Here is a 57,671-nt window from a genome sequence, read left to right on the forward strand (position 1 = left end):
TGGCTGAGCCGCCGGTTGCCGCCGGCAGCGTCCCCGCAACCGCCCCTGCAGGCGGCTGATGACGGAGAAGGCGACGCTTACTGCCCGCATCGAACACCTGCGCAGCCAGCTTCGCGAGCATAACTACCGCTATTATATTCTGGATGCGCCGGTCATCAGCGATGCTGAATACGACCGTCTGCTGCGTGAGCTGGAGTCGCTGGAAGCCGAACTGGGCGAGCCGGTACCGGCAGACTCTCCCACCCGAACCGTCGGTGCGCCGCCATCACAGGTGTTCACGACGCGCACGCATGGCGAAGCCCTGCTGTCACTGGCCAATGCCTTCTCCGCAGGTGAGGTGGAGGCTTTTGTTCGCCGTATCGGCGAGACACTGCCGGCCACCACACTCTCTTTTATTGTCGAGCCGAAAGTCGACGGATTGGCGGTCAATCTGCGTTACGAGCAAGGTTCATTGACCATCGCAGCTACGCGTGGCGACGGCACGACCGGTGAGGATGTAACCGACAATGTACGTACGATCGGCGATATCCCGTGGCAATTGAAACAGGTCGACGGTATCGAGCTGCCGACAGTACTGGAGGTGCGCGGCGAGATCTATATGTCCCGCGAGGCTTTTGCTGCACTCAATGCCCGTCAGGATGCCGAAGGGGCACAACCGTTTGCCAATCCCCGTAATGCTGCTGCCGGCTCCCTGCGCCAGCTTGATGCCCGTGTAACCGCCAGTCGCCGTCTGGGATTCTTTGCCTATGGCGCAGGCCTGGGCGGCAGGGCGATTGCTTCGAGTCAGTCACAACTGCTCGAACGCCTGGCCGGATTCGGTTTTGCCGTGCAGAAAACCGCATGTGCAGACGATCTGGAAGGACTGCTGGCGACCTATCAGCAGCTGCAGCAACAACGACCGGATATGCCCTACGAAATTGATGGTGTCGTTTATAAGCTGGATGAGTTTGCCTTACAGGATCGCATGGGGGCTGTTGCCCGCTCTCCACGCTGGGCCATTGCCCACAAGTTTCCCGCCGAGGAAGTTACAACCACGGTAAAGGATATCATCTGGCAGGTGGGACGCACCGGAGTGATCACCCCGGTGGCCGATATGGAGCCGGTAGCCGTTGGCGGCGTAGTGGTCTCGCGCGCCACCTTGCACAATATCGATGAATTGAAACGCAAACAGGTCTATGCCGGCGCCCGCGTGATCGTACGCCGGGCCGGCGATGTGATCCCGGAAGTGGTCAGGGCAGTGGATGTGGATGCTCAGGCGATGATGCCCAAGGCCCCTGCTCAATGTCCCGTGTGTGGTGCATCCCTGTTCCGACTGGAGGGCGAGGTGGCCATTCGCTGCAGCGGCGGCCTCTCCTGCTCGGCACAACTGACAGAGCGGCTGCGCCATTTTGTTTCGCGCGGCGCCATGGATATCGAAGGTATGGGCGACAAACTGATTGCCCGGCTGGTCGATGAAGGCTGTTTGAACGATATCGCCGACCTGTACGAATTTGATTATGCCTCACTGCATGAGTGGCAGGGTATGGGTGAGAAAAAGATCACCAACCTGCAGCTCTCCATAGAGCGGAGCAAACAGCGGCCTCTGGCCCGCTTCCTGCATGCGCTGGGTATACGCCATGTCGGTTCGGCAACGGCCGCAGCACTGGCCACCCACTTCGCGGATCTGGAGCTGTTGATGCAGGCCGATGAGGAAGCGCTGCTGGCTGTACCTGATGTCGGACCGGAGGTCGCCGGCAGTATCCTGAGCTTTTTCCGGGAGCAGCATAACCGTGATGTCATCGACCGCCTGCTGGCAGCAGGCGTCACGCCGGAGGCTCCCCAACAGCAGCAGCATGATCACCCGCTGGCCGGCAAAACCGTGGTGCTGACCGGCAGCTTTGTCGCCATCAAACGGCGTACGGCACAGGAGCAGTTGCGCGCACTCGGTGTGCGTCCGAGCGGTTCGGTATCGAAGCAGACCGATCTCGTCATTGCCGGGGAGAAGGCCGGTTCCAAGCTGACAAAAGCCCGCGAGCTGGGTATCGAAGTAGCGGATGAAGCACAACTACTGAGCTGGCTTAACTGGCACTGATTAGCCGCACACATTCGGCCCCGGGGCTTGAAACATCGCTGCACTAACCTTACAAAAGATTGCAATAGTGTCGGTATCAACCGATGCCGAGAATCGATTATATGGAGGCAGACAAACGATGGCAGCAGCACTGGAACTTTCCAGCCTTTCCCTGTTCTCGCGCGAGATGCGCAAAACACCCCGGCTCGATCGGGCGGAAGAGACGCGGCTGGCCAGACTGTGGCACGACCAGGGTGACCGCGAGGCGGCACGCCAGCTGGTGGTTGCCAATCTGGGCGGCGTTGCTGCCATTGCCCGCGAATACAGGCATTTCGGCCTGCCGGAGATGGATCTGATTCAGGAGGGTACGCTGGGTCTGATGCATGCAGTCAAACGATTTGATCCGGAGCGCGGATTCCGCCTGATGACCTATGCCTCATGGTGGGTGCGTGCCGCCATTCATGATTTTATCCTGCACTCCTGGAGCATCGTTAAGCTGGGCACCAACAAATTGCAGCGCCGCGTGTTTGCCGGCCTGCAGAAGGCAAAAAATGCCATTGCCGCTTTCGACGGTAGCAGGGCCGATGATGTCGCTGCCGACTTCGGCATCACTGCCGGCGAATATCAGGAGGCAGCCGGTGCCTTTTTGCAACGCGATCTCTCACTTGATTGCGCCTGTGATGAGGGTGGCGATGCCATGGTGCATAATCTGGAGTCGATGGATGCCTCACCTGAGCAGATTGTCACCGACAATAACTGGAGCGAGCACCGGCAGGCGGGCCTGTATCATGCGTTGAGCACCCTGCCCGAACGTGACCGCCTGATCCTGCAGCGCCGTCACCTGAGTGATGAGCCGGCCACACTGAAAGATCTGTCGGAAGAGTTCGGCGTCTCCATGGAGCGCATACGTCAACTCGAAGCGCGTGCCATGAAACAGCTCAGGGAGTCGCTTGTTAATCAATAAGCTCTGGGTCAGCGATCGGGATAAATTATAACCTTCGCAATAGTGCCGGATCGTATCTGATTCAATAAAGCGACAGCAGATCTTTTCCTGCTATAATCACACACCATGAACACGAAATCCCAACGCGTCACAGCGGCTGTTATGGTCACCGATCATGCCCATCGGATTATTCGGGTGAACCCTGCTTTCACCACGTTAACCGGCTACTCCGCAGAGCGCATCACTGGCTCTCTTGCCTCCGAGCTCTACCTCCTGCCGGAGGGCATGGAGCGAGAGGTGCTGAAAAAAGAGGCTGTCTGGTCGGGCAATGTCAGCATTAAAAAAGAGAATGGCGAAATCCTGCAAGGGCTACAGACGACTGTTTCGACAACGGTTGAGGATGGAGGGCTTGCCCGCTATATCCACATCATCAAACCGGCCGATGCAGCAACTCAGGAGGGCAGCTACGACCAGAATACGAACCTGCCTGATCGCAATATGTTCCAGCACATTCTGGCGCAGGAACAGGAGAATGCGAAACGCAAACATTTCCAGTTGGGCGTACTCTATATCGATATTGACCACTTCAAGGTAATCAATGACTCGTTCGGCTATCTCAAGGGCAACCTGCTGTTAGGTCAGGTTGCGGAGCGGTTCAAGGCACTACTGCGCGGTAACGATCTTATCGCCAGCCTCGGCGGCAACCGGTTTGTCGTACTGCTGACCGGCCTTGCTCACCCGGAAGATGCCACGATTGTCACACTCAAGCTGATGCAGGCTCTGGAGAGCGGCTTTTGCATCGATAACCATGAGGTGGTCATGACGATCAGTACCGGCATCGCCATCTTTCCCGGTGATGGTGATGACAGTGAAGCACTGCTGCAAAGTGCGGAGCAGTCAATGTACAGCGTCAAGGCCGATGGCGGCAACAACTACCAGTTTTTCAAGGCCTCAACGCAGAGTTCGGCCATCAACCGCTTGAACATGGAAAGCGAGATGAGAAAGGCCATTGAGCGGGGAGAGTTCGTACTCCACTACCAGCCGCAGATTAACGCCACCAGCGGACATGTGGTTGGTATGGAGGCATTGATCCGCTGGCAGCATCCGGAGCGGGGCATGATTCCTCCATACCACTTTATTTCGGTTGCTGAGGAGACCGGCATGATCGTGCCTATTGGCGAATGGGTTATGTATGAAGCCTGCCGCCAGAACAAGGCATGGCATGATGCGGGTCTTGCTGAGCTCAAGGTGGCGGTGAATCTGTCGGCACGACAGTTCTCGGACAGAAAACTGCTCGATAAGGTACGGCATGCGTTGAAGCAGAGCGGTTTGAATCCCGCATTTCTGGAGCTGGAGATCACTGAGTCTGTGATCATGAAAGATATAGAAGCCACCATCGCATTGCTGGAAGAAATTGCATCGATGGGGCTGTCGCTAGCTATCGACGACTTCGGCACCGGCTACTCATCACTGAACTACCTGAAACGATTCCCTATCGACAAACTGAAGATCGACAAATCTTTTATTGATGATGTCATCAGTAGTGAAGACGACGGCAAAATTGTCGAGGCGATTATTGGCCTGTCGCACAATCTGAAGCTGAATGTGATCTGCGAAGGGGTTGAGGACGCCGAGCAGTTCGCCTGGCTGCAGGAGCGCCAGTGCAACGAGATTCAGGGTTACTATTTCAGCAAGCCATTGCCAGCCGATGAATTCGAGGCGTTCGTGCGCAGCAGAAACGCCATTTTCTAGCAAGCTTCCCGTCACACAACGGGCGGCGGAGCCGCCCGCAACCGCTATCCCTTCATCTCAATAGCTGTGGAACACGCTGGCGCTGCCATCCTTGTCGAAGGCCAGCACGTCATAACCCTGCGGTTTCTGACCAACCGGCTGCATGCCCGGCGACTTCATCGGCATGCCCGGTGCACTCAGCCCGGCAACATCAGGCCGCTCCCTGAGCAGGCGGGTTACATCCTCGGCCGGCACATGGCCTTCAATGATATAACCGTCGACAATAGCGGTATGGCAGGAGGCCATCTTCTCCGGAACTCCGTATTGCACTTTGATGATGTTCATATCATCACGTTTGTTTTCGATGACGTTGAAACCGGCCCGACGCAGGTGTTCGGCCCAACCTGTGCAGCATTCGCAGCTTGGGGACTTGTACATCACAATTTCAGGCGCTGCATCTGAGCTGGTGGTTTCGATTTTAGCTGTATCCGGCGCCATTTGTGCCGTACGGCTACCGGCTGTTGTCGTGCTGTTATCACAAGCAACGAGCAGCACTCCGACCAGCAATATCACCGCTGTGGCGCTACAGTTCCCGCCTCTGTTTTTCATCATCTCTTCTCCTGTTTTCTGTGGATTTATCATCTCTTGTTAAAACGCTATCGTCCGCCTGCCGGAAGAGCCGGCATTTACTCTGCTGCCACCCTGTTGGCCTGTTTTTCCCTGTACTGCAGCAGCAGACCGTAAATCACCGGCAACACAATCAAACTGAGCAGTGTCGTCGTCACCATGCCGCCAATCATCGGTGCTGCAATACGCTGCATCACATCGGACCCTGTGCCGCTGCCCAACATGATCGGGATCAGCCCTGCGATGACCGCAGTAGCGGTCATCGCAATCGGCCGCACACGCCTGGCGACACCGCTCTGTACTGCGGCACGCATGGCGTCGGGTGAAAGCATACCGCCAGCCGCCTCACGTCGACGTGCCACCTCCTGATCAATAAAGGTCAGTACCAGCACGCCTATCTCGGCTGCTACGCCGGCCAGCGCAATAAATCCGACAGCTACCGCCACACTCAGGTTGTAACCCAGCCACCAGACCAGCCAGAAGCCGCCAATCAGGGCAAACGGCACAGATAACAGGACCACTACCGGCGCCATCAGGTTGCCAAAGTTGAAATAGAGCAGCAGGAAAATCAGCAAAAGAGTCGCGGGAATCACGATACGCATTTTGGCTGCTGCCCGCTGCATGTACTCAAACTGACCGGACCACTCCAGGGTATAACCGGCCGGTATCTTCACCTGATCAGCAATCACCTGTTTCGCACGAGCCACATAACCGCCGATATCGCTGGAGTTGATATCCACATAGATCCAGGCATTGGGACGCGCGTTTTCGCTCTTGATCACCGGCGGCCCGCGCTGCGTGCTGATCTCGGCAACCGCAATCAGCGGAACCTGTGCACCGGTCGGCGTCGGAATAAGCACCCGTTTCAGTGCTTCCGGGTCACTGCGGTAGTCCCTGGGATATCTCAGGTTGACCGGATAACGCTCCAGCCCCTCAACGGTCTGGGTGACATTCATGCCACCAATGGCCGACTGGATCACATCCTCAATATCACCCACTGTCAGACCGTAGCGTGCCGCCTTGTCCCGCTCAATGTTGATATCCAGATAATAGCCGCCAGCTGCGCGATCACTGAACGCGGAGGTCGTTTCCGGCACTGCTTTAACCGCCCGCTCAATCGACTCACCCACCTGCTGCAATACATTCAGGTCAGGACCGGACACCTTGATACCGATCGGCGTCTTGATACCGGTGGAAAGCATATCGATTCGCGTCTTGATCGGATAGGTCCAGGCATTGGCCAGCCCCGGAAACCGGATGGCCGCATCCATCTCTTTCATCAGTTGCTGCGTGGTTTTTTGCGGATTCGGCCAGTCACCCTTCGGCTTGAGTCGGATAATCGTTTCCACCATGGCCAGTGGCGCGGCATCGGTCGCCGTATCGGCGCGCCCGGCCTTGCCGAACACCGATTGCACCTCCGGGAAAGTCTTGAGTATTTTATCGGTTTGCTGCACCAGCTCTCTGGCCTTGGTAATCGAGATGCCCGGAAAGGTCGTCGGCATATAGAGGATATCCCCTTCATCCAACGGCGGCATAAACTCCGAGCCGATTCGGGAGAGAGGAACCGCCATCGAAAACAGCAGGACAACAGCAATCAGCACCGTCAGCCAGCGATGTTTCAGCGCAGCAGCCAGCACAGGCCCGTGCGCCCACTGCAGGGCACGGTTAACCGGGTTTTTCGCTTCCGGCAGCACGCGGCCTCTGATAAACCAGCCCATCAGCAGCGGCACCAGTGTAATGGCCAGCAGCGCCGATCCCAGCATCGCATAGGTTGCTGTGAAGGCCAGCGGTTTGAACATCCGCCCCTCCTGCGCTTCCAGCGTGAAGATCGCCATATAGGAGACGGTGATGATCAACAGTGAGAAGAACAGCGCCGGCCCCACCTCTCTGGAGGCACGCCCCACTGCCGCCCAACGTTCAGGTATAGTAAGGGAGGAGGCTTTGCTTCGTTCGGAGCGTTCCAGATGCTTATGCGCATTCTCGATCAGCACAATCGCGCCATCCACCATCGCACCCAGCGTAATCGCTATACCGCCGAGACTCATGATATTGGCTGCCAGCCCCTGCCACTGCATCAATATAAAGGCCATCAACACACCCAGTGGCAGCGTAATAATAGCCACAAGCGCCGAGCGCGCATGCATCAGAAACAGCATGCAGACCAGCGAAATAACAAGGAACTCCTCAACGAGCTTGTCTTTGAGATTTGCCACAGCTCGCTCAATCAGATCCCCGCGATCGTAGGTTGGTACGATCTCGACACCTGCCGGCAGGCCGGCTTTCAATTCCTGCAGTTTTTTGCGTACCGCTTTAATGGTGGTCAGGGCGTTTTCCCCGTAACGCATAATGATCACGCCGCCTGCGACCTCACCTTCGCCGTTGAGTTCAGCCAGCCCCCGACGTAATTCAGGCCCCAGATGTACATGCGCCACGTCGCGCAGCAAAATCGGAGTTCCATGCGCATCCACGCCGACAGGTATGCTCTCCAAATCTGCAATACCCTTGAGGTATCCCTTGCCCCGCACCATATATTCGGTTTCGCCCATTTCGATCAGACTACCGCCGACATCATTGTTACTGCGCTTGATCGCGTGCTTTACCTTCTCCAGCGAGATACCGTACTCGGCCAGAGCATTGGGATCGACCTCAACCTGATACTGCTTCACAAAACCGCCGATGGAGGCGACTTCGGATACACCGTGCACCGTTTGCAGCGCATAACGCATATACCAGTCCTGAATGGAGCGCAGCTCTGCCAGATCATGTTTGCCTGACCTGTCGACCAGCGCATATTCGTAGATCCAGCCTACGCCTGTGGCATCCGGCCCCAGCGTTGGCGTCACACCTGCCGGCAGACGCCCGGCAACATAGTTCAGATATTCCAGCACGCGCGAACGTGCCCAGTACATATCCGTACCATCCTCAAAGATGACATAGACAACGGAGAATCCGAAAAAAGAGTAACCGCGTACTACCTTGGAGTGCGGCACGGCCAACATGGCCGTGGTCAGCGGATAAGTAACCTGATCCTCAACCACCTGCGGTGCCTGACCGGCATATTTGGTGAAGACAATCACCTGCACATCTGACAGATCGGGAATGGCATCAAGTGCGATATTTTTCACGGCAAATGCACCGGCAGCGATAATCAGGCCGGTAAATATCAGCACGATCAGCTTGTTGCGCAGACTCGCATCAATAATTTTTGCGATCATGACTGACTCCGCAGGCTGGCGGGAAAGCGCGAGGCGCATGGATGACTCTTCACGCCTTACTCCCGATCCATCTTCATGTTCATACCCGGCATCCCTTGCCCGGCTTTCTCCACCTGTGTCCGGTTGGTTGCACTACCGGGAGATATCATCTTGGCGGCAGCTTCGCGAATGGAGGATTCGGAGTCGATCAGGAACTGGCCGCTGGATACCACCATCTCTCCGGCCTTCACGCCTTCGAGTACCTCAATCTGACCATCGGCACTGATGCCTGTTTTGACCGTGCGCGGCTCGAAATGACCAGGTTTACTCCGGACAAACAGATGCGCACTCTTGCCGGTAATCAGCACGGCCTCTTTCGGCACATAGATACCCGGTCTGGTGGTCGTCGAGGCAATCGTCACATCGCCGAACATGTCCGGTTTGAGCAAACCGGAGCTGTTATCAAACTCGATACGCACCTTGTTCGTCCGTGTTTTGGGGTCAAGATAGGGGTATATATAGGTAATCTTTCCGGTAAACATGTGCCCCGGCAGTGATGCAACTCTGAGGCTGGCATGATCGCCTGTCTTGACCCAGCCGATTTCATACTCATACAGATCGGCCAGCACCCAGACCCGTGACAGATCGGCAATCTGGTAGAGCTCGGAATCGGGTGTGACATGTGCACCTTCGCGTACACCGATCCTGGTCACTACACCTGCTGCAGGTGCATGAATGTGCATGTTTTTCAGCACCTTGTGCGTGCGCTGCAGAGCCCGAATCTGGTGCTCCGGCACATCGAAAAAGCGCAGCCGATCCAGCGATGAGTCGAGCAGGCGTCTTGCGCCTTCACGGATGTCCTTATACTGGCTGGTTTTCAGTTGCTCCCAGTTGCCCAGAGCCAGCAGATACTCCTCCTGTGTTGCCACCAGTTCCGGTGCGTAAAAGGAGAGTAACATTGTGTTCTGCTTGACGCTTTCGCCGGTTTTATCAACAAACAGCTTGTCCACCCAGCCAGCCACTTTCGGATGCAGGGTCATCAGGCGCGTCTCATCAAAGGTCACCCGACCAACCGTTGTAATCTCACGCGATAAATTTCGCTGCACCGCCTGCGTTATCCGCACGCCGATATTCTGGGTGACAGTCGGATCAATGGTTACCGTGCCGGCCGGGCCGTTATCACCAGCCTTATCTGCGCATACCGGAATATAATCCATGCCCATGCCATCTTTAGCCGGAACGGGACTCGTGACAGAGGGATTCATCGGGTTTCGCCACATCACTGCTTGCGCCCCTCCGGCGCAGGGACCACTCTCTGCCGTCTTTGCAGCAGCGGCATGCTGCCCGGCACCGTGTTGTGCAACGGATATATAGTATCCGGCTGCTACTCCCGCGATCAATATAACGATCATCCAGCCAATATTGTTAACCTTCATATGCTGCTCCAATAGATCCTTGCCTGTTTTGCGTCACGTTGGATGTAGTCATTGCAAATGCTCCTTCCCGGCCGCCGCAGCCAGCCTTGCTTCAGCCTGATGGGCCAAAGAGACCTGCTGCCAATACTGGATATCGGTATTAAATTCACTGAGCTGGGCCCGGACGAGATTGAGAAAATCGACTTTGTTAACCTGATAGCCGGCCAGCATCGACGCTGTGGTCTGGCGTGCTTGCGGCAGAATTCCCTGCTCAAACAGGCTCAGCCTGCTTCTGGCAATACGCAGATCCGCTGCGGCACTATCGATCTGCGCATCGACCTGATTGACTGCATCCAGCCATGAGAATTCCGCACGCGCTTTTTCCGCCATGCGCTGGTCTACAGCCCTGTCCTGCTTGCTGTCTGTATATAACGGCAGCGTCATGCTCAGCATCAGAGATGCCAGATCCGCCCGGGTTTGACGAGTTGCCGGATTAGTGCCGGAGCGAATGCCATAGACTGCGCCCATCTTGAAATCCGGGTAATAATCTTTTTGAGCCAGCGCAACCATGCTGTCGGCGGCCAGGGTTTTATCATGCATCGCCAGCAGCATCGGCCGGTGCTCTCTGGCCCAACGCTTCAGAGCAGTGGTGTCGGTCTCGGCAAACGTGCCGCGCGCCGTATCGGCTAACACGATATCATCTGATGCGGCACGTCCCATCAGGGCATTGAGCTCTGCCCGCTCACTATTTTGTGCTGCCCCAAGCTTCAGCTCCTGCTCAAGCAGCTTGGATAACTCCAGTTGTGCCAGCAGCACGTCCTGCTGCAGCCCTTTGCCTGTTTTGTATTTGGTTTCTGCAATGCGAACCAGGTTACGCAGCAGAGACTGATTCTGGCGCGTGATTGAGAGTGCCTTGTTAAGATAGGCCAGATTCCACCAGTGGATACGGGTATTGCGCAACAGTACCAGTCTGAATTCCTGTTGATTGTTGAGGGCTGGGGCAGCCATATGCTCGGCTGCCGCAGCCTTTTAGCTCCAGCTTCCGGGAAAGGGAATGGCCTGCGTTACACCCAACTGTAACTGGGTCATAGCTTCCTGTGTGGTCGAAAACGTATCCACCGGCAGGTTCATCACATTCAATGACAGCGTGGGATCAGGCAGGCTGCCCGCCTGTGATGGTATTGCTGCCATGGCCTCTGCATTTTTGGTAACAGCAGCCATAGCCGGATTGTGCTGCAGCGCCAGTGCTTCAGCCCGGGTCAACGTTAATTCATCCGCCCATAGCCAGTTTGGTGTTGCCACGCTGATAAGCGCAGCCAATGCCAGCAGATGCCGGACTTTATTCGGGACATGCATACAGGCACGCCTCCTGCCTGTCCGCATCATGTATAGATCGCGGACAAATGATTCGCGTTCGTCGCAAACGACGAACGCACCCCCGACTCACAAGAGTGGTGGTATCAGCAGAAGGGCTGTTTTAAATACGGATGCGTTGGCTGGTGGTATATAGAAGGGTGGATGAGCGTGGCGGCCCGGTGGGTATTCGGGAAGATAACTGCTCCGTGACATGGCCCCATACCCTGGCTTCCGGTGCACTGATGCTGCCGGGCAACAAGACAGCGACGTGTACCAGAGAAGAAAAGGATCCGTTCGACATCTCATCCGGATGATCACAGTGAAAGCAGCCATGCCCTGAGGCCTGATGCCCGGATGGGGTATTCGCACAATGACTAGCGGCATAGCTCACGTGTGCATCATGCTTCATGGCGGAGGCCGGCATGGCGTGCGCCTGAGCGCTGAGCATGCAGACGCTGGTGACGATTATTTGCATCGCAAACAACCCCGCCATCAGGCGGGAGAGGCCACGGAAATGCAGTTTATGCCTTAACATACAACGAACGTTACGGTGAAAAATTTGAAAGTACAATGAAACCGACAAGGTCTCATCCGACAGATCGGGAGCGATGGAGCAGTTCGCTTAGGCAGCTGCTAGAAAATGAAGTGGGTGATTAACCCGGTGATAAGGCCTGTAATGAGAGAGACAACAGCCAGTCCCGCCAACCACTCCAGCCCCCAGGCAAAGATCACCCAGGAAGTAATCATACCTGATATAAACACAGTCTTGTTAATCAGCGAACCGTCATACCAGGGAATATTCAGATCAGGGAAAAGAAGTGCGGTGCCATGGAACCAAATACGGTAGTCAAAAAAATTGCCGCAAACAGGTAGGCACCCATGCGTTCAATCCACTCCTTGTTACGCTCACGATCGGCATACAGGAATACAACTACTGCAAATACAATGAAAAAGCTCATCCACGCTATCGAAACATATTCAGACCCTTGCAAGTGAACCTCCTTCGTCGTGAAAACCTGAAGCTTCAATGTTTTGGGCCGGCATAGCAATGTGAAACATTTGGAAAGCGCTTGAAAATCAGGGCCGGGCTTGGGCGGGAGCGCTGAGTTTTAAGTCAGCGCTCCCTTAATTATGCAAGCCTCAGCAAGGCATGTTTAACTGAGATGTCCGTATGAGTGCAGGCCGGAGAGATACATATTCACGCCAAGGAAGCAGAATACAGTGACCAGGAATCCTGCAACAGCCCACCATGCCAGTGCCTTACCATGCCAGCCATGTGATACGCGTGCATGCAGATAGGAGCCATAAATCAGCCAGACAATCAGTGCCCAGGTCTCTTTTGGATCCCAGGACCAGTAACCGCCCCATGCTTCAGCTGCCCATGCCGCACCGAGAATCGTGGCCAGTGTAAAGGCCGGAAAGCCGATCGCCACGGCTTTATAAGCCAGCTGATCCAGTTGATCCAGCGACGGGAAAATAGCCAGCATTTTCGATGTTCCGCCCTTGGATTCCAGGCGGTAACGAAACAGATAGGCCATACCGGCTCCGCATGCCACGGCAAATGAGCCGTAACCCACAAAGTTCATCGGGACGTGAATCTTCATCCAGTAGGACTGCAGGGCCGGCACCAACGGTTTAATATCGGCCTGTCCGACAGAATCCAGCCATACGCCGAAAAATACACCTGCGGAAACCAGAGTCATGACAAAGGCACCCATCGCCTTGGCCTGATAACGTTTCTCCAGTGCCAGATAGATCGCTGCAGTAATACAGAAGAGCAGAATAAACACTTCATACAGGTTGGATACCGGTGCATGGCCGATGTCCAGATCAAACAGATAGGACTCATGCCAGCGCAACAGCAGTGCAGAACCGCCGAGATATACGCCCGCATAGGCCGACCAGGTTGCAACCCGACCGATAAACGAATCCGGAGCAAACAGATAGGCAATATAGGATACGGCCGAGAATATGAAGACCACATTCATGGCCATAATCACGCGACCGGCAAACAGGTTGCTCTGATTATCATAAGAAATCTGCGATTGTGCCGGTTCAAACAGGGCCCAGATAGCGGCGAGCACGACCATCAGCACAAAGCCATCCAGCCATGGTACGAAATTGCGCGCCGACTTGGCATCCAGCAGGGATGGCTTGAGTGTGGATGCCACTACCGCAAGTCCACAACCGGCCAGTGCACCGGTACCGCCCCACATCAGTCCCTTCATACTCAAAATCTGATACAGAAAGGCATTCTCTTCATAAGCCCCCGCACCAAACTTTGCCATAGCGGCAATGCCGACCATAGCGCCAAGATAGGCAGCGAAGCGCAGGAATGCCCCGCGCCCCCGGTTCAGTGCGACAAAGAAGCCGGATTCAGCAGTGGTTGCCGTCATAATTGTTCCTCCATAGTAATTCAGCTTGATAAGCCGGCGAAATCATCGCCCAACTTTGTGAACAAATCATGAAAATCCTTATTGAAAACAAGGTGATTGCGATTAACCATGCCAGCCAGAGTGACTGTCATGCCGCCGTCCTTGGGTTGAACAATCAACCATAATTTACGGTGTGGCATGTAAAACATAATGCATAAACCGAAGACCAGCAGCGCACTGCCAATCCACACCACGTTCATACCCGGATCCCGCGCCAGCTGCAGCCCTGTGTAGTAATGCTGCGTAAAGTCACTCAGTACGGGCAGGATCGGCCAGGGCAGTTGCGGCAGCATATTCACAGCCTGCAACGTACGCATAGCCATTTCCTGAAACCCTTTTGGTCGCTCTCCCTCACCGAATACGTCATTCATGGCAGCTCTGAATGCTTCCAGATTCGCCTGTTTTGACTGCTTGCCTGACAGGGCGGACAGATGCTTCATGAAAGCATGGAACAGCTTCCACTCCACCGGATGGGTCAGATCCAGACCGAGAGCAACCGGCTTGTAATCGGCATCATCTCCGGTCAGTGAAATCATCATAAATGAGCCATGATTGACACCGTTCAGATCGACAAAAGGATTCATAAACGACTTGATCTTGACCGGCTTCAGCCCCGGACCGCGCATTTCGTATTCAACTGCAGGGCCCAGATCCTGAAACTTCTTGGCCTGACCGGGGTCGGCCAGATTTTCGACATTATACGGCTTGAAGTCGGTAATTTTCAGAACTATACCGGTATCTTTATCAGTCCAGCTCTTGTAAACCTGAGTAGATGCCGTGGTGATAGCCTCCGAGCCGTCCATGTGAAACAGCTTGAGAACGATATCCGAACCGCCATCGCCAAAGCTTGCCTGATAAATACGCACGCCTTTATAATAGAGAGGCTCATTCACGATAATATCAGAGGTCAGCACTTCCTTGCCGCCATCAATAATTGTTAAATTACTACGGAACTCCTTGGGAGCACCTGTCGGGTAGAAATCAATAAAGAAGCTGTTGCAGCGAACCATAAACGGCATGGTCTTGTGACCCGTCTGGGTACCCTGCAAAAAGGAGATTTCATTATCCGCCGAACCTTCCGGCACCGCCATATTGCCGCGGAAACCAAAATGCGCCCCCATCCAGCCGCCGACGAGAATGACCAGAATGGCAGAGTGAACAAGGATATAACCCCATTTATTCCAACGCCCTTTGTCGGCACGGATGCTATGGCGATCACCCTCTTCAGCAGTGCGGAACTCCCAACCCTGCAGTCGCTTCTGAAATGCAGCCTGAATAGCGGCAACATCGGATACTCCATCGAGTTGCCAGCGGTTGCTATACTGAAAATGTTTGAGCGCCTTGTCTGTTACCGTGGCTTTGCGGGAGCGCATATCCTTGAGCATTTTGGGCACATTGCGCCACAAACAGGCGGATAGAGAGAGCATCAGGAAACCAAGAATGGTCAAAAACCACCATGTATGGTACATATCGAACAGGCCCAGGCTGCGGAACACCCAGTACCATAACGGCCCGAATTGCTGCAGATAATCTGCCTGGCCCTGATTCTGCAACAGCACGGTGCCGATGACCGAGGCAATGGCCAGTACGACCAGCAGAATAATGGCCAGAGACATGGAACCCAGCCGTTGCCAGATATATTTAAAGAAGGAAGGGAATGATTGCATGCGCGGCATGTTAGCCATAAAAGCTTCTGGCGTCATCGGCGAATAACGGTGGAATGATTACGCCTTATTCTGATTATGGATGATGCTTTTCCGGCCGGAGGCAGGCCAATGATGCGGCCATCCAGATAGTGATGGAAACGCATCTGCAGGTTTCTGTCGGGCCGAAGGTGCGCTCCACCGCGTCGATTCAGACTACTCGATGCCAGCAAGCCGCCGCAGGCATGGGCCAGCTGCCGTGCCTGCAAAGAGCTGTCTACACGCACCGCAACCAACCCTTTGCGGTAACAACAGGCCGGCAGACCGGGGCGACCGGGAAACACGAGCGTGACAGGACCGGGCCATGCCGCATGCATTTGCCTGCGCAACTCGGGTGAAAAATAGCGTGCGATGCGTGCCGCTGTTGCCTTCTGGTCAGCCAGCAGCAGAAAGGGGCCACGGCGTTGCTTGAAGCGGATCAGGCGATCTGTCGACTGCTGATTCAACGTGGCCGCCGCAATGCCGGGCAGTGTACCGGTGTGATGTGCGATCACTCCACCGGCAAGCAAAACCCGTGCGCCACGCAGGGCAGCCAGTTTAAGAGAGGTCGTTGAGGGGCGCCTGTCTGTCGGAGAAAGACAGGCGCCCGATGATGGATCAGACCTGTTCAGCGAGGATAGCCTCTGCCTGCGTCCGACGATCGGCCAACAGCCTCTCCGTCAGGGCGGCATCTGTCTGGGCCAGCATCTGTACTGCCAGCAGACCTGCATTTTTCGCGGCATTGATACCAACGGTCGCCACCGGCATGCCGGGCGGCATCATCACCGTCGAATGCAATGCGTCCTCTCCCTGCAAGGGACCGGAAGCAATAGGCACTCCGATGACCGGCCTTACGGTCTTGGAGCAGACCACGCCGGCCAGATGCGCTGCCATGCCGGCTCCGCAGATAAACACCTGACAGCCTGCAGCTTCGGCATCCTTGACCGACTGCATGGTCGCTTCCGGCGTACGATGTGCCGAGCGAACCAGCGTTTTATAGGTTACGCCGAACTCGTCCAGCACCGCTTCGGCTTTCTGCATAATCGGCATATCGGACTTACTGCCCATCAATATCAACACTTTCAAAGATTCCATTCGTTACTCCACTCTTTTCAACACGGGTGGTATGAGATTGCGAAGGGCGGCTTTAGCCGCCCCGCCGCCATCAAATTCCGCGGGTTTAATCCCGGCTTTCTTCCCGGGCGACCGCACGATAGCCGATATCCCGACGATAAAAACCACCCGGCCAGTCCAGTTTTTCCAGCGCCGTATAGACAACCCGTTGCGCCTGGGAAACACTCTGAGCTACTGCTGTTACGCCCAGCACCCGACCGCCGCTATTGACGATCATGCCATCTTTCTCAGCCGTGCCTGCATGGAAAACGAGCGCGCCGGCTGCCTCCATGTCATCCAGCCCGCCAATTACCTGTCCCTTGTCGAAGTTACCCGGATAACCGTCGGAGGTAACGACGACACATAACGCCGTGCCGGCTTCCCACTCCAACTGTACGCCATCCAGTCGTCTTTCGGCAGCTGCCAGCAATACCTCACCAAGATCGGATTTCAGCCGGCTCATCAGCGGCTGACACTCCGGATCACCGAAGCGAACGTTGAACTCCAGTGTTTTAACACCGTCATCGGTCAACATGACGCCTGCATACAGGGTGCCGATAAATTCGGCTCCTTTCTTTTTCAGCGCTGCAATGATGGGGCGGGCAATGGTTTCCAGCACTTCATCGGCCACTTCATCGGTCACGCAGGGGGCCGGAGAATAAGCGCCCATGCCGCCGGTATTCGGGCCCTTATCGCCATCAAGCAGCGCCTTGTGGTCCTGAGATGAGGCCAGCGGCAGAATCGTATCGCCGGAGACAATGAACAGGCACGATGCCTCTTCACCGACCAGACACTCTTCGATAATCACCTGGGAGCCGGCATCGCCGAATGAGTTGCCGGCAAGCATGTCGCGGGCGGCATCAATAGCCTCTTTTTCCGTCCGGGCGACAATCACGCCTTTGCCGGCGGCCAGGCCCGATGCCTTGATGACAATCGGCGCACCCCAACTGCGAATGGTATCCACCGCCTCATTGACATCGACATGCACCTCAAAGCGAGCCGTAGGCACGCCCGCCTCGTACATCAACCGTTTGGAAAATGATTTACTGCCTTCCAGATTGGCCGCCGCCTTGTCCGGTCCGAAAACGGCAAAGCCTTCATCGCGCAGCCGGTTTCCGAGCCCTGCGACCAGCGGCACTTCCGGCCCGATCACTACCAGGTCCGGTTTTTCATCTGCGGCCAGCTTCATCAAGCCGTCGATATCCTCTACACTGATATCCACACAGCGCGCATCGCGTTTGATGCCGGGGTTGCCCGGCGCGCAAACCACTTCGTTGACCGAGGGTGAACGTTTCAGCTTCCAGCACAATGCATGCTCACGACCGCCGCCGCCGATAACCAGAACTTTCATGTATACCTCTATTCACCAGCAGCCATGACAGGCAAGCTGATTCTTCATCTGATGGCCAAGGCTAGGAGTTTGCCCGGCTTAGGCAAGCCGCAGGTGTCTGATCGGGTGAATACCCCACAAGCCGACCCGCCCTGGATCGCAATAACCTTATGAGAGCTCACCCTGCTTTTCCTCAGCCAGCAGAGCACTGGCTTTGGCAACACTGTCGGCTATTGAGCGCTGCAGGTAGATATTATCCCGCTTGAGGATATCCGCCCGTTTCAGCTTGACCTTCACATCGGCCTCCATGCCACAGAAAACAAGCGAAATCCCTTTACCGGCAAGGTTATTGATAATCGACTGCATCGCCACCATGGCCGTCATATCAATCATAGGCACATCGCTCATATCGATAATCACCACTTTGATCTCTTTACGAATGCTAAGCAGCGTTTTCAGCGCATTCTGAGCCGCACCAAAAAACATCGGACCGTTAATATCGTAAATCATGATGGCATCAGGCACTTCTATATCGCCGTGTCTGGAAGCCGGATTGATCAGCTTCACGCCGGTCAGCTCGGTCATGCGCTTGATAAACAGGAAACCAGCCAGTCCCATGCCGGCGGCAACAGCCACCTCCATATCAAGCAGCACGGTCAGCGAAAAGCAGGTAATCAGCACCAGTATATCATGGCGGGGCGCAACCCTGAGCATGTTCACGAAATGTTTGGCCTCACTCATATTCCATGCCACCACCATCAGCAGTGCGGCCATCGAAGCCATGGGAATCAGGCCGAGCAGCGGCGCCAGCGACAGCATGGCCAATAGCATGAACATCGCATGCACAACCGAAGAGAGCGGCGTGGTAGCGCCACTACGCACATTGGTGGCCGTGCGGGCAATCGCCGCAGTGGCCGGGATACCGCCAAAGAAGGGCACGATCAGGTTGCCGATTCCCTGCCCGATCAGCTCCCGGTTGGGATCGGTACGGGTGCCGGCCATACTGTCGGAGACGACAGCACAGAGCAGCGACTCAATCGCGCCCAGCAGGGCGATGGCGATGGCCGCACCGAACAGGTTGGCGAGCAGATGCAGCGACAGACCGATGGGATTTCCATCTGCATCGGGCTGCAGCCAGGGCCAGAGAAATTGCGGTGCCAGTGGCGGAATACCGTTGCCACTGACTTCAACTCCGCCGGGAGCGGATTCTGTGATCAGTGAAAAACTGTAATGAAACTCGGAGGCAAGAGTACTCACCGAAAAGCCGTCAACAAACGTCCCGCCCAGCCATGCCAGCAGCGTACCGACAACCAGTGCGGCCAGATGCGAAGGGATGCGTGTCCCCAGTTTTTGCCAGTTCAACAATATGATCAGCGTGATCAGCGCGATACTGACTTCCGGCAGCTGTATGGTGGGCAGCGCGTGCAGGATGCCCTGCACTTTGTCGATATAGGTGTTGCCCGTCTTTGCGACAGTAAGGCCGAGAAAATCACCGATCTGGGTGGTGGCAATGACCACTGCGATGCCGGAGGTAAAGCCCACGGTGACCGGATAAGGTACCAGCTCGATCAACGTACCAAGACGCAGCACTCCCATGACAATCAGGATCATGCCGGCCATCAGCCCGCTGATTAACAGCCCGCCAAGCCCGAACTGTTGTACGATAGGCAGCAGAATCACAACAAAAGCGGCCGTGGGGCCGGAGATGTTTACACGACTGCTACCGGAGAGGGCGATGACGATGCCAGCAATGATGGCCGTATAGAGCCCGTGCTGCGGAGGCACGCCGCTGGCAATGGCCAGCGCCATGGACAAGGGCAGGGCAACGATACCGACCGTCAGCCCGGCCAGTATATTCTGCCTCAGTGTTGCCGCTGCAAACAACGCGTTGATCATGCCGACACCTTACCCGACATACGGGCGACTTTCATGGGTGAATCTTACCCTGTTATGCATACCTGTACGCGCCTGCGCAGCAGTGATTAATGGCGGAAGTGACGGATGCCGGTGAAGATCATGGCGATATCCTGCTCATCGGCAGCAGCAATCACCTCATCATCGCGAATAGAGCCACCCGGCTGAATCACCGCTGTGGCGCCGGCCTGGGCCAGCGCATCCACACCGTCACGGAACGGAAAGAAGGCATCGGATGCCACGGCCGACCCCTTGATGGAATCGCCGCCATGGTGGGCTGCAATGCGCGTGGAGTTCACCCGGTTCATCTGGCCTGCACCGACACCCAGCGTCGTGCCGTTTTTGGCAAAGACGATAGCATTGGATTTGACATGTTTGGCGACCGACCAGGCAAACAGCATATCATTCCACTCGGCTTCGGTCGGTGCCCGCTTTGTGACCACGGTGCAGGCAGCACGATCAAGAATGTGGGCATCGCGCTGCTGCACCAGCAGGCCGCCGTTGACGCGCTTGAATTCAAGGCCACCGGAAACCGGTGCGGCGGATGGCGCCAGCATCAGGCGCAGATTTTTGCGCTCGGCCAGCACTTTACGTGCGGCATCGGTAAAGCCGGGTGCAATCACCACTTCCATAAAAGTTTCGGCGATCAGTGCTGCGGTGTCCGCTTCCAGCGGACGATTGAACGCGGCAATGCCGCCGAATGCCGAAACGGCATCTGCTGCGCGCGCACGCTCGTAAATCTCGGCCTGTGAGCCGGCACCCATCGCCACACCACAAGGGTTGGCATGCTTGACAATCACCACTGCTTCATCACCCAGATCACGTACCAGCGCAAACGCAGCATCGGCATCGGCAATATTATTGTAGGAAATAGCCTTGCCCTGCAGTACCGGGCAGTCGGCCATGGAGAGGCCATCATCTTCCGGGTCGGCATAGAAGGCGCCGGCCTGATGAGGATTCTCGCCATAACGCAACTCATCTGCGGTCTTGATGAACTGGCGGGTAAAGACATCCGGAAAATCACGCTTGCTGCCATCAGTATTGAGCGCCGAGAAGTGATTGGCGATAGCGCCATCATAGGCGGCGGTGTGAGCAAACGCCTTGACGGCCAGTGCCCGGCGGCGGGACTCATCGAGTGTATCCTCATCCATCGCAGTCAGCACAGAAGCATAGTCGGCCGGATCCACAACGATGGTGACAAAACGATGATTTTTGGCCGAAGCGCGCACCATGCAGGGGCCACCGATATCAATATTTTCAATGGCGTCATCAATCGTACAGCCCTCTTTGGCTACCGCTTCGCGAAACGGATAGAGGTTCACGCAGACCAGATCGATCTGCTCGATACCGTGTTCACGCATCGATGCCAGATCACCCTCATTATCGCGGCGGGCGAGAATGCCGCCGTGCACTTTCGGGTTCAGGGTTTTGACGCGTCCGTCCATCATTTCCGGAAAGCCGGTATAATCGGAGACATCACGGCAGGCGATGTTTTCATCGCGCAACAGCTTGGCAGTACCGCCGGTGGAAAGGATATCGACACCGCGATCAGCCAAAGCGCGGGCGAAGTCGGCCACACCTGTTTTGTCTGATACGCTGATCAATGCGCGCTTGATGGAAGCCATAATGGACGCTCCGGATATAAAGATGGATTTGGAAGGCGTGGCAAGCTACGCATTGCTCGTGTCCACGCAACTGCGCATAGCAAACCGGCTATGAATGCTGGATGCATCATCAACCTCCGACTAACCTCACGACATGGTAAATCCCGAACTGTAAATCCACCATTACCTGTCCGGAGTGCGGGCACAGAGGCAGTGCGAAATCATGCCGACCGACGCCTGCCGGTAGTTCTACGAATGCAGCGCCTGTCACAGCATGCTCAAGCCAAAGCCCGGGGATTGTTGCGTATTCTGCTCCTGGGGCGATCTGCCCTGTCCGCCGGTCCGGCAGGACGATCGCTGCTGCCATTAAGTACCCGTACGATAACAGCTGATGCATTTCTGCTGACAGGCTTCTAGATTGACGCCATGAACAGACCCCTTACCAGTAGTGATTTTGCCGCATGGTTTGCCGTCGGATGCAAGCCGCGAAACGAGTGGCGCATCGGCACAGAGCACGAGAAAATCGGTTTCTGCATGGATACATTCCGCCCCATTCCCTATGACGGAGAACGCAGCATACGCGCTGTTCTCGAACGCTTGGCGGGTGGCGAATGGGAAATCGTCAATGAGAACGGACAGCCCATTGCCCTGAAAAACGGCATGGCGTCGGTCACACTCGAACCCGGCGGCCAACTGGAATTGTCCGGCGCGCCGCTGGATTCCATTCACGCGACCTGCCTGGAAACGACAGGCCACTTAAAGGCACTCAAAACCATCTCGGCAGAGTTGCGTATCGGCTTCCTCGGCATGGGTTTTCAGCCCCGTTGGGGCAGGGATGATATTCCATGGATGCCGAAAGAGCGCTATGCAGTAATGCGTCGTTATATGCCCCGTGTTGGCAATGGCGGACTGGATATGATGTTACGCACGGCCACGGTACAGGCCAACCTGGATTTCTCCAGCGAAGCGGATATGGCCAGAAAGATGCGTATTTCGCTCTGCCTGCAACCGCTGGTTACCGCCCTGTTTGCCGCCAGTCCGTTCGAGGCCGGCAAACCAACCGACTACCTCTCCCGGCGCGGCGCCTGCTGGCTGGATACCGACCCGGCTCGCACCGGCATTCCCGCCTGCGCCTTTGAAGATGGTTTCGGTTTTCAGGCTTATACCGAATGGGCGCTGGATGCGCCGATGTATTTTGTCGTGCGGGATGGCCACTATATTGATTGTGCCGGCAACAGCTTCCGTGATTTCATGCACGGGCGCCTGCCACAAATGGCCGGGCAGTATCCCACCATGGATGACTGGGAGCTGCATATCTCCACCCTGTTCCCCGACGTCCGACTTAAACAATATCTGGAAATGCGCGGCGCTGATGCCGGCCCATGGCCATGGATATGTGCATTACCCGCCCTGTGGAAGGGATTGCTCTATGATGCCGAAGCCGAGCAGGCCGCCTGGGATATGATCCGTGACTGGACTCATGCCGAAGTGACTGCACTGCGTCAGGCCGTTCCGGCCACAGCCATGCGCACGCCATTCCGGGACGGCGATCTCCTGCCACTGTGTGAGCAGATGGTTGATATTTCACGGGCCGGGCTGGAGAGGCTCAACATCTGCAATGATGCGGGCGAGAATGAGGCACGCTTTCTGACACCGTTAATGTATGCGGTTGTATCCGGCCAGACCCAGGCCGATCGCTGGCTGGCCGCATGGCACAATGAGTGGCATGGCGATATATCCCGCGTCTTCGCCGATGCCATGCATCCGTAGGGTATAATTTCCCCTTTATATTTTTACAGGTATTGGGAATAGTTGCCAAATCTCGTGATATAACGGTGAAATACGCGCATAAAGGATCGGCAATGACACAGGCATCTTCTGCAGCACATCCGATTCTGATTCTTGGCGGCGGTCACGGCGGCACTGCTTTTCTGGAACTCTTGCGGGATGAAACACTGGTTCAGGTCATCGGCGTTTCCGACCCGGATCCGGCCGCCCCTGCCTTAGCTACGGCAAAAGCACTGAACATCCCGGTCTATAACAACGCCGAAGCGGCCCTGCGCGCCTGCCAGCCATGCACTGCTTTTAATCTGACCGGAGATGAGTCTGTTTCGGAGCTGGCTGCAAGCATCATTGGCCCATGCAGTATCGTTGGCGGCTCCGAAACCCACCTGATCTGGAAAATCATCAGTCAGTTAAGAGATGCACAGGATGAGCTGCAAAGCAATCGGCTGTTAACCGAATCTATCGTCACTCATGCCATGGAAGGCATCATCCTGATTAACACCCTCGGGGTCATCAAGGCATTCAACCCGGCAGCCGAACGCATATTCGGCTACAGACTCGAGGAAGTGATCGAAAAAAATATCAGCATGCTCATGCCCGAGCCGCATCGATCAGAGCATGACAACTACCTGCAACGGTACATGCAGACCAAAGAGGCCCATGTTATCGGCATTGAAAGAGAACTGATTGCCAGACACAAAAGTGGCGAACCGATCCACATCTCACTCTCGGTCAATGAAATGACATCCGGAAACGAGCACTACTTTGTCGGCATTGTTGCCGATATCTCCGAGAGAAAACGCAATGAAGCGGCGATCCTCAAGCTCGCCCATTTCGATGCCAACACAGGTCTGCCGAACAGAACGCTCTTTTTTGACCGATTTACACATGCGCTTGCACAGGCAAAACGTTACGACCAGCAGGTTGCCATTCTGTTTCTGGATCTGGATGGCTTCAAGGCGGTCAATGACACGCTTGGCCACGTCGCCGGCGACACGCTATTGCAGGAGGTGGCTGCCAGGTTGGTCAAAGCCATCCGTGAAGTGGATACGGTCGCCCGTTTCGGCGGCGATGAATTCGCCTTTATTCTGTACGATGTGACCACGGATCAGCATATGACTCAGGTTGTTGCTGACCGGATTCTGGCAGGGCTCGCCACCCCCTTTATCATTGATGGCATACCATGCCATATCGGCGGAAGCATCGGCATCTCCCTGTTCCCGGAAAACGCAACGGATATGGATGCACTGATCCATCAGGCCGATACAGCCATGTATGCGGCGAAAAATAGCGGCAAAAACCGCTACCTCTTCTATGAACCGGATATGGTGCCGGAGTAACCAACCCGGTTATTACAGCCTTGCCTCTGATGTAGTGATTTGTATGCAGGCGGGGTAGGGCGTCAGCCACACCTTCAGATAAACCCCTTGTGCCGGTAGCGCTCCAGCATCGTTGCATTGCCGCTCAGGCCTCCGCTGTGCACATAGAGGATAGTGCCATCGATCCTGTCGATCTGCTCAAGCAGCACATGCCACATCGCCGCACCATAGATCAGGTCGAATTCGATGCCTGCCTCCTTCAGCTCACGCCACATATCAAGAAACTCCGGGTACGGTCTGGCAAAGTTATGTTTCCTGCCGCTCTCAAGTATGCGCAAGTTGCGGGGCATGGCTCCCAACCTCTCCATCTGGGCGGAGAGGTAGCCTCTATCGCCCACCACAGGCGTTGTCAGCACCATGAGTTCGGGCAATGCGCAGGCAAGGTAGTATGCCGTGGTTCCCGTACCGGAAGGTGTGACGATGTAGAGACTGCTTATCCGACGGCTCCGGCGCCACGCATCAATTTCCCGTGCCAGCATATCGATGCCAAATCGGGCCATCGGATCTGCGCCCCCCTGGGGAACCAGCAACATGGCTGGATCAGACTGTGACCTGAGCTTCTCGATCGCCGCCTGATATGCGGCCGGTGCGACTTCATGCAACTGCATACCCAGTTCAAGCGCCATACGCAAGTTACCTGAGGGGCTCGCTTTCAGATGCGCCGGGACGGTTTTGGCCGTGTAATCAAACAGCCATCCCTTTTGCCTGCATAAGGCGGCGATAGAGAGCATGGCATTCGATTGCGTACCGCCGTAGGAGATCAGGCGGCGGTAACGTGTGGCGGGGGTATCAATCAGACTATACAGCTTGCGGTATTTGTTGCCGGAGAGCAGCGGGTCAATCAGGTCATCGCGCTTGATATAGAAATCGCGACCCTGGACGACAAGGCGGTCAACGCCGGAGGTGATGGGCATTATCGGGTCAGGCGTGCAATCATGGCCTGATGTTGCGGAAAGCGGCGAGTCAGTTCATCACGACTTGGCATGTCAAAGTCGGCGAACTCAAAGCCAGGGGCGACAGTACAACCCACCAGCGCGTATGCGCCCTCCTCTACACTGGCTGCAAACCAGTCGCCTGCGTTGACCACATGCTGAAAGGATTCACCCTGTTGCGGCCTGCGACCCAGCTTCTGTTGCCTGTAGTTGCCGACAGGATCAATGACATGCACACACAACCCTTCGCCATCATAAAAGTGCCATAACTCATCCTGTTTGATGCGGTGAAAAGCGGAGAATGAGCCGCTTTCGAGCAGGAAGTAGATACTGGTGCAAAAGGAGCGCTCACCATCAAAGCGCTCCGGCAGCCCGGCCGCTGCAATCCTTTCTGTCGAGCGATACACCTCTTTGTACCACCCCCCTTCAGGGTGTTGCTCCAGAGCCAGATGCTCAATCCACCTTGTTGCTTCACTCATATACTTCTCTCCACAAGGCTGCATTTGCAACCACTGTTATAACAGAGTGCGCCGGGACATGGGCACCCTCCCCGAACCGACACTGCGGCAAGCGTACACCAGCCTGTCGGACTGGCAAATTCCGCCAAGCCATGCTATGTTAGCTTCATGCGTCAGCCCTCGGGCGTAGTGACGGATGATGAGCAGACACTGCACCGAACCTGAGTCCGGGAGGAGCCGCCGCTGTGAAGCAATCCAAGATTCTTATCGTTGAAGATCAACAAACAATCAGGGAAGCATACGGTGAGCTGCTGGAGCATGCAGGGTTTCTGGTCTGTACAGCAGAGGACTACGACTCGGCAATCGCACTGATAGATGACTCGATAGACCTTGCCCTGCTTGATATCCAGCTGGTTGGAAAGTCGGGCCTGGAAATCCTCAGCTATATCCGCGGGCAGCAGCCTGCCTGCCCTGTCATTATGATGTCCGGCTACGCCGACAAGATAAACACCATTGAAGCCTTGCGTCAGGGCGCTGTCGAGTACCTGGAAAAACCGATTAATCCACATGAGTTGGTGCACAGCGTCAAACACTGGCTGGATTTTCGCAATCTGAAGCTGGAGAACCAGCGGCTACAGGATTTTCAGGCCATGCATCAACGGCTGCAGGAAAGTGAGGCGCAAATCCGCAAGGTCAACGAGCGATTGAATTTTTTACTCACCTCAACCGCCGCAGTCATTTATGCCTCGGATATATCCGAGCATTATGCCACGACGTTCATCAGCGATAATATCGAACGCCTGAGCGGCTACCCGGCCAATACCTTCACCGCCGAGGCGGATTTCCGCCTGGAGTGTGTACATCCGGATGATCTGGCAATGGTTCGTAACGAACTCAAACTAGCCCTGGATCGAGGCAGCAGTCGTTTTGAATACCGTTTTCAGCACAAGGACGGCCACTACTTCTGGGTAGGCGATGAGGTCAGGGTCGAGAAAAACCGGCATGGGCAGCTGGAGTTTCTGGGTTTTATGGCCGACATCAGCGAACACAAGCAGAATGAAGAGAAGGTCATCCAGATGGCCTATACCGACCTGCTTACAGGCCTGCCCAACCGCAGCCTATACTTTGACCGCCTGAAGCAGGCGATTGCACAATCACACCGCAATCATACAACGATGGCTGTACTGTTTATGGATCTGGACTATTTCAAGCCGATCAATGATGAGCTGGGTCACGAATGGGGCGATCAGGCCCTGATTGAAGTTGGCAAGAGGCTCCAGGGTTGCATTCGCGAGACCGATACACTGGCAAGGATCGGAGGCGATGAGTTCAGCATCATTCTGGGCGACATTGCCTCTGAACAAGCCGCCTGCCGTATAGCCGACAAGATCATTTCCTGCATCCAGGAGCCTATGCTCCTCAACCATTCCAGCTATGTGCTCGGTATCAGTATTGGTATCCGCATTGAATCTTCTGATTACAGCGATGCAGAAACCTTCATGCGGCTGGCTGATGATGCGATGTATCAGGCCAAGGAGGCCGGGCGCAACCGTTGTTGCGTTTACCGCGAGTCCGGCGATACGCAGCTTCAGGGTCTGCACAGTGAACTCGATATGGAAAAAGCCCTGCGTCAGGCTCTGATCAATAATGAGCTGGTGGTTTACTATCAACCCAAGGTGGACCTGAAAGAAGGATTGATCACCGGCACCCATGCACTGCTGCGTTGGGATCGGGGCAGCGAAGGCATGCTACAGCCCGCCCAGTTTCTGCCATTGGCCAACAAAACAGGGCTGATTGTATCGATCGGCGAATGGGTGCTGCGTCAGGCCTCTGCCCAGATCAGAGCCTGGCTGGATGCGGGGCTGCAGGTCGTACCTGTCTCGGTAAACGTAACGGCTGAGCAGTTACGACATCCTGATTTCAGCCGACTGGTAGCAAGTATTCTCGATGAGTGCGCTCTCGCGCCCAACCTGCTCGAGCTGGAGGTCAGTGAGGCTGACCTGATGCGGCATGGCTCCTTTCTCACGCAGGCGCTGCATGATCTCAGTGATGTGGGTGTGAAAATAACCATGGGTAATTTTGGTTCCGGTTTTTTCTCGCTGGAGTCGCTGAAGGCGATGCCGATACACGAGTTGAAGATGGATCGCGCACTGATCGGAAAAATCGGGCACGCCGGAGACAGCGGTCAGGTCGCCAATGCCATTATTGCCATGGGGCATATCCTGAATCACCCGGTCGTAGCTGAAGGCGTGGAGACGCATGATCAGCTCTCATTTCTGCGCCATCATAACACCGATGGTATGCTGGGCTATCTCTCCAGCCCACCGGTCACGGCCGATGAAATCACGTCGCATCTGACAAAAAGAGCATCACTGCTGGACGGCTGGATCAACAACCTTCTCTGATAAAATCTCTGATAAAAGCTTCGTCAGCAGTGCCCGAGTACCGATCTACCATGCCTATGTACAATCTATCTCGCCAAAGTCCGCTGCAAAGAAAGGCTGTCATCTTTGAACACGAGCATCGAAGGGAGAGGAACGGCGTCAAACGGACAGGGCGCGGTAGCCCTGTCCGTTTTTACACGTCTTAGCTGCGGCTGGTAACTTCCAGCAGGTGATAACCGAACTGGGTTTTAACCGGTCCCTGTACGGTGCCGACTTCAGCAGAAAATACGACCTTGTCGAACTCCGGAACCATCATGCCCGGACCGAATTCACCCAGATCACCGCCGTTACGGCCGGAGGGGCAGCTCGAGTGCTCTTTTGCCACTTCGGCAAAGTCTGCGCCGCCTTCGATCTCTGCTTTGAGTGCTTCGCACTGTGCTTCTGTATCCACCAGAATATGGCGTGCTGTTGCTACGGTCATTGTTTCACCTCGTCATAAGTTAGGCGGACCCTAACAGCTCAATGCTGCGCTGAAAAACCGTACTCAAAATCGAGAAGCTTCTTTTTCCACGCCAGACCGCAGCCAAAACCGCCCAAACCGTCGGCCGCAACCACCCTGTGGCACGGTATCAGAATAGGTAGCGGGTTTGCCCCCAGCGCCTGCCCCATGGCACGCGGCGCTGTGTTTAGCTGACCGGCCAACTGCCCGTAAGTACGCACCTCGCCGAAGGGGATGGCCAGCAAGCCGGCACGCATTTTCTGCTGAAAGGGTGTGGCAGGCTTTGCCAGCGGCGGCAGTTCGGTCGCCTGCCCGGTGAAATAATCGTGCAACCACTGCGCGACCGGATCATCGCTGCAGCTCAGCGCCTTGGTATCCGCCGTCAGTTCCAGGCGGACACAGAGCTCTCCGTTCCAGTCGTAAGCGATTGGGCCCAGCGGCGAGTCGAAGCGGTAAAACATGCGCATAGCATAGCAGCTGGTTAGCCTGCTGGCATGGACTGGCCCCTCTTCTTTTCGGCACTGATCTCTTCGACGCTGTTTCCCGGCGGCTCGGAAGCGCTGCTGCTCTACCGCCTGAATGAGGGCGGCAATGCCGTAACGCTGGTGCTGATCGCCACCGTCGGCAATGTGCTGGGCAGCCTGATTACCTACGCCATGGGACGGCTCGGCAACGCGGCGATGCACAAAAAATGGCTGCGTATCTCGGAGGCGCAGAGCGAGCGGGCCGAGCGCTGGTTTGCAGCCTACGGCAAGCCTGCACTACTGTTTGCCTGGCTACCGGTTGTCGGCGATCCGTTATGTCTGGTGGCAGGCCTTTTGCGCTGCGGCATCGTGCCATTCCTGATTCTGGTCACCATCGGCAAACTGGCCCGCTACGCCGTGCTGGCCCTGCCCTTCATTTGACCTGCACTACTGCTTGCCGAACTGAAAAAACAATGGATGCAGGATGCCGGGGTTCGCGAGGCCTACGATTCACATGCCTATGAATTTGAAATCGCCCGCTCCCTGATTGAAGCAAGGACCGAAGCAGGATTCACACAGGCCGAAGTCGCCAAACGTATGGGCACCACCCAGTCAGTTGTTGCCCGCATCGAAGGCGGCGCTCAGCAGCCCAGCATGAAAAGCGTGATTCGCTATGCCACAGCCATCGGCGCGCACCCCGTCCTGCAATTGATGCGGGAGAAGCCTCAATAAACCTGCTTCAGACGTAAGGTTACAGATTGTGACCTTACGTTATCGAACGCCTCCCAACTGCGCTAAGCAGTCAAATCGATTGGGTTGCTACAATAATAGACTAGGCACCTCAGCTTACTCATGAGGCTCCTTTCGTATAGCGCCTCGCATCAGCGGCAAAGTGCGCGCGTAGCGAGCACTTTGTCCGACTGCATGCGTTTGTTAGCTGCATTAGTTGAATCCGTCTTTTGGGACACATGCTGTAACAAACAGCTTCCCAAAATCTGTTAACTGAATTTTTGTTTCTCTACGTGTGCCAATTTGATTTTGAGGGTTGTTGCCTGGTTCATATATGGGCGTTTGTTTCAGTACTGGCCAATTTACAAGTGACATTGATTCAAGGTGCGCATAATAAATACTTAGTGCTTCAGGATTAGCTAGATGCTCTTCAGGAACTGTGCTTGTTTCGATTTGACGATTTACAAACCTATTTTCCCTTTTATTAAGGTCCATCGTGTCAACAATTTCAAAGTCAGAACTATTGAGAGCCTGAAGCATAAATGCTTCATCTGGAGATAATTGCCCGATAATATATCCAAATGCTGGGTGTACCTCTCCAATAGTTTCTTTATTAGATGCCTTAATTAACAATTCCTCAAACATAAGCCATAAAGGGTTGCTTACGTCTAGGTATTTCATTTTTTCTATGCAAACGGAGGAAAGTTCCGCAGGTATTTCAATAAGGTTTTCATCTGGAACAGATCGGTTTAGCTTTTCTAAAAAACTAGCAAAACGATCTTGAAACGATGCGGCGATTTGGATAGGTGCAAGGATCAAGCGAGCTGTTTTTGCTAGATCTTGACCCAGCTTCCCAAGTTCTATTGCTGCTGGACTTACACCGTCATCGTAAACCTTCTCAGCTACCTTTGAATTTATTACTTTTTCAATAACATCTATGTCGTTAGTCATAATTTCTCCAAGGCAGCTAACGTCGCAAATCACCGGCAGCCACAAGCTGCATAGCGAGGCACGAGCGACGCAGCTTTTGGCTGTCCGAGTGCATTTGCCTTGTTATACCTTGTTTAGTTTTTGTTGTAGCCAAATTTGCCTCTCGAAAGAAATACCTCTTTCCAGTAGCTTTCTCTTTCAATTATTACTTTGTCATCTGCTTTCATTGGACGATATTCAAGGAGTGATAATCTGAAATTGTCTTTCGCATAATCAAATCCTTCCGCTTTAATTAGTTTGGTAAGTTCGTCATTCCAACCATGCCCTGTACCAATATAGCAACCCCACCTCGACCAAATTCCAGAGTCACCGTAAGCAGATCCAATATACTTTTTACCATTTGATTTATCTGTTATTACGTAAACACCTTTTACATTCTTTAATGCTGCCTTCCAGTCTGCATTTTCATTTTTAAATATTGGTATCAATATATTGAAATCATGATTTATGTTTTCATATCCAGGAAACGCCTCTCCTGAATAAGGCTGTTTCAGTATTTCTGAGACTTTCATTTTACCTAGATGATGTTCCAAGAAAAAAGCTCTTCCTCTAGATGGTTTTTCTAATTTTATTTTTAGTCTTCCAATATAATCAGAATATTCCTTTAGCTCCTTTATTTCATAGCTATGACTATCAGGAATATCGTTTCTCTTAACAACCTCATAGATACCGCCAAACAACCACATATTATTTTCAGGGTAAAAGTCTATCAATGAGAATATATATTGGCGGGAAAATTCGTTTTTACTATTTCTCCAAGTATTCCAACCAAACCATTCCTTCTTGTCTCTCACATAAACGTCAAGGGGCTGATCACCACCATTCCAACGGGCAGCATGAAATTTGTATTTATTCGGTTCTTCAATTCTGATGATATTGGTGATTGGAATGTCGCTCATTCATGCTTCCTTTTGGGTATAACGTCCGAGCTGTGCTGCCGGAGAGAAGCGCAGCGTAACGAAGGTCAGAACAAGCGACTTGTTATAACTTGTCACTGTTCACCTTCATCTACTTTCCTTGCAACTTCAATTTGAGCACGTAATTCCTTAACCCTAAACTTTGTGGATTTGTATTCACGCCCAAGGGTATCTGATACAACGAAGCGAATTTCGTCTGAGTCCTTCAAATGACGACCAATTTGTGACTCAAAGTCGTTAAGATTGAGATCATTTTTAAATACGCCGCCTGATTCTAGTTTGAATGGGTATTTGTTGGGATCGTTGACTTTAGCTGGATGAAATACTTGCTCACCATTAATTTTGCGAGAGATCCATATTTTAGGCTTTTCAATGAAGCGTTGAGTGGAACCTGTATTTTTAACTTTGACATAAATAATAGGTTTCGTGCCAGGTAAAAATTTATTTCCTTCACTAATTAATTCATGAGCAAAACCATGCTCAACAATTATCCTTGTTTTTGTATCGGCCAGTCGATTACGAAAAGCAAAAAGCAGCCCTAGAAAACCTATGCTAGCGCTAAAGATTATGATGTGGATTTTTTCGATTATTGGGAATTCCATAAGAGTTCAATTATGAGTTATAACGCCGCATTCAGCGGCTTGTCCGCTGTAATGCTTTGTTATGTGATACTTTGTAGTGGCGCATTATTTCCCGTCCCTTTCGTTGATATGTTTTTTTGTTTCCTCTGGAACCACGTCGGAATAAAGCAGATCAAGTTCCTTTGGCTTTGAAATCATCTCATCGGCTATAAAATTAAGAACATGGAATAGCCTCAAGGCGATTTCTCGACCATCTTCGAGGTCGATCTGACCCGGATGCACTGCGTTATTACCGACCACGCGAAGCAAATCCAACGCCTGTTGAATCTTTGGACTCAGTCCCTCTGCAACAAGAGCCTTAATATCATTATTGATGTTCTTTCCAGATTTGCCGAGCTGCTTAAGTAGTAACTGCAAGGCTAACCTCAATAACGCTGTAGCACCTTTAGGTGAATCAACTACGATGGTTGAGGCCTCAACGTACAAATTCTGGATCTCTTGATCCATGTCCGCGTTAGGCGGAGCAACAGGCGTTTTCTTTGGGTATACGATTTCTTTTTCTACCCAGATTGATATATCTCCGCATGCTGAACAAGTGGCTACAGAAAAATCATCCGGGACAAACTCTGACATATGCCGATTGTTCGCTGATTCTACTTCCCCGATAAAACCCTCAATAGCCTTTTGTTGGTAACCTTGGATATGTTTTCTGTAGTCATAAAAGACATGCTTTAAAATATTATTTGCTGCTCCACTAGCATTGTCGACATCAAACCACCGTTGCTGCGATGCAACCAGACAATGTGGGCATTGAAATTTGTCACTTTTGAATTTTGGGGAAAGGTCCAAAATCTAGCTCCTATTCATTTGTGCACATAACTTATTAATGAGTATAAGTAGCTATTTGGCCGCATAAATAACTCCCCATCCGGATTCGAGCATAGGCTGTATTAGTAAAACCGTCAAAGATCTGTTGAGGGTTATACAATTGCCCTGAAATAACCGTGTTAAGTATAAGTATATATAATCACGATATTGAATATACGTTACTATGTATAACGATTTATATGGTGGCCGAAAGCGGCCCTGAAAGGTCGGGGTTGGTCTGAAGCGGTCAGGAAACGGCCTGTAGCCAGAGCGGCAGGGTCAGCAGTGAGAGCAGCGTGGTCAGCGTGACGGCCTCGGCATAGAGCGCGACATCGAGCTTGAAGCGATCGTAGGTCACAAGCCCCAGACCATCGTTGTCCACTCGCCTCATGAAGCCCTGCCTGAATCCAGATCTTCCAGTTATCGGCGGATCAATTGCCTTTCAGTGCAAGGCGTCTCACGGAAGCTCTCAACATTATCACTGCGCTTGCATCAGGAATGCTTCGCTAACCCATACATGCGTTGCTTGAGCGCCTTATTGGCGCAGGCTGACTTAGTTGAACAACCATTGCCGGATGAGCTTTGTAAAGTGAGGCATAACGACATACACCATTAAAAACACCACGATTCCTGTCACTGCGAGTGTAGTAATAAAGTTGTTGTCTGGTACGCCCATATGCCGTAATACAGGCACAATAAGCAAAGGTACTCCTAACACCAGAGGGTAGATGGCAGACCATGTAACCAGACACTGCTTCCAGCGCACCGGCACCTTTGCCTGCGCCCCCGCAGGAGTGAACCAGAAATCCAAACCACTACTGACGAAGAAGTCATCGCCCGTCACGAACAGTGGGCGCACCTTTTCGATTAGGCGGGCCCGAGTCGGAGAATCCATCCACCCCTTTAGATGTGCCTCGGTATCGAATCGAATAACGACCGTATAGGTTTCCGTCAGCCCGGGAATCGGGCGGATGATGTGCCAGTCCAAGTGACCCGGGAACGCTTTGCAAAGAGGCGCAATTTCTTCGAGCCACTTTTCGTATTCGGCATGTTTATCGTTACGCAGTCTATGCGTAATGACAACTGTTGCCCCTTCGAAGGACTCCGCATCAGAGGGTGAAGCTACAGTCATAGAGCCTCCACTTTCATGATTCCCGAATTATAAATTGAACAAATCAGGAAACGGCCTGTAGCCAGAGCGGCAGGGTCAGCAGTGAGAGCAGCGTGGTCAGCGTGACGGCCTCGGCATAGAGCGAGACATCGAGCTTGAAGCGATCGCAGATCACAAGCCCCAGCACCATCGTCGGCATTGCGCCTTCGATGACCACCGGCGCCAGAAATTTATCCGGCATGCCGACGCCGATGGCGGAGCCCCATGCAATCAGCGGCATCAGCAGCAGCTGAATCACCATCACCGGCAGCAGCACCGGAATACGCGGCAGCCAGCCGGCCTGCCAGCGCAGCGCCATGCCCACCGAAAGCAGCATCAGCGGCACAACCGCCGCGCCCAGTGTGCTGAGCGATTCGCCCAACCATGCGGGCATCGGTACGGCAAACACGCTGAGTATCAATCCTGCCGCGGCCGCCCAGATCGCGGGCACCCGCAGCAGACTGACCAGCGGGTGCATCCCCTCACCAGCCGTACCGTAATAGCGGGCCAGGATAATGCCGACGGTAAACAGCAGCGGCGTGCTGGCCAGCAGATCGAAATGGATGGCAACCACCTGCGCCCAGCTGCCGAAGGTCTGGCTCAGGACAGGCAGGCCGAGGTAGGAGAAGTTGCCAAAGGCGCAGGCGAGCAGCAGGGCGCCGACAGCCTTGTCGGGCGTGCCGGGCATAAAGGCGCGCACCAGCTTGCCGTTGCCATAAAGTAGAAAGGCGGCCAGCAGCGATAACAGTACGGAGAGCGCGGCAACGATCGGTACACGCAGCGTATTTAGGCCGACGGGGAACTGCCAGAGCACATGCAGTACGAGCGCGGGTAAAAAGATATGGTAGACAGCCTGAGCCAGATGGCTGCGCATGGTTTCAGCGGATTTTCCGCCGAGCACCAGACGCCAGACGATACCGGTCAGGATAATGGCGGCCATACCGAACAGGACATTGATCATGGGCAAAGCCTACATGGTCGGCGACCGACTCACTATGCTATTTACCCCTGATGAAAGTACATATTACACTCTGTAAGTGCGTTGCAGGTCCCGTTTGACGTCGCGCTCTTTGATGGCCGCACGTTTATCGTGCATCTTTTTACCGCGGGCCAGGCCGACCTCCAGCTTGGCATAGTTGCGCTCGTTGAAATAGAGCTTCAGCGGCACGATGGTCAGGCCGCTCTCCTTGAGCCGGCCGACCAGACGCTCGAGCTCCCGCTTATTCAGCAGCAGCTGGCGCGAGCGGGTCGGGTCCGCCGGGTTGTTCATCGCGGCAGGCTTGTAAGGGCTGATATGGCAGCCGATCAACAGCATGCGCCCGTTACGGATAATGCAATGCGCCTCGGCCAGGTTCGCCTGGCCCAGCCGGATAGATTTCACCTCCGGCCCGGTCAGCATCATGCCTGTCTCGAGGGTTTCCAGAATATGATATTCGTGCCGTGCCCGGCGATTCACAATGGCCATGTGCGAATGCTAGCCTGAATTACCCGACTGACCAGACATATTCGTTGCTATCGAAGGCGTGGATCAGTAACCGCCCCATTGCGATTTACGACGCACTTTCAGCCGGGGCAGAATCAAACCCAGCAGAATGCCAAGCAAAATCGCGCCTCCTCCGAGCATAAACCAGCGCTGCTGAGCGCCACTACGAATGTCCCGGGTCTGCTGACGCAGCGACTCCAGCTCGGTCTGGGCTGTGGCCGTGGAGGCCTTCAAAGCCTTGTTCTCTTCGGCAATCTGCACGGCATTGGCGGCTGTCTTGCGGATACGGCTCAGCTCATCCTCCAGCTTGGCTTTGACATCTTTTAGCTGATCCCGCTCGGCTTCCACCTGTTTTTTCTGTTGTATCAATTCATTGAGCTTGGTCAGTTTCAGCTCGGCCGCGGCCAGTCGGTCACGGGCGGCCGGCGTGCTCATCAGGTAGCGGCTGAGAATCCAGCCCTCCTTGCCGGTTGGTGTGCGGATGCGCGAATATCCGGACTCCGCCTGCTCCAACACATCGACAGCCATGCCACTGGGCAGCATGCCTATGATCTTGAATGATGTGCTCTGACCTGAACGCATAGGCAATGTTGCCTGATCCACGATATAGCGCGTGTCAGCCAAGGCTGTGGTGGCGCAGGCCAGCAAGCCGATAATCACAAATATTAATCTCATTGAAACTCCCCATTCGAACTGTTTCAAGCCAATGATACTTCGGAATAAAAAAGCGGTATCGCTCATATACAGGTTGCCTTCGCGCTAAAAACACAACTGCCAGCCCGAGCTTGTGCCTGCATAGCAGCACGCCATTATTCAAACTTGGTTCGCAATGGCAAAGCATTATTGGATTTATTTGTCATATGTTCAATGTTTCACTCCCCATAGCCGGGTAAAAATAGCCACTGTATTGGATATACTCCTTGCTGAAACGGATATTCTCAACTAAATTGCAGCTGTCGGGGAATTTTCAGGGAGTGTTCATAACAATGTACAAATTTAGAAGTGTTCTGTTTTCTTTATTATTGATGTTGTCCTCTTGTAGCACCATTAATGCCATATTCGGTCCGTCCGAGCCTGAATCGACAGCCGCTCCAGCCGGCGATCAACAGCTGGCCAGCGAAAATGAGCAGCTGGGAGCAGAGGTTGCCGCTCTACGGGCGGAACTGAAGCAAGTGAATCAGGATATTGCCGATAAAAAGGCTCAGGCAACGGCGAGCCCTAAGCCTGAGCGAGTGGCCACACCGGTAGATCGCCTGTGGGTAACCGTATCTTTCCGCTCCGGTTACATGGAGCTGACGCGTGAATCACGCAAGGCCCTCAGCCGGCTGGCTAAAAAGTTCCTCTCCAAACCAAGAGAGCAGTCCATTGAGGTGCGCGGGTACACCGATGATGAGCCGATCGGCGGCTATCCCGGACACAGGCATAAACCCCATCATCCGTACAAAACCAATATGGCATTAAGTCATGCGCGTGCAACAAATGTGGCGCAAGCACTGATAGATGCATGCATACCTAATGATTCTGTCCGCGCGCTGGGGTTTGGCGCCAGCAATTATGTGGCAGACAATGCTACCGCAGAGGGGCGACAGAGAAACCGGCGGGCGGAAATCCATCTGGTAAGAAACTGAGTTCCTCACGCATAGTTACAATAGCCCGGTCGATACCGGGCTATTTTTTTAGCTGATTTTCACCTGCAGACCGGAGTGATTATGACAGAAGAGATACACAACAAACCCTATCAGAACATTGCTGTTATCATTGCCACCACCGCACTTGTTCTCGCGCTCGTTTCCGGTGTGGTCAATTACCGGCAGAATAATCTTGCCGGACTGGAAAGCAGCCTCAGAGATACAAAAGATCAGTTACAGCTGGCAAAAAATGATCTTACGGATATTAAGCTTAAAACCATTCAACAACTGGTGGATGCCGAGCTGGCAATCAAGGGACAGGAGCGCCTGAAAAAAGAGAACGGCAGCCTGCGCGAAAAGCTTGATGATGCACAGGCACGTATTGCCGCTCTTGAGGCTCGGATCAGAAAACTGGATAACAGGCTAACCGCACGCGCTGCCAGAAAGAGGGCGCCGGCAGCGGCTGCACACAAAGGTGCGGCAAAGACTGCCGCCAGCGCTGCAGCGACGGCTGCGTCGGCTGATCTGGATATTTATACAGCCAATATAGCGCCGGCGCTGCAGCAGTCGGTTGCTCAGGCGCTTATAGAGAAGGGGTTTAAGGGAAAGTACCCCCCGCCATCAGAAAAGATGAGCATGGCCAATATCACAACTGTATTTTACTATGATAAAAGCTACAAAGGCGTGGCCGAATCACTGCTGGCAATACTGGCCCGTGTCACCAGCGCGAAGGTCGTACTTCGCAAGGGCTCCAGCCCCTTCGCCAGGAACAAGATCATTGTACACATGATCGGCAAGTGAAGTAGACCGCCTGCCCCACGAAAACGTGATACGGGTCATGGCGGCATTCTATCATCAGCTGCAGCCTGATGAGCCGGTAACATCATAAGGAGAGTGCTATGCAATCGTTAATCATTCGAATGAGTACGCTGATTCTGCTGGGCGGTCTGTTTTTCATGCCTGCCGCACATGCCGCCAGCAAGGCTGAAATCGATGCCAAGGTCAAAGCCACCATGACTACATTTTATTCGCAGGTGAAGTCGGGTAAGGAGCTGGCACAAAAGTCCGTGGCCATCCTGGTTTTCCCTGAGGTATTCAAGGCCGGTTTCGGCGTGGGCGGCGAATTCGGTGAAGGCGCGATGCTGGAGCACGGCAAGACCACCGGTTATTACAATACCGCAGCAGCCTCGATCGGTCTGCAGATCGGCGCGCAGGTAAAGTCGCAAGTCATCATGTTCATGACCCGTGACGCGCTCAAGGGATTCAAGGCAAGCAAGGGTTGGAAGGCAGGCGTAGACGGAAGCGTGGCGCTGGTTACCGTCGGTGCCGGAGGCGATGTGGATACGGAGACGGTAAAAGACCCGATTATCGGCTTCATCTTTTCGAATAAGGGCCTGATGTACAACCTGACCTTCGAAGGCAGCAAAATCACCAGGGTCAACAAGTAACCCAAAGAGCTTCAACATCAAGGAGGCGCCCCGAAAGGGCGCTTCCTTTTTTATCTCCCTGCCCATCACACCCGATACGGTGGCGGGGCGATAGACGTCAGATCGCCATGTCGGCCGAAATAACCCTGATTTGCATATACTCTTTCACATCCTTTTGCACTATACTTGCTTGCCGAAAGATGCACGGACACCCCTGATGGGAGAGTAGCGCTATGACTTCGAAAAAATATATGACAGGCAATCTGGACCTGACCAAACATGATGCCGGCACCGGCGCTCATCGCTCACGCAAACCGGTATATATGGATTTTCTGCCCCCCTGCAATCACGCATGCCCCGCAGGTGAAGACATACAGGCCTGGCTGGCACTGGCGCAGGCCGGCGAATATGAGGCTGCCTGGCAGAAGTTACTGGAAAACAATCCATTCCCCGCGATTCACGGACGGGTCTGCTACCACCCGTGTGAAACAGCCTGTAATCGCGCCTATACAGATCAGGAGGTCAGCATCCATGCTGTTGAACGTTTTCTCGGTGACCTGGCCATGGAGAAGGGGTGGCAGCCGCAATTTGATGCTCCGCCCGGCGGCAAGCGGGTATTGATTGTCGGGGCAGGCCCAAGCGGGCTTTCAGCCGCCTATCACCTGATCCGGCTGGGCCACACCGTAGAGATCCGGGAAGCAGGCCCCGTGGCGGGCGGTATGATTCACTTCGGCATCCCTGCCTACCGCATGCCCCGCAAGGAGCTGAATCAGGAGGTACAACGCGTGGTCGATATGGGTGCCGTCATCACCCTGAATCACCGCGTTGACGATGTGGAGAAGGAGCGGATCGAGGGCGGCTTTGATGCGGTATTTATCGCGGTCGGCGCACACCTGAGCAAGAATATCGATATACCGAGCCGCGATGCGCGCAAGATGCTCGATGCGGTGAGCTTTCTGAAAAGCGTGGAGAATGGAGAAGACCTGCATCTGGGACGCCGGGTGGCCATTTACGGCGGCGGCAATACAGCCATGGATGCGGCGCGTACGGCAACCCGTCTGGGTTGTGAAGCCGTGATTATCTATCGCCGTGACCGGGACAATATGCCGGCTCACGATTTCGAAGCTGAAGAGGCGCTGGAAGAGGGCGTGAAGATCAACTGGCTGCGTACAATCAAGGAGATCGACAATACAACGATGACCGTTGAGGTGATGGAGCTGGATGAAAACGGTCGTCCGCAACCAACCGGTAAAACCGAGACACTGGAGGCCGATGCGCTGATTATGGCCGTCGGTCAGGATACCGATACCGGCTTTCTGAAGCAGGTGGAAGGCATAGAGTTCGACTGGGACGGCACGGTCATTGTCGGCCCGAATATGATGACCGGCGCCGAAGGCATTTTTGCCGGGGGCGATATGGTGCCCAGCGAGCGTTCGGTAACCATCGCCACCGGTCACGGCAAAAAAGCAGCCCGCTATATCAATGCATGGCTGCGCGGCGACAGTTACCAGCCGGCAGCAAAACACCCGATTGTCGAACACGACAAGTTGCACCTCTGGTACAGCACCGAAGCGCCAAAACGGGCACAGGGTGAGCTTTCACCCGAACAACGTCTCGGCGGTTTTGAAGAGATCCTGCAGGGGTACAGTGAAAAAGAGGCACTGTTTGAAGCCCGGCGCTGCCTCTCCTGTGGCAACTGCTTCGAGTGTGACGGCTGCTACGGCTCCTGCCCGGAGGATGCGATTATCAAGCTGGGCAAGGGCAAGCGCTATCTGTACGACTACGACAAATGCACCGGCTGCGCCTCCTGTTTCGAGCAGTGTCCGTGCCATGCCATTGAGATGGTCAGCGAAGATGCTGTCCAGGCAGACCAGGAGTAGGGGGTGGCGACGATGACGGATACCAATAAAGCCAAACAGGTCACCTTTGACGGCGGCACCGGTGTCGCCCATATCGCCTATCGGGTCAGCGAAATATGCTCGATCTATCCGATCACCCCCTCCTCCGATATGGCCGAGCTGTGTGATCAGTGGTCAGCCCAGGGCAAACAGAATGTCTGGGGACAGGTGCCGGATGTCATCGAGATGCAGTCCGAGGGCGGCGCTGCCGGCACGGCCCACGGTGCCTTGCAGGCAGGCGCTTTGACGACCACCTTCACCGCCTCGCAGGGCTTGCTGCTGATGATCCCGAACATGTACAAGATTGCCGGCGAGTTGACCTCGACGGTATTCCATGTCGCAGCCCGCTCACTGGCCACGCAGGCGCTATCGATCTTCGGCGACCATCAGGATGTGATGGCGACACGCATGACCGGTTTTGCCATGCTCGCCTCGGCTTCCGTGCAGGAGGCACACGATTCGGCCCTGATCGCCCATGCCGCAACACTGCGTACACGCGTACCGTTCGTGAATTTTTTCGATGGCTTCCGTACCTCGCACGAGATCAATAAAATCAGCCTGATTCCCGATGAGCAGATCAGTGCAATGATCGATGATGAGCTGGTCTATGCTCATCGTCGTCGCGCACTGAACCCGGATAATCCCTTTATTCGCGGCACTGCCCAGAATCCGGATGTCTATTTTCAGGGGCGCGAGTCGGCCAACCGCTTTTATGATGCTGTGCCGGGCATCGTGCAGGAGACGATGGATCAGCTGGGGCAGCTGACCGGTCGCCACTATCACCTGTTTGATTATTTCGGCGCAGCAGATGCCGAGCACGTCATCATCATCATGGGCTCCGGTGCGCAGACGATTGAAGAGACCGTCAAGGTGTTGAATGCCTCGGATCAATGGGGCGGCGCCAGGCTGGGTGTGATTACCGTACGTCTGTTCCGCCCCTTTTCCCGCACCCATCTACTGGCAGCGCTGCCTGCGACCGTAGAAAAGATTGCCGTACTCGATCGCACCAAGGAGCCGGGTGCCGGTGGCGAGCCCCTGTATCAGGATGTCATGACTGCCCTGGCAGAATCGGTGGTATTGGGTGATCTGGCTCAATTACCGCGCGTGATCGGCGGCCGCTACGGCCTCTCCTCGAAAGAGTTTACGCCGGCCATGGTGAAAGGAATATTTGACGAGCTGGCCAGAGATCTTCCGAAAAACAACTTCACTATCGGCATTCATGATGATGTGACCCATACCAGCCTTATCTATGATGCCAGCTTCAACATTGAACCGGCCAATGTGACGCGGGCGCTGTTTTTCGGACTTGGCTCCGACGGCACCGTATCGGCCAACAAGAACAGCATCAAGATTATCGGCGAGAATACCGACCTGCATTGTCAGGGTTACTTTGTCTATGACTCCAAGAAGGCCGGGTCGCAGACCGTTTCCCATCTGCGCTTCGGGCCTGATCCGATTCGCGCCCCCTATCTGGTCGACTCGGCTAATTTCATCGCCTGCCACAAGGCCTCGTTCATCACACAGGTAAGGATGCTGGAGAAGGCAGCTCACGGCGCGGTATTCCTGCTCAACAGCCCGGCGCCTGCCGATCAGGTGTGGGACGAACTGCCAAACAACGTTCAGAAGCTGATGATCGAAAGAGATATCGATTTTTACGTCATTGATGCCTCTACCGTGGCACGCGATGCCGGCATGGGTCGTCGTATCAATACCATCATGCAAACCTGCTTCTTTGCCCTCTCCGGCGTGTTGCCGCGCGATGAAGCAATATCACAGATCAAAAAAGCGATTGAAAAAACCTATGCGCGCAAGGGCATGGATGTGGTGGAGCAGAACTTCAAGGCGGTCGATGCCGCACTCAGCCACCTCTACAAAGTGGAGCGCCCGGATTCGGTAACCAGCCATCGTGAGATGGACCTGATGGTGCCGCTGCGTGCGCCGCAGTTTGTGCAGGAGGTTACCGCACCGATGCTGGCCGGCCACGGTGATGACCTGCCGGTATCAATATTACCTGTCGACGGCACCTATCCCTCCGGCACGGCTCAGTGGGAGAAGCGTAACATCGCCGACTTCGTGCCGAAGTGGGAGCCGGATGTGTGTATTCAGTGCGGCAACTGCTCGTTTGTCTGCCCGCACAGTGTGATTCGCGCCAAGTTCTATCATGAAGATCATCTGGACAATGCGCCGGAGGGATTCCCGTCTGCACCGATATCGGCCCGTGGCTTCCCGGAAACGCGTTATACGCTGGAGATCTATCTGGAGGATTGTACCGGCTGTGAAATGTGCGTGAATGCATGCCCGGCCTTCGATCCGGATGATGCCACACAGACGCGCAAGGCAATCAACATGACCGCCAAGCCGGCCCTGATGGAACAGGGACTCAAGGATATTGAGTTTTTTGAAACCATCCCGGTCAACGACCGCGCTACCATTGATTACTCATCGGTGCGCGGCACTCAGTTTCTGGAACCGTTGTTCGAGTTTTCCGGCGCCTGTGCCGGCTGCGGCGAAACACCGTATGTACGGCTGCTGACCCAGCTGTTCGGGCCGCGCCTGCTGGTGGCCAACGCTACCGGCTGCTCTTCCATTTATGGCGGCAATCTGCCTGCGACGCCGTGGACGGTGAACAAGGACGGGCGCGGTCCCGCCTGGTCGAACTCGCTGTTTGAGGATAATGCCGAATTCGGCCTGGGCATGCGCATCGCTGCCGATCACCACACGCATATGGCCAAACAGGAGCTGCTGAAAATGCGTGACTCTCTGGACCCCTATTTTGTCGATGAGCTGATCAATGCCGATCAAAGCATCGGTTATGAGGTCACCCAGCAGCGCCAGCGGGTGGAGAAGCTGAAGCTGGTACTGGCAGGCATGGATGATCCGCGCGCCAAAAACCTGTTGACCGTCGTCGATCATCTGGTCCGGCGTAGTGTCTGGTTGATCGGTGGTGACGGCTGGGCTTACGATATCGGGTCATCGGGGCTGGATCATGCGCTGGCTTCCGGTCGCAATATCAATGTGCTGGTGCTCGATACCGAGGTCTACTCCAATACCGGCGGTCAGGCCTCGAAATCCACGCCGATCGGCGCCACCGCGAAATTCGCCTCCGCCGGCAAACCGGTGGGCAAGAAGGATCTGGCGCTGCAGGCGATATCCTACGGCAATGTTTACGTGGCCCGCGTGGCCATGGGGGGTAACCCCCAGCAGACATTGCTGGCCATGCGCGAAGCCGAAGATTATCCGGGACCGTCCATTATCCTTGCATACAGCCACTGTATCGCTCACGGTATCGACATGACACAGGGACTACATCAACAGGATATGGCCGTAGCATCCGGTTACTGGCCGTTGATCCGTTATAACCCGATGCTGCGCCAGGCCGGCAAGCGGCCGTTCGTGCTCGATTCTCCGCAACCGACGATGAAGGTGAAGGATTATGCCTATACCGAGATGCGCTACAAACTGCTGCAGAAAACGCATCCGGAAGAGGCCGAACGCCTGATGAAGCTGGCTCAGGAGTCCGCCGACCTGCGTTGGTCGACCTATGAATATATGGCCGGGCAGGACCCGTCTGAATTCCAGCCGATGAAATAATGGATTACGATATCCTCATTGTCGGATCCGGCCCTGCCGGACAACACGCAGCCTGGCAGGCAGCGCGCATGGGCAAACGCGCTGCCATTATCGAGCGCAAGCCGAGCATTGGCGGCGCCGGCCTGCAAACAGGCACGATTCCGAGCAAGGCGCTGCGCGAGGCGGCCTATCTCGCCTCCCGCTCCGGAGTGCAGGGGATGCGTGAGGCATCCACAGCCGCCCGCCACGGGGTACTGGCCGAAGCGGTGCGGCGCAAGGATATGGTAATCGCCCAGCAGGAGTCTGTGATTGTCAAACGCCTGCTCAAATCCGGCGTGGCGCTGATTCCGGGAGAGGCATCATTTATCGATGAGCATACGCTGGAAGTGGTAGATGCTAATGGTGCTTCCCGGCAGCTCTCGGCCGATGTGATTCTGCTGGCCACCGGCTCCAGGCCGCACCGACCGTCCGATATCCCTTTCGACAAGCAGACCGTACTTGATTCCACGTCGATTCTGAAGCTGAAGCGACTGCCGAAGAGCCTGCTGGTGGTGGGCGGCGGTGTCATTGCCTGTGAGTTCGTATCGATTTTTGCAGCGCTTGGCGTGGCCGTCAGTGTGGTGGATTCGCATGCGCAGCTGCTCGCCTATCTCAGCGAAGATGTCGTGGCGGTACTGGCTGAATCATTTGATAATATGGGCGTAGAGCTGCACATGCAGCAGCGCGTGGTGGCTGTACGCAGGGAAGAGGGCCGTACGCTGACGCTGCTGGAGTCGGGGCAAAAACTCTACTCCGAGGTCGTACTCTATGCGCTGGGGCGGGTACCGAATGCGCAGAGCCTGAACACACCCAAAGCTGGCATTACACTGGACCAGGGCTGGATTACCGTGAATAAACAGTTCCAGTCGAGCGTGCCGCATATCTATGCGGTGGGAGACCTGATCGGCCGCCCGGCACTGGCATCCACCGGTATGGAGCAGGGACGTGCCGCGGTGCTGCACGCCTTTGGCGGCAGCGGTCAGGCGATGCCGGCCAACCTGCCGATGGCCATTTATGCCATTCCGGAGATTTCATGGGTTGGCAAAACGGAAAAAGAGGCCAAAAGAGATCAAATTGATTATGTGGTCGGCCGTGGTTATTACAAGGAGAGCGCCCGCGGCCAGATTATCGGCGATGCCAATGGTCTGGTGAAGCTGATCGTCGATGCGCACTCACATCGACTCATCGGAGCCCATATTGTCGGAGAACACGCCAGCGAACTGATCCATACCGGTCAGTTACTGATGAACTTTAATGGTACCGTACACGACCTGGTTGCCAATGCATTCAATTATCCGACACTGGCCGAGTGCTATAAGCTGGCTGCACTGGATTGCCTGAGTCATTTAAGCCCCACTCCTGAACCGCTGTTGTAAGCCTCGTCACAGGCAGGATGCACTCCGGCGCTAGCGTGCGCCCTGTAGATTGTATGATTGCAGGAGCGTTACATGAAAATATATCCATGGATTTACAGTATCGTAGTTGCCGGGGCCCTCAGTGCCTGCGGCAATGCCGATGATCAACGCAGCATGTCTCCCAATGCGCTTGCAGCTCAAAAAGTAGCCGCAATACAGCAGGTGATGGCTCTGGCTGCCGAGGCAAGAGAGGCTGTTGAGGCTGCCGACAGCAGCAAGCAACAGGCTGTTGAGTATGCACAGGCAAGACAAGCGGCCGTCAGAGCAGCGATTGCCAAAGCGGCAAAAGAGACAGAACTACTGAAAAAAGATGCTGAAAGCAAAGCCCGCTGGGCGGCGCTGACTCAGGCAAGAGCTGCGGCGGCACGTACAGCATTGCTGCAGGCGGCGCTGGAGCAGTCGAAGGCAGAAGCGCTTGTAGCAGAAAAGATCAAAGCCGTGCAGACGGCACGTATCCAGGCAGATATCCATCAGGAGATTGCCCGCAAGGCCATGCAGGAAAAGATTGAAGCCGAGATGCTCTCCGGGAAGGTAATGGCTGCGGAAAAGCTGGCGGCCCTGTCGATCGGCCTGAAACAGCAGCAGACTCAAACCCAGACCAGTTCCGCCCCGGTTTCGGCTAGCCAGCCGAATCAGCGACCGACTGAAACAGCCAGAGCCGACAGCCATCCGCGGGTCATCGCACCTTCACACAGGCCTCACATTATCGCGAAAAACAGCATCAAGCCTGCGACAACGGCCATGCACAAAGATGCTAAACCTGTTGCCGTGACAAAGCTGGCAATGGCAAAACCCGCTCAGGCTCAGACTGGTGCAGCGAATGCAGTTCGCGGTCACGCTCTGGCCAAAAAGTGCCAATTATGCCATACGTTTGATGCGGGGAAGAAAGCCAAGTTCGGCCCCGGCCTGTTCGGTATTGTCGGCAAGCAAGCCGGTAAAACGGAAAGCTACAAATATGGCCAGGCACTGGCAGCGGCTACCTTTACCTGGGACCAATCCAATCTCGCCGACTGGGTCTGCAACTCAGGCAGTGCAATCAAACAGCTGACCGGTAAACATTCAGCCCGTACAAAAATGCCCGCTCAGCATGCCTGCGGGCAGGATGCGCAGGATATCGTCGCCTATCTGGCCAGCCTGAAAGCGCAGCCAGCCCGACTGGCGCGGGCAGATTGATCGCAACAAGGTTCTATTGAGGAGCAGCACAAGCGCATCTGATCAGCTATAATCGGGGCCAGATTAGTCAACGGGAGGCAATCATGCTCAAAAATGGCAAGGTACTTGTACCAACCGATTTTTCCGAAGCATCCAAAGAAGCGCTGAACAGGGCAGGTGAGTTGGCAGCGTTGTACTCCGCTGAGGTGCATCTGCTGCACGTGATGGAGCCTGCCGTGTTTTTCGAAACGGACATGATTGCCATTTCACCGCTGAATGACATTACCGATGCCATAAGGGCCGGCGCAAAGAAACGCTTGCTGGCACAGGCAGAGAGCGTGGATTTTAACCTAACGACGCACTTGATGGAATCGATGGGCGAGCCGGCCGGGGTCATCTGTGAATTTGCCGCATCACTGCCTGCCGACCTGATTGTCATCGGGCGACAGGGCGTGCAGGGCACTTTCGAACACCTGCTGATAGGCTCCACCGCCGAGCGTGTGGTGCGTCATGCCAGCTGCTCGGTGCTGGTCTCCATGCAGCATGCGACGAAAGAGAGTTGAGACGAGCAGCACAACATCGTATCATGGCATGATATGAATCCGGATTTACTGCCGAACCTGCAGCAACCGTACCGCCAGTTTGTTACAGACTACCTGAAGCTGTTACTGGCCAGCGCACGACGTGCGCACCGGCATATGGACATCGCTGATCGCGGGAGTATTCATGCTTTCAGAGTTGCCGTACGCCGCCTGCACACATGGCTGTCGATACCCGGTCTGCTGCCTGTAACCGACAAAAAACTGCTCACACGATTAAAGCATCATATCAAGGCAACCAATGCATTGCGCGATGCAACGATACACAATAAGTGGTTGAAGAAACATGGCTACAGTCAACGGGTCGCTCTTAAACCGCCTTCACTGCCGCCTCGATGGAAACGCCTGTGTCGCCGCCTGGAGGCCTCCATCGAAACCGCCGCACAGATACATGAAGACAGACTGAATGAGCCCTTTTCCTGCCGCGGCGCATCTGTCGTGCAATCCCTGTTTAATGAGTTTGCTGACGCACTGTTGGCCATTCGCGGCCCGGAGGATATCCGGGGCATCCATCACAGTCGTATTCTGGCCAAACAACTGCGTTATATGCTCGAGCCGTTTGCTGCCTCGGATAAACAGGCAGAGCGGCTGATGCAGGAAATGGTCTCGTTTCAGGACTGCACGGGCATGTTGCATGACCTGGCCACCATGCGCGATGCCCTGGCACCGGCTCCTTCCCTGCGCGCGCATATTGAGCGGGAAATGAAAAGCCTGTATCAGATCGTTGAAACCCGCCATATAAGGACACGCGAGCAACTGATCCGTGATTTCAGGGAGTGGCTAGAGAACTGTGATATCCCGCCCCCCGATTGGGTGTGAGGTGCATAACAGCATACAGGCCTGGCAATGTCAGCGTGTGGGGATACTCCCGGTCCGCCTCAATCTTCAAGCGAGAGGGACAGGTTGCCATCATGGCCTGTTTCTTCTGTTTATGCTGTGCTTGCGCCGGTATAGCACCTAGTATGGCGCAATGCTGGTGATGCTGTTTCTGTTGTTTTCCATACCGATAGGGATATTTACCGCCTGGTTTGCCTGGCAGGCGTTCAAGGTGGGCAAACGGGGTGCGGCCTGGGGAATGTCAGGGCTATCACTCGTCTGTTTTGCCTCTGCCGCCGTGCTACTCACGTGGATCTATGCGCTTTCGCTCAGCTAAACCCGGCGTCAGTCGCGCAGTTCTCACGGCAGCGAAACAGGTTATTTTTCCATCGTACATTGACCTTGTCGTGATGCGGGACATACTTACACCAAATCAGATGCGGAGGGGATAAATACGATGGGACAGCGTGTTTGCGTGATCGGTGGTAGCGGATTTGTCGGGCGGGCCATTGCAAAACAGGCGGTCACCGCCGGGCATACCGTGACCGTGGGCTGCCGTCACCCGGAAAGGGCGCGTGCCATGCTGGTTGACGGAGTGCGGCTGAAACGGGTGGATGTCGTTGACGGACGTGGTATCGATGAAGCGATCAAGGGCTGTGATACTGTTATTTATCTGGTAGGGCTGTTATTTGAACGGGGGCGCTACAACTTTCAGGCTGCGCATGTCGATGGTGTGGAGCATGTCCTGGCTGCCTGCCAGCGCGCAGGTGTTGGCCAATATCTACACATGAGCGCACTCGGCGCCGGCGCAGTGCCGGGGAGCAGCTATGCGACCAGCAAGGGCGAGGCGGAGAAGCACGTGCGCGCTTCCGGCCTGAACTGGACGATATTCCGTCCATCCATTATCTATGGTGCCGGCGACTCTTTCTTCAGCAAGTTCAAAACCATCAGCAGCGCCTTGCCGGTGATGCCGGTAATCTGTGGCGAAACTCGCTTTCAACCGGTATGGGTTGAAGACGTGGCGCGTGCATTTGTGGGCACTATTGGCAATCGCCACACTGCGAACCAATGCTATGAGCTCGGCGGCCCGGCTACATACAGCTTTAAACAACTGCTGGAAATGACACTGGATGCACTCGGTCGCAAGCGCTTGCTGCTGAAGCTGCCAAATTTCGCGGCCAGACTGATGGCCACAATCAGCAGTCTGCTGCCTACCCCGCCGCTAACCAAAGACCAGCTCATGCTGTTGGGGCACGACAATGTCGTCTCCGGCGCACCTTTTCCGGCGCTGTTCGGCCCGCCTGCAAGGCTGGAGGATGTGCTGCCAACCTTTATTTTCGGCAACCAGGCCGAAGTGCTGCAGCAGCAGTGGGATCTATCCAGACAGCACTACCGCAAGGGCGGCGTTTGAGCTCCCCGCTGTTCGCTGCGGTATTTGCCGCATATTTACTCGGCGCGATACCCTTTGGTCTGCTGTTGACCAAGGCGCTGAGCAAACGTGATCCGCGGGAGCATGGCAGTGGCAATATCGGTGCAACCAACGCGATGCGTACCGGCGGCAAACTGGTAGGTGCACTGACGCTACTGGCCGATATTCTCAAAGGGATCATCCCGGTCGCACTAGCCATTGCGGCGGATCTGTCGGAAGCATGGATTGCAGTGATCGCTTCAGCGACGTTTATCGGTCATCTCTACCCGGTCTACTTGCGCTTCCGTGGCGGCAAGGGCGTAGCGACAATGCTTGGTGTCATATTGCCATGGCAGCCTCTGGTTGCTGGCATCGGAATACTGCTGTGGTTTGTCCTGATGAAGTTGAGCCACTATGTCTCGCTGGCATCCATTCTGACAGCACTCTCTCTGCCCTTGCTGATTGTATTAACAGACGGCTCCATGCCGGCACTGATAGCAGGCATGATGATCGCTACACTGGTAACGCTGAAACACGCATCGAATATCAAGCGACTGTTGGACGGCTCGGAGCCGACAACCGAACAGGACCGTCAGGCGCAGCCATGAAAGATGCGACAAACAACAACACAGGCGGAGCCGGAACAACTCTGCTCCAGAGATGCAGGAGGTGTTCATGAAATTCAGGCATATATTGCTGGCGGGTCTGATTACCATGCTGATGATTCCGATCGTCAGTGTGCAGGCTGCTGCCACTGCCGCCCCTGCGGGCATCGCAAACATCAAGCCCGACCTGCCGCAGCCCTACATTGTCAAAAAAGGCGATACCTTATGGGATATTGCCAATTATTTTTTCAAGGATCCGATGCAATGGCTGCGTATCTGGGAAAAAAATCTGTACATTACCAATCCTGACCTGATCTATCCGGGCAACAAAATATGGTTTGATCCCAACCACCAGAGCGGGCTGACGACGGTCAGGCCGATGCCGCAGGTGATTATCCGCCCGGTAGAGCGCCTTGCGGCCAATACCGACTCCGCCATGCTGTTAACGGCTTTGGAGCGGCAGGATTTTATCCTGCCTGAGCAGGAGCAGGGGGTCGGCCACATACTGGCCTCGCCCGACGAGCGTCTGAACTTTGGCGCACATGATCGTGTCTATCTGAAGTTGAATCAGCCGGCTACGCCCGGCACCCTGTTCGATGTGTTCCGCACGACCGATGCGATTAATGACCCTCAAACCGGGGAAAAAATTGGCTTGCTGGTCGAACATATGGGGCAGGTTCGCGTAGAGTCCGAGGCCAAAAACGGCATTGAACGTGCGGTCGTCACCAGAGCATTTGCCGAGATGTCACGTGGTGATCGCCTGAAACCGGCGCGTACCATCGACCCGCACTTACGACCAATGCCGCCTACACAGAAACTCAGCGGCGATATCATCTATATCCGCAACGGCGCTCATGAGGCAGCTCAAAATCAGGTCGTAGGTATCAGCATCGGACAGGAGCAGGGATTAAAGACCGGCACCCAACTCTCGATTATGCGGGCAGGACGCATCATCGCTGACAAGGTTAGCGGCTCTCCTGTTCAGTTGCCCCAGGAGAAGGTCGGTGACCTGCTGGTTCTGGTGGCGCAGCCCCGCGTATCAATCGGCTTAATTACTGCATCCACCGCCCCGATCAATATCGGCGATACCGTATTTGGTGAACCTGCCCGCTAGAGACTCGTGGTCTGCAATGCACTGACAGATGACCTCTGAATCCGCACTGCAGTGGCTGCGCCTTTCCATGGTCCATGGTATAGGGCCGATGCTGGGGCGCAGGCTGCTTGCTGCCATCGGCGGCATCGAAGCACTGTGGTCAGCCACGGGGGATGAACTGAGAGCTGTCGATGGCATGGGGCAACAGCTGGTAGCGTCATTGAGCAGCACTCATCTCAGTCAGGCCGAACAGATCGTGAAGCAGTGCGCCGCCCAGCAAATCGGCATCCTCTGCCCGGACGATGCGCGATGGCCGGTTGCTCTGGCAAATGTGGAGGATGCCCCTCTTATCCTGTTTTACCGTGGCGATCCGGTATGCCTGTCGCATCTGCCAATGCTGGCCATGGTCGGCGCGCGACGGGCCAGTCGGGAAGGGCGCGTGTTGACCCGCCGCTGGAGTCGCTACTTCACAGCTCACGATATCGCCATTGTCAGCGGCATGGCCTTTGGCATCGATGCCGCTGCCCATGCCGGCGCGCTGGAGGAGCAGGGTATCACCATCGCCGTGCTCGGCTGCGGGTTGCTGGCTCTGACCGAAGAACAACAGCGACAGGTTGAAGCCATTGCAGAGCGAGGTTGTGTGATATCGGAATTTTTACCTGCCCAGTCGGCCAGGCCGGAACATTTTCCACGCCGCAACAGAGTGATTGCCGGCCTGGCGCAGGCGACAGTGGTCATGGAGGCGGACATCCGCTCCGGATCCCTGATTACCGCGCGTCTGGCAGGCGAGTACGGACGCGATGTGTTTGCTGTCCCGGGCTCGGTACTGGCCGACAACCATGCAGGCTGCCACCGGCTGATCCGGGACGGCGCCATACTACTGGAGCGGGCCGAAGAGCTGCTTGTACAACTGGGTCTGCATGCCGATAAAACGACACAATTACATGCCGGAAAACAGTATCATCCGGCCGATGCCGAAGAGGCCGGAATCCTCATGGCCATGCGTGGTGAAGCCGTGCATCTGGATTTGCTGGCAGAAACTTGCGGCTTGACCCTACCTGAGCTTTCGCCCATCTTGCTGCGCCTTGAGCTGCAGGGCGTGATAGAACGCCTGCCGGGCAGCCGCTATTTACTAGCGACGGAGTTGAGTGATACATGAGTGCAGTCGTAGTGGTGGAGTCCCCCGCCAAAGCAAAAACCATCGAAAAATATCTGGGCAAAGGCTATAAAGTCCTTGCCTCCTACGGACATGTGCGCGCCTTCCCCAAAAAAGATGGTTCAGTGGATCCCGAACAGGATTTTGCCATCAAATATGAAGTTATCCCGGACAAGAAGAAGCGACTGGATGCCATCGACAAGGCCCTGAAAAGTGCCGACACACTCATTCTGGCGAGCGATCTGGATCGTGAGGGTGAGGCCATTGCCTGGCATGTTGCGGAAGTACTGCGTGAACGCGGCTCCCTCAAAGACAAGCAGATTCAACGCATCACCTTCAATGAAATTACCAAAAAGGCCATTCAGGATGCCGTAGCACACCCCGGCGAGATGGACATGCAGCTGGTAGATGCCCAGCAGGCACGCAGTGCCCTGGATTATCTGGTGGGGTTTACACTCTCGCCGCTACTCTGGCGCAAGGTTCGCAGCGGCCTCTCTGCCGGGCGCGTGCAATCGGTAGCACTCAGGCTGATTTGCGAGCGCGAACAGCATATTCGCGAGTTCAAACCGAAAGAGTTCTGGACCATCGATACAACCTGTCAGGTTGCGGCGACGAATGATGGAGTCGATTTCGCTGCCCAGCTGTTTGCCGTAGATGGCGAGAAGCTCGGCAAATTTGCTATCACCGATGGCGTGTCGGCCAAAACCATGGCGCGCAAGGTTGAGAAAGCCACCTTTCATGTCGACGCCGTCAACAAGAAGCAGGCACATCAGCAGCCAGCCCCTCCCTTCATCACCACAACACTGCAGATGGATGCCTCCCGCAAACTGGGCTTTACCGCTCGCAAAACCATGCAGGTGGCACAGAAGCTGTACGAAGGTATTGAGGTGGATGGGGAGCCCGTCGGTCTGATTACCTACATGCGTACCGACTCGCTGACGCTCTCCGAAGATGCGCTGGCCGAGATGCGCAGCCACATTGAGCAGGTCTACGGCGATGCCTATTTGCCGGCCGCTCCGCGTCGGTTCAAGACCAAGAGCAAGAATGCGCAGGAGGCCCATGAGGCGATCCGCCCGACGGCCATTGCCCGTACGCCCGACGGTCTGCGCTCGGTTCTGGATCCGGATGAGTGGAAGCTTTACCAGCTGATCTGGAAACGAACGCTGGCATCGCAAATGGCGGCAGCCGTACTCGATCAGGTCAGCGCCGATCTGGTATCCGACGGCCTGACACTGCGTGCGACCGGCTCCACCCTCGCCTTTGCCGGTTTCCGCAAGCTATACATCAAAGGTACCGATGAACCGACAGCACAGGATAGCGAGCGACTGTTGCCGCCACTGACCGAAGGTGATGCGATCACCATCAAGCAGGCGGATGCCAAGCAGCACTTCACCGAACCCAAACCACGTTTTTCCGAGGCCACACTGGTCAAGGCGCTGGAGGCCGATGGCATCGGGCGTCCATCCACCTATGCCAACATCCTGAACGTGCTGCGCGTACGCAAGTATGTGGAGATGGAAAAGAAGCGTTTTGTGCCAACCGATGTCGGCGAATGGGTAACCAAATTCCTGGTGGCGTCGTTCAGCGATATTATCGCACCGAAATTCACGGCCGCCATCGAAGACAGGCTGGATGCCGTGGCCCGTGGTGAAGAGGGCTGGAAGCCGCTGCTGCGCGAGTTCTGGTCTCCGTTCAAGATCGCTGTAGATCAGGCGCTGGAAGCCGAGCGACCGGCAGAGGAGACCGATGAGATCTGTCCTGAATGCGGAAAGCCGATGGCTATTAAACTCGGTCGCTACGGCAAATTCATGGCTTGTACAGGCTATCCGAAGTGCAAACATGCCAGCCCGATCGGCGGCAGCAAGGAGCCTGAGGAGCCTGAGATCTCCGATCAGGTGTGCGATCAGTGCGGCGCAGCAATGGTCGTCAAACATGGCCGATTCGGCAAGTTTCTCGGCTGCTCCGCCTACCCGACCTGCAAGAATATTCAGCCGCTGGAAAAGCCTGTGGATACCGGCATTCGCTGTCCGGAGTGCGGCAAGGGCACCTTTCTGGAAAAAAAATCCAGGCGTGGCAAGCTGTTCTACTCCTGTTCCACCTACCCCAAGTGCAAGAATGCCTTGTGGAACAAGCCTGTGGATCGTCCCTGCCCTGCATGCGGCGCCCCGTTCGTGACGGAAAAAACAACCAAGCGCAACGGCACCGAACTTGTCTGCGCCCGCGAAGGTTGCGGCTGGAAAGAACAGGTTGGCGAACCTGAGGCAACCTGAGAACGGATGCCCCACACAGGCTTGAGTCATTCAACCCACCTGCGTAAAGGTACGACTGAAGACCTGAGTGCGGTTTACAACCTGAGCCGACTTTGTTTTGATGAGCCTTGGTCACTACAATCGCTCTACTCTTCACTGGAGAGCGGTTACGACCTGTTGCTGTGTGAACAGAACGGCATGCTTGCCGGCTATATTCTCAGCCTGACTGTACTCGATGAGATCCAGATCATGCAGGTGGCCGTGGCCCCTGCCAGCCGGCGTCAGGGAGTGGCAGGAGAGATGAGCCGATACCTGATTGACCATGCCAGAGGCATCAACTCCATTTCTCTGGAACTGCGCTGCTCCAACAAAGCGGCTTACAACCTCTATACAAGCCTTGGATTCACCAAAACCGGTTACCGCAAGCAATACTACGCGGCCAATGCCGCCGGGATCAGCGAGGATGCCGTGCTGATGGAAATATGTCCGGCGGCAGAATAACCTGCTGAACCCTTTATTTTATAGGTGTTTTTCGCCCCCGTATTCTTGACCATGCCGGTTGCCCGGTGCAGCGTTGGCACAATATTTTACGGGTACAGGTATGCACGACGATGAAATTGTCCGGCGCTGAAATAGTAGTTGAATGTCTGAAACGTGAAGGCGTGGATACCATCTTCGGTTATCCTGGCGGTGCCGTACTGCAAATTTACGATGCCATCTTCCAGCAGAGTCACTTCAAACATTACCTGGTACGCCATGAGCAGGCTGCACTGCATGCCGCCAGCGGATATGCGCGTGTATCCGGCAAATGTGGCGTAGCGCTGGTCACCTCCGGCCCCGGCGCGACCAATGCCGTCACCGGCCTTGCCGATGCGCTGGCGGATTCAACTCCGCTGGTATGCTTTTCCGGGCAGGTTACTTCTGCGCTGATCGGCAATGATGCCTTTCAGGAGGCGGATGTCGTCGGTATTACCCGCTCGGCCACCAAGCACAACTTTCTGGTCAAGCGCGCTGAAGATCTGGCGCTGATTATCCGGCAGGCATTTCATATCGCCACAACAGGGCGACCGGGACCGGTATTGATCGATATTCCCAAGGATGTCAGCATCAATATATGTGAATTCGTATGGCCGGAAGCAGTCAACATGCGCTCCTATCAACCGGTGACACAGGGCCACCCCGGCCAGATCAAAAAGGCAGTCAAGGCCATGCTTGCCTGTCAGCGACCGGTCATCTACTCAGGCGGCGGCATTATGAATTCCGTCGGTAGCGCAGCCCTGCTGCGAGAGCTGTCACACTCGCTGAATGCACCGGTAACCAATACCCTGATGGGATTGGGCGGCATTCCTTATGACGACCCTCACTTCCTCGGCATGCTCGGTATGCACGGCACCTATGAAGCAAATATGGCCGTCTCACACTGCGACCTGCTGGTTGCTGTCGGCTCCCGCTTTGATGACCGCGTCACCGGTAAGCTCGAAGCCTTCGCGCCGGATGCGAAGATTATCCATATCGATATCGACCCCTCATCGATCTCGAAGAATATCCATGCCCACCTGCCTATCGTCGGTGATGTCGGCGTCGTGCTCAAGCAGATACTCGAAGAGATCGCCCGCAAGAACGGTGCGCCGAATGCCGACGCACTGGCTTTGTGGTGGGAGCAGATTGCCGAGTGGCGTGCTGTCGATTCGTTGCATTTTGAGCAATTGCCCGATGCCCCGATCAAACCCCAGCGTGTCATTCAGGCTGTGCATGAAATCACCCATGGCAATGCCGTTGTTGCGACCGATGTCGGCCAGCATCAGATGTGGGCGGCCCAGCACTACGGCTTCCGCAAGCCTCACCGTTGGGTGACGTCCGGTGGACTGGGCACCATGGGTTATGGACTGCCGGCCGGCATGGGCGCACAGATTGCCGTTCCCGATGAGCGGGTGGTTGTCTTTACCGGCGACGCCTCCATCCAGATGTGCATACAGGAGCTGGCCACGATGTATCAGTACCGGCTTCCGATTATCATTATTATTCTGAACAACGCCTATATGGGCATGGTACGCCAGTGGCAGGAGATGTTTTACGAGTCCCGCTACTCCCAGTCCTATTTCGATTCGTTGCCCGATTTCGTCAAGCTGGCGGAAGCGTATCGCGGCACCGGCCTGAAAGTGGATCACATTGAGCAGCTTGACAGCGTTCTGGAGCAGGCTTTTGCCATCAAGAACGAACGCTTTGTGCTGGTGGATGTGGCTGTATCAAAAGAAGAGAATGTATATCCGATGGTGCCTGCCGGTGCGGCGCTGAATGAGATGGTGCTGTCATGAGGCATACAATTACCGTTCTGGTAGAAAATGAATTCGGCGTACTGACGCGGGTAGCCGGGCTATTCTCCGCGCGCGGCTATAATATCGAGAGCCTGAATGTAGCCCCGATTCAGGATAAAACCGTCAGTCGCATGACGATTGTGACGCGTGGTGATGAGCGGGCGATTGAGCAGATCAAAAAACAGCTGAATAAACTGATTCCGGTGATCAAGGTTGATGATATCTCCCATACGGTCCACCTGGAGCGGGAAATGTTACTGGTCAAGGTTGCGGCATCACCAGAGAGCTA

General features: G+C 55.1%; 53 protein-coding genes and 2 pseudogenes (2 of these 55 only partly in view). 28 read left to right on the forward strand and 27 right to left on the reverse strand.

Annotation, left to right across the window (positions count from 1 at the left end):
• From SPV1_RS03980 to SPV1_RS03995, 4 genes are all read left to right on the forward strand, one after another.
• A protein-coding gene (locus SPV1_RS03980; RefSeq protein ID WP_009849824.1) for a peroxiredoxin family protein crosses the window boundary here: on the forward strand, positions 1–59 show its final stretch. The gene continues 499 nt to the left of window position 1, outside the view; 59 of the gene's 558 nt are visible here — the last part of the coding sequence; its start codon lies beyond the left edge, outside the window; its stop codon occupies positions 57–59.
• Positions 59–2,071, forward strand: a complete 2,013-nt coding sequence (gene ligA / locus SPV1_RS03985; RefSeq protein ID WP_009849825.1) for an NAD-dependent DNA ligase LigA — start codon at positions 59–61, stop codon at positions 2,069–2,071. Before SPV1_RS03980 ends, ligA begins: the two co-directional genes overlap by 1 nt.
• A gap of 118 nt (positions 2,072–2,189) precedes the next feature.
• Positions 2,190–3,014, forward strand: a complete 825-nt coding sequence (locus SPV1_RS03990; protein ID WP_009849826.1) for an RNA polymerase factor sigma-32 — start codon at positions 2,190–2,192, stop codon at positions 3,012–3,014.
• 105 nt (positions 3,015–3,119) lie between these two features.
• Complete coding sequence (locus SPV1_RS03995) at positions 3,120–4,745, forward strand: putative bifunctional diguanylate cyclase/phosphodiesterase (protein ID WP_040881458.1); 1,626 nt, start codon at positions 3,120–3,122, stop codon at positions 4,743–4,745.
• Between the two features lie 57 nt (positions 4,746–4,802).
• Here the strand turns inward: SPV1_RS03995 and SPV1_RS04000 are convergent, their stop codons facing one another.
• The 14 genes from SPV1_RS04000 to purH form a co-directional block, all read right to left on the reverse strand.
• Positions 4,803–5,336: a DUF411 domain-containing protein gene (locus SPV1_RS04000; RefSeq protein WP_152909309.1), complete on the reverse strand. Its 534-nt coding sequence runs from the start codon at positions 5,334–5,336 to the stop codon at positions 4,803–4,805.
• A gap of 74 nt (positions 5,337–5,410) precedes the next feature.
• Positions 5,411–8,566: an efflux RND transporter permease subunit gene (locus tag SPV1_RS04005; RefSeq protein WP_009849829.1), complete on the reverse strand. Its 3,156-nt coding sequence runs from the start codon at positions 8,564–8,566 to the stop codon at positions 5,411–5,413.
• Between the two features lie 56 nt (positions 8,567–8,622).
• Positions 8,623–9,981: an efflux RND transporter periplasmic adaptor subunit gene (locus SPV1_RS04010; protein WP_009849830.1), complete on the reverse strand. Its 1,359-nt coding sequence runs from the start codon at positions 9,979–9,981 to the stop codon at positions 8,623–8,625.
• Positions 9,982–10,029: 48 nt separating this feature from the next.
• Entirely contained in the window at positions 10,030–10,968 is a 939-nt protein-coding gene (locus SPV1_RS04015) for a TolC family protein (RefSeq protein ID WP_009849831.1), read from the reverse strand.
• A 21-nt stretch (positions 10,969–10,989) separates the two neighbouring features.
• On the reverse strand, positions 10,990–11,316 hold the full coding sequence (locus SPV1_RS14615; RefSeq protein ID WP_009849832.1) for an outer membrane efflux protein: 327 nt from the start codon (positions 11,314–11,316) through the stop codon (positions 10,990–10,992).
• Positions 11,317–11,437: 121 nt separating this feature from the next.
• Positions 11,438–11,851, reverse strand: a complete 414-nt coding sequence (locus SPV1_RS14475) for a hypothetical protein (RefSeq protein ID WP_196795099.1) — start codon at positions 11,849–11,851, stop codon at positions 11,438–11,440.
• Positions 11,852–12,116: 265 nt separating this feature from the next.
• Positions 12,117–12,308 (reverse strand): hypothetical protein, encoded by a 192-nt coding sequence (locus SPV1_RS14280; protein ID WP_155806624.1) that lies wholly within the window; start codon positions 12,306–12,308, stop codon positions 12,117–12,119.
• A gap of 162 nt (positions 12,309–12,470) precedes the next feature.
• Positions 12,471–13,712, reverse strand: coding sequence for a c-type cytochrome biogenesis protein CcsB (gene ccsB, locus SPV1_RS04030; RefSeq protein ID WP_009849837.1), 1,242 nt, complete (start codon positions 13,710–13,712; stop codon positions 12,471–12,473).
• Between the two features lie 20 nt (positions 13,713–13,732).
• A complete protein-coding gene (locus SPV1_RS04035) occupies positions 13,733–15,454 on the reverse strand; it encodes a cytochrome c biogenesis protein ResB (RefSeq protein ID WP_009849838.1) in 1,722 nt (573 codons plus the stop codon).
• Complete coding sequence (locus SPV1_RS04040; protein ID WP_231288275.1) at positions 15,451–15,948, reverse strand: L-threonylcarbamoyladenylate synthase; 498 nt, start codon at positions 15,946–15,948, stop codon at positions 15,451–15,453. The genes SPV1_RS04035 and SPV1_RS04040 overlap by 4 nt, the downstream gene beginning before the upstream one ends.
• Before the next feature lie 103 nt (positions 15,949–16,051).
• Positions 16,052–16,528: a 5-(carboxyamino)imidazole ribonucleotide mutase gene (gene purE, locus SPV1_RS04045; RefSeq protein WP_009849840.1), complete on the reverse strand. Its 477-nt coding sequence runs from the start codon at positions 16,526–16,528 to the stop codon at positions 16,052–16,054.
• An 85-nt stretch (positions 16,529–16,613) separates the two neighbouring features.
• Positions 16,614–17,897, reverse strand: a complete 1,284-nt coding sequence (gene purD, locus SPV1_RS04050; RefSeq protein ID WP_009849841.1) for a phosphoribosylamine--glycine ligase — start codon at positions 17,895–17,897, stop codon at positions 16,614–16,616.
• A gap of 147 nt (positions 17,898–18,044) precedes the next feature.
• The gene (gene dauA, locus SPV1_RS04055) at positions 18,045–19,772 is read right to left on the reverse strand and encodes a C4-dicarboxylic acid transporter DauA (protein WP_009849843.1); all 1,728 of its coding nucleotides are present in this window, start codon (positions 19,770–19,772) and stop codon (positions 18,045–18,047) included.
• A gap of 86 nt (positions 19,773–19,858) precedes the next feature.
• Entirely contained in the window at positions 19,859–21,415 is a 1,557-nt protein-coding gene (purH, locus tag SPV1_RS04060; protein WP_009849844.1) for a bifunctional phosphoribosylaminoimidazolecarboxamide formyltransferase/IMP cyclohydrolase, read from the reverse strand.
• Between the two features lie 140 nt (positions 21,416–21,555).
• On the opposite strand from purH, the pseudogene SPV1_RS14795 reads away from it, so the two are divergent.
• From SPV1_RS14795 to SPV1_RS04075, 3 genes and pseudogenes are all read left to right on the forward strand, one after another.
• Positions 21,556–21,764 (forward strand): annotated as a pseudogene (locus SPV1_RS14795) (GDCCVxC domain-containing (seleno)protein).
• A 56-nt stretch (positions 21,765–21,820) separates the two neighbouring features.
• Positions 21,821–23,164 carry a glutamate--cysteine ligase gene (locus SPV1_RS04070; protein WP_009849847.1) on the forward strand — a complete coding sequence of 448 codons (1,344 nt, stop codon included), beginning with the start codon at positions 21,821–21,823 and terminating at the stop codon, positions 23,162–23,164.
• Between the two features lie 92 nt (positions 23,165–23,256).
• On the forward strand, positions 23,257–24,519 hold the full coding sequence (locus tag SPV1_RS04075) for a diguanylate cyclase domain-containing protein (RefSeq protein ID WP_009849848.1): 1,263 nt from the start codon (positions 23,257–23,259) through the stop codon (positions 24,517–24,519).
• Positions 24,520–24,593: 74 nt separating this feature from the next.
• On the opposite strand, the gene SPV1_RS04080 is transcribed toward SPV1_RS04075, so the two are convergent.
• Both SPV1_RS04080 and SPV1_RS04085 read right to left on the reverse strand, forming a co-directional pair.
• The gene (locus SPV1_RS04080) at positions 24,594–25,472 is read right to left on the reverse strand and encodes a pyridoxal-phosphate dependent enzyme (protein WP_009849849.1); all 879 of its coding nucleotides are present in this window, start codon (positions 25,470–25,472) and stop codon (positions 24,594–24,596) included.
• Positions 25,472–25,969: a cupin domain-containing protein gene (locus SPV1_RS04085; RefSeq protein WP_009849850.1), complete on the reverse strand. Its 498-nt coding sequence runs from the start codon at positions 25,967–25,969 to the stop codon at positions 25,472–25,474. The genes SPV1_RS04080 and SPV1_RS04085 overlap by 1 nt, the downstream gene beginning before the upstream one ends.
• 224 nt (positions 25,970–26,193) lie before the next feature.
• On the opposite strand from SPV1_RS04085, the gene SPV1_RS04090 reads away from it, so the two are divergent.
• The gene (locus tag SPV1_RS04090) at positions 26,194–28,353 is read left to right on the forward strand and encodes an EAL domain-containing response regulator (protein ID WP_009849851.1); all 2,160 of its coding nucleotides are present in this window, start codon (positions 26,194–26,196) and stop codon (positions 28,351–28,353) included.
• A 181-nt stretch (positions 28,354–28,534) separates the two neighbouring features.
• Here SPV1_RS04090 and SPV1_RS04095 read toward each other — a convergent pair whose 3' ends face one another.
• Together SPV1_RS04095 and SPV1_RS04100 are read right to left on the reverse strand one after the other, a co-directional pair.
• Entirely contained in the window at positions 28,535–28,813 is a 279-nt protein-coding gene (locus SPV1_RS04095; RefSeq protein ID WP_009849852.1) for a peptidylprolyl isomerase, read from the reverse strand.
• A gap of 38 nt (positions 28,814–28,851) precedes the next feature.
• On the reverse strand, positions 28,852–29,292 hold the full coding sequence (locus tag SPV1_RS04100; protein ID WP_231288276.1) for a methylated-DNA--[protein]-cysteine S-methyltransferase: 441 nt from the start codon (positions 29,290–29,292) through the stop codon (positions 28,852–28,854).
• 33 nt (positions 29,293–29,325) lie between these two features.
• Between SPV1_RS04100 and SPV1_RS04105 the strand changes: the two genes are divergently transcribed.
• Together SPV1_RS04105 and SPV1_RS04110 are read left to right on the forward strand one after the other, a co-directional pair.
• Positions 29,326–29,736, forward strand: coding sequence for a YqaA family protein (locus SPV1_RS04105; protein ID WP_009849854.1), 411 nt, complete (start codon positions 29,326–29,328; stop codon positions 29,734–29,736).
• Positions 29,737–29,772: 36 nt separating this feature from the next.
• Positions 29,773–30,027 (forward strand): helix-turn-helix domain-containing protein, encoded by a 255-nt coding sequence (locus SPV1_RS04110; protein ID WP_009849855.1) that lies wholly within the window; start codon positions 29,773–29,775, stop codon positions 30,025–30,027.
• A 210-nt stretch (positions 30,028–30,237) separates the two neighbouring features.
• Here the strand turns inward: SPV1_RS04110 and SPV1_RS04115 are convergent, their stop codons facing one another.
• The 9 genes and pseudogenes from SPV1_RS04115 to SPV1_RS04150 form a co-directional block, all read right to left on the reverse strand.
• A complete protein-coding gene (locus tag SPV1_RS04115) occupies positions 30,238–30,975 on the reverse strand; it encodes an Abi-alpha family protein (protein WP_009849856.1) in 738 nt (245 codons plus the stop codon).
• 113 nt (positions 30,976–31,088) lie between these two features.
• The gene (locus tag SPV1_RS04120) at positions 31,089–31,913 is read right to left on the reverse strand and encodes a GIY-YIG nuclease family protein (protein WP_009849857.1); all 825 of its coding nucleotides are present in this window, start codon (positions 31,911–31,913) and stop codon (positions 31,089–31,091) included.
• Between the two features lie 92 nt (positions 31,914–32,005).
• Positions 32,006–32,533: a hypothetical protein gene (locus tag SPV1_RS04125; RefSeq protein ID WP_009849858.1), complete on the reverse strand. Its 528-nt coding sequence runs from the start codon at positions 32,531–32,533 to the stop codon at positions 32,006–32,008.
• A gap of 84 nt (positions 32,534–32,617) precedes the next feature.
• Positions 32,618–33,361, reverse strand: coding sequence for a DUF4145 domain-containing protein (locus tag SPV1_RS04130; protein WP_009849859.1), 744 nt, complete (start codon positions 33,359–33,361; stop codon positions 32,618–32,620).
• Between the two features lie 265 nt (positions 33,362–33,626).
• Positions 33,627–33,746 (reverse strand): annotated as a pseudogene (locus SPV1_RS14285) (AEC family transporter); the annotation flags it as partial.
• 186 nt (positions 33,747–33,932) lie between these two features.
• Positions 33,933–34,511, reverse strand: coding sequence for an antibiotic biosynthesis monooxygenase (locus SPV1_RS04135; RefSeq protein WP_009849861.1), 579 nt, complete (start codon positions 34,509–34,511; stop codon positions 33,933–33,935).
• A gap of 43 nt (positions 34,512–34,554) precedes the next feature.
• Complete coding sequence (locus tag SPV1_RS04140; protein WP_009849862.1) at positions 34,555–35,490, reverse strand: AEC family transporter; 936 nt, start codon at positions 35,488–35,490, stop codon at positions 34,555–34,557.
• A gap of 63 nt (positions 35,491–35,553) precedes the next feature.
• Positions 35,554–35,994, reverse strand: a complete 441-nt coding sequence (gene smpB, locus SPV1_RS04145) for an SsrA-binding protein SmpB (RefSeq protein ID WP_009849863.1) — start codon at positions 35,992–35,994, stop codon at positions 35,554–35,556.
• 63 nt (positions 35,995–36,057) lie between these two features.
• Entirely contained in the window at positions 36,058–36,687 is a 630-nt protein-coding gene (locus tag SPV1_RS04150; protein ID WP_009849864.1) for a TIGR04211 family SH3 domain-containing protein, read from the reverse strand.
• Between the two features lie 350 nt (positions 36,688–37,037).
• Here SPV1_RS04150 and SPV1_RS04155 point away from each other — a divergent pair, with 350 nt between their 5' ends.
• The 18 genes from SPV1_RS04155 to ilvN all read left to right on the forward strand — a co-directional run.
• Positions 37,038–37,640 carry an OmpA family protein gene (locus tag SPV1_RS04155; protein WP_009849865.1) on the forward strand — a complete coding sequence of 201 codons (603 nt, stop codon included), beginning with the start codon at positions 37,038–37,040 and terminating at the stop codon, positions 37,638–37,640.
• 81 nt (positions 37,641–37,721) lie between these two features.
• Positions 37,722–38,441 (forward strand): hypothetical protein, encoded by a 720-nt coding sequence (locus SPV1_RS04160; protein WP_009849866.1) that lies wholly within the window; start codon positions 37,722–37,724, stop codon positions 38,439–38,441.
• Between the two features lie 98 nt (positions 38,442–38,539).
• Complete coding sequence (locus SPV1_RS04165) at positions 38,540–39,088, forward strand: BPSL1445 family SYLF domain-containing lipoprotein (protein ID WP_040881463.1); 549 nt, start codon at positions 38,540–38,542, stop codon at positions 39,086–39,088.
• Positions 39,089–39,300: 212 nt separating this feature from the next.
• Entirely contained in the window at positions 39,301–40,947 is a 1,647-nt protein-coding gene (locus SPV1_RS04170) for an NAD(P)-binding protein (RefSeq protein ID WP_009849868.1), read from the forward strand.
• Between the two features lie 12 nt (positions 40,948–40,959).
• Positions 40,960–44,556, forward strand: a complete 3,597-nt coding sequence (gene nifJ, locus SPV1_RS04175) for a pyruvate:ferredoxin (flavodoxin) oxidoreductase (protein ID WP_009849869.1) — start codon at positions 40,960–40,962, stop codon at positions 44,554–44,556.
• The gene (gene sthA / locus SPV1_RS04180; RefSeq protein WP_009849870.1) at positions 44,556–45,950 is read left to right on the forward strand and encodes a Si-specific NAD(P)(+) transhydrogenase; all 1,395 of its coding nucleotides are present in this window, start codon (positions 44,556–44,558) and stop codon (positions 45,948–45,950) included. Before nifJ ends, sthA begins: the two co-directional genes overlap by 1 nt.
• Positions 45,951–46,022: 72 nt before the next feature.
• A complete protein-coding gene (locus tag SPV1_RS04185; protein ID WP_009849871.1) occupies positions 46,023–47,162 on the forward strand; it encodes a c-type cytochrome in 1,140 nt (379 codons plus the stop codon).
• Between the two features lie 83 nt (positions 47,163–47,245).
• Positions 47,246–47,704 (forward strand): universal stress protein, encoded by a 459-nt coding sequence (locus tag SPV1_RS04190; RefSeq protein ID WP_009849872.1) that lies wholly within the window; start codon positions 47,246–47,248, stop codon positions 47,702–47,704.
• A gap of 33 nt (positions 47,705–47,737) precedes the next feature.
• Positions 47,738–48,559: a CHAD domain-containing protein gene (locus SPV1_RS04195; protein ID WP_009849873.1), complete on the forward strand. Its 822-nt coding sequence runs from the start codon at positions 47,738–47,740 to the stop codon at positions 48,557–48,559.
• A gap of 151 nt (positions 48,560–48,710) precedes the next feature.
• Complete coding sequence (locus SPV1_RS04200) at positions 48,711–48,893, forward strand: hypothetical protein (protein ID WP_009849874.1); 183 nt, start codon at positions 48,711–48,713, stop codon at positions 48,891–48,893.
• A 120-nt stretch (positions 48,894–49,013) separates the two neighbouring features.
• The gene (locus SPV1_RS04205) at positions 49,014–49,967 is read left to right on the forward strand and encodes a complex I NDUFA9 subunit family protein (RefSeq protein ID WP_009849875.1); all 954 of its coding nucleotides are present in this window, start codon (positions 49,014–49,016) and stop codon (positions 49,965–49,967) included.
• Positions 49,964–50,572: a glycerol-3-phosphate 1-O-acyltransferase PlsY gene (plsY, locus tag SPV1_RS04210; RefSeq protein WP_009849876.1), complete on the forward strand. Its 609-nt coding sequence runs from the start codon at positions 49,964–49,966 to the stop codon at positions 50,570–50,572. The genes SPV1_RS04205 and plsY overlap by 4 nt, the downstream gene beginning before the upstream one ends.
• Positions 50,573–50,639: 67 nt before the next feature.
• Positions 50,640–51,683 (forward strand): LysM peptidoglycan-binding domain-containing protein, encoded by a 1,044-nt coding sequence (locus tag SPV1_RS04215; RefSeq protein ID WP_152909306.1) that lies wholly within the window; start codon positions 50,640–50,642, stop codon positions 51,681–51,683.
• Between the two features lie 28 nt (positions 51,684–51,711).
• Positions 51,712–52,821: a DNA-processing protein DprA gene (gene dprA / locus SPV1_RS04220; protein WP_009849878.1), complete on the forward strand. Its 1,110-nt coding sequence runs from the start codon at positions 51,712–51,714 to the stop codon at positions 52,819–52,821.
• Complete coding sequence (topA, locus tag SPV1_RS04225; protein ID WP_009849879.1) at positions 52,818–55,088, forward strand: type I DNA topoisomerase; 2,271 nt, start codon at positions 52,818–52,820, stop codon at positions 55,086–55,088. The genes dprA and topA overlap by 4 nt, the downstream gene beginning before the upstream one ends.
• A gap of 21 nt (positions 55,089–55,109) precedes the next feature.
• On the forward strand, positions 55,110–55,568 hold the full coding sequence (gene rimI, locus SPV1_RS04230) for a ribosomal protein S18-alanine N-acetyltransferase (protein ID WP_196795100.1): 459 nt from the start codon (positions 55,110–55,112) through the stop codon (positions 55,566–55,568).
• 110 nt (positions 55,569–55,678) lie between these two features.
• A complete protein-coding gene (gene ilvB / locus SPV1_RS04235; protein ID WP_009849881.1) occupies positions 55,679–57,382 on the forward strand; it encodes a biosynthetic-type acetolactate synthase large subunit in 1,704 nt (567 codons plus the stop codon).
• A protein-coding gene (gene ilvN, locus SPV1_RS04240) for an acetolactate synthase small subunit (protein ID WP_009849882.1) crosses the window boundary here: on the forward strand, positions 57,379–57,671 show its 5' portion. Its footprint extends 205 nt past the window's final position; only the first 293 of its 498 coding nucleotides appear in the window; its start codon is at positions 57,379–57,381; its stop codon lies off the right edge, out of view. The genes ilvB and ilvN overlap by 4 nt, the downstream gene beginning before the upstream one ends.

Source organism: Mariprofundus ferrooxydans PV-1, assembly GCF_000153765.1.
In the GTDB taxonomy this organism is placed as follows: Bacteria; Pseudomonadota; Zetaproteobacteria; order Mariprofundales; family Mariprofundaceae; genus Mariprofundus; species Mariprofundus ferrooxydans.

What these genes read in the sequence shown, in the direction of transcription:
- ligA (WP_009849825.1), top strand. Translation starts at nt 59, where the DNA reads ATGACGGAGAAGGCGACGCTTACTGCCCGCATCGAACACCTGCGCAGC.
- SPV1_RS03990 (WP_009849826.1), top strand. Translation starts at nt 2,190, where the DNA reads ATGGCAGCAGCACTGGAACTTTCCAGCCTTTCCCTGTTCTCGCGCGAG.
- SPV1_RS03995 (WP_040881458.1), top strand. Translation starts at nt 3,120, where the DNA reads ATGAACACGAAATCCCAACGCGTCACAGCGGCTGTTATGGTCACCGAT.
- SPV1_RS04000 (WP_152909309.1), bottom strand. Translation starts at nt 5,336, where the DNA reads ATGATGAAAAACAGAGGCGGGAACTGTAGCGCCACAGCGGTGATATTG.
- SPV1_RS04005 (WP_009849829.1), bottom strand. Translation starts at nt 8,566, where the DNA reads ATGATCGCAAAAATTATTGATGCGAGTCTGCGCAACAAGCTGATCGTG.
- SPV1_RS04010 (WP_009849830.1), bottom strand. Translation starts at nt 9,981, where the DNA reads ATGAAGGTTAACAATATTGGCTGGATGATCGTTATATTGATCGCGGGA.
- SPV1_RS04015 (WP_009849831.1), bottom strand. Translation starts at nt 10,968, where the DNA reads ATGGCTGCCCCAGCCCTCAACAATCAACAGGAATTCAGACTGGTACTG.
- SPV1_RS14615 (WP_009849832.1), bottom strand. Translation starts at nt 11,316, where the DNA reads ATGCATGTCCCGAATAAAGTCCGGCATCTGCTGGCATTGGCTGCGCTT.
- SPV1_RS14475 (WP_196795099.1), bottom strand. Translation starts at nt 11,851, where the DNA reads ATGTTAAGGCATAAACTGCATTTCCGTGGCCTCTCCCGCCTGATGGCG.
- ccsB (WP_009849837.1), bottom strand. Translation starts at nt 13,712, where the DNA reads ATGACGGCAACCACTGCTGAATCCGGCTTCTTTGTCGCACTGAACCGG.
- SPV1_RS04035 (WP_009849838.1), bottom strand. Translation starts at nt 15,454, where the DNA reads ATGACGCCAGAAGCTTTTATGGCTAACATGCCGCGCATGCAATCATTC.
- purE (WP_009849840.1), bottom strand. Translation starts at nt 16,528, where the DNA reads ATGGAATCTTTGAAAGTGTTGATATTGATGGGCAGTAAGTCCGATATG.
- purD (WP_009849841.1), bottom strand. Translation starts at nt 17,897, where the DNA reads ATGAAAGTTCTGGTTATCGGCGGCGGCGGTCGTGAGCATGCATTGTGC.
- dauA (WP_009849843.1), bottom strand. Translation starts at nt 19,772, where the DNA reads ATGATCAACGCGTTGTTTGCAGCGGCAACACTGAGGCAGAATATACTG.
- purH (WP_009849844.1), bottom strand. Translation starts at nt 21,415, where the DNA reads ATGGCTTCCATCAAGCGCGCATTGATCAGCGTATCAGACAAAACAGGT.
- SPV1_RS04070 (WP_009849847.1), top strand. Translation starts at nt 21,821, where the DNA reads ATGAACAGACCCCTTACCAGTAGTGATTTTGCCGCATGGTTTGCCGTC.
- SPV1_RS04075 (WP_009849848.1), top strand. Translation starts at nt 23,257, where the DNA reads ATGACACAGGCATCTTCTGCAGCACATCCGATTCTGATTCTTGGCGGC.
- SPV1_RS04080 (WP_009849849.1), bottom strand. Translation starts at nt 25,472, where the DNA reads ATGCCCATCACCTCCGGCGTTGACCGCCTTGTCGTCCAGGGTCGCGAT.
- SPV1_RS04085 (WP_009849850.1), bottom strand. Translation starts at nt 25,969, where the DNA reads ATGAGTGAAGCAACAAGGTGGATTGAGCATCTGGCTCTGGAGCAACAC.
- SPV1_RS04095 (WP_009849852.1), bottom strand. Translation starts at nt 28,813, where the DNA reads ATGACCGTAGCAACAGCACGCCATATTCTGGTGGATACAGAAGCACAG.
- SPV1_RS04100 (WP_231288276.1), bottom strand. Translation starts at nt 29,292, where the DNA reads ATGTTTTACCGCTTCGACTCGCCGCTGGGCCCAATCGCTTACGACTGG.
- SPV1_RS04105 (WP_009849854.1), top strand. Translation starts at nt 29,326, where the DNA reads ATGGACTGGCCCCTCTTCTTTTCGGCACTGATCTCTTCGACGCTGTTT.
- SPV1_RS04110 (WP_009849855.1), top strand. Translation starts at nt 29,773, where the DNA reads ATGCAGGATGCCGGGGTTCGCGAGGCCTACGATTCACATGCCTATGAA.
- SPV1_RS04115 (WP_009849856.1), bottom strand. Translation starts at nt 30,975, where the DNA reads ATGACTAACGACATAGATGTTATTGAAAAAGTAATAAATTCAAAGGTA.
- SPV1_RS04120 (WP_009849857.1), bottom strand. Translation starts at nt 31,913, where the DNA reads ATGAGCGACATTCCAATCACCAATATCATCAGAATTGAAGAACCGAAT.
- SPV1_RS04125 (WP_009849858.1), bottom strand. Translation starts at nt 32,533, where the DNA reads ATGGAATTCCCAATAATCGAAAAAATCCACATCATAATCTTTAGCGCT.
- SPV1_RS04135 (WP_009849861.1), bottom strand. Translation starts at nt 34,511, where the DNA reads ATGACTGTAGCTTCACCCTCTGATGCGGAGTCCTTCGAAGGGGCAACA.
- SPV1_RS04140 (WP_009849862.1), bottom strand. Translation starts at nt 35,490, where the DNA reads ATGATCAATGTCCTGTTCGGTATGGCCGCCATTATCCTGACCGGTATC.
- smpB (WP_009849863.1), bottom strand. Translation starts at nt 35,994, where the DNA reads ATGGCCATTGTGAATCGCCGGGCACGGCACGAATATCATATTCTGGAA.
- SPV1_RS04150 (WP_009849864.1), bottom strand. Translation starts at nt 36,687, where the DNA reads ATGAGATTAATATTTGTGATTATCGGCTTGCTGGCCTGCGCCACCACA.
- SPV1_RS04155 (WP_009849865.1), top strand. Translation starts at nt 37,038, where the DNA reads ATGTTGTCCTCTTGTAGCACCATTAATGCCATATTCGGTCCGTCCGAG.
- SPV1_RS04160 (WP_009849866.1), top strand. Translation starts at nt 37,722, where the DNA reads ATGACAGAAGAGATACACAACAAACCCTATCAGAACATTGCTGTTATC.
- SPV1_RS04165 (WP_040881463.1), top strand. Translation starts at nt 38,540, where the DNA reads ATGCAATCGTTAATCATTCGAATGAGTACGCTGATTCTGCTGGGCGGT.
- SPV1_RS04170 (WP_009849868.1), top strand. Translation starts at nt 39,301, where the DNA reads ATGACTTCGAAAAAATATATGACAGGCAATCTGGACCTGACCAAACAT.
- nifJ (WP_009849869.1), top strand. Translation starts at nt 40,960, where the DNA reads ATGACGGATACCAATAAAGCCAAACAGGTCACCTTTGACGGCGGCACC.
- sthA (WP_009849870.1), top strand. Translation starts at nt 44,556, where the DNA reads ATGGATTACGATATCCTCATTGTCGGATCCGGCCCTGCCGGACAACAC.
- SPV1_RS04185 (WP_009849871.1), top strand. Translation starts at nt 46,023, where the DNA reads ATGAAAATATATCCATGGATTTACAGTATCGTAGTTGCCGGGGCCCTC.
- SPV1_RS04190 (WP_009849872.1), top strand. Translation starts at nt 47,246, where the DNA reads ATGCTCAAAAATGGCAAGGTACTTGTACCAACCGATTTTTCCGAAGCA.
- SPV1_RS04195 (WP_009849873.1), top strand. Translation starts at nt 47,738, where the DNA reads ATGAATCCGGATTTACTGCCGAACCTGCAGCAACCGTACCGCCAGTTT.
- SPV1_RS04200 (WP_009849874.1), top strand. Translation starts at nt 48,711, where the DNA reads ATGCTGGTGATGCTGTTTCTGTTGTTTTCCATACCGATAGGGATATTT.
- SPV1_RS04205 (WP_009849875.1), top strand. Translation starts at nt 49,014, where the DNA reads ATGGGACAGCGTGTTTGCGTGATCGGTGGTAGCGGATTTGTCGGGCGG.
- SPV1_RS04215 (WP_152909306.1), top strand. Translation starts at nt 50,640, where the DNA reads ATGAAATTCAGGCATATATTGCTGGCGGGTCTGATTACCATGCTGATG.
- dprA (WP_009849878.1), top strand. Translation starts at nt 51,712, where the DNA reads ATGACCTCTGAATCCGCACTGCAGTGGCTGCGCCTTTCCATGGTCCAT.
- topA (WP_009849879.1), top strand. Translation starts at nt 52,818, where the DNA reads ATGAGTGCAGTCGTAGTGGTGGAGTCCCCCGCCAAAGCAAAAACCATC.
- ilvB (WP_009849881.1), top strand. Translation starts at nt 55,679, where the DNA reads ATGAAATTGTCCGGCGCTGAAATAGTAGTTGAATGTCTGAAACGTGAA.